Below are 57,671 nucleotides of genomic sequence, written 5' to 3'. Positions count from 1 at the left end.
GGGAGCACCGGCGACAACGTTTTCCACGGCCAGCATGCCCATTGGCCGTTGCAGCGACATGCTCGGTGGCCGCTGCGGGTAGTCGTGCAGCAGATCGTTGAGCCGGCCCCAGGCGGAGCGGCTGCCTTGCAGTTGCTTCCACGCGGCGATCACCTGTTCTACCGGGGCCAGGGCGCGGCCGGTGAGGATCGAGCAGGCGATCATCATGCCGGGTGTGATCTTGCCTTCGATCGCCAGCAGTGCGCCGGCGCCGAGGATCACCGATTGCAAGGTAATGCGCACGAAGCGCCCGGTGCTACTGATGATCGCCGCGCGGTCGGAGGCCAGGGTCTGCATCTGCAGGATGCGCAAATGGCCCTGAAACCAGCGCTTGCCGATCGCTGGCAGCATGCCCATGGCTTCGATCACTTCGGCGTTGCGCAGGTTGTTGTTGGCATAGCTGGCCGACGACAGGGCTGCCTGGTTGGCTTCGGCCAAAGGTTTTTGCGTGGCCTTCTCGGTGAGGTAGGCCAGGCCCACCAGGATCAGCGAACCGATCAGCGTGATCAGCCCCAGCAGTGGGTGGATCAGGTAGCAGACCAGCAGGTAGATCGGTGTCCACGGGGCATCGAAGAAAGCGAACAGGCCGTTGCCGGTGAGAAACTGCCGTACCTGGGCCAGGTCCTGCAAGGCCTGGGCCGGGTTGCCGCCGGCGCGGCTCAGGTTGCGTTCGAAGGCAGCGCTGAAGATGCGTCGGTTCAGGTCCATGTCGAGGAAGTTGCCGACCCGGATCAGTACTCGGGTGCGGACCATCTCCAGGGCCGACATCAGCATGAACAGGCCGATCACCAGCAAGGTGAGCATGGTCAGGGTGGTGACGTTGCGGCTGACCAAGGCGCGGTCGTACACCTGCAACATATAAATAGCTGGCGTCAACATCATGACGTTTATGACGCCGCTGAAGGCGGCCAGGGCAAAAAAGCTGCGGCGCAGGCGGAACAGCACGTCGGCCAGCTCGGAACGGGTGCGTGGCGGCTTGTGCATCGGGGGCCTCCCTTTATCACAAACGGGAAGCCCTTGCGGCGGCCCGTACAGCGGTAGTTGTGGCTTCTGGTCGGCTCGCAGGCGGGTCGCTCTGAGGGCGAATGGTCCAAAACGCTGCGTTGCTCCCACATGCTGGAGCGTAGGTTGCAGTGAAACACTCGGTAATATCGTTTTGCTCTATAAAAACTTTGAACTTTTCATAAGTGCCATGAAAAACAGCAAGTTGTATAGCATTGTCAGCGTTGCATGAATTTTTGACGGGATATTGACAAGCTTTTCTTCTACGACTTTAGTCTGAAGTATTCGGACCCTGTGCGAGCTGGGGTCGATGTGTGTGCGGTACCAACCTGTATCGCACCATTTACAAGGTTCCCGCCGTTCCTGTGGGAGCCTGCTTGCCGGCGATGAGGCCAGTGGCGATAACGCAGCACCGTAGTGCCCAACTGTCCCAGAACCCAGAATCAGAAACTGCGCACGTCACATTGACTGGGCGCGGGAAGGACCCTGTTGCCCTGAGTCATCTCCCGACAGATCGAGGGCAATTGAAATGGCAGATTTCAGCAAGTCGGACCTGGAGTTCATCCTCCAGCAGATCTTCATCGCCGAAGCGCATGCTGATGGCGCCAGCCTGATCGACCTGCTGCCCAACAGCCAGGTGCCGTTCGGCCTGCGTACCGTGGACGGCAGCTACAACAACCTGGTGACCGGGCAGAGCGAGTTCGGCGCCGCCGACAATTCGTTCCTGCGCCTGCTCAGCCCATCCTTCACCGGCGACTATGCCGGCACCGGCACGGTCATCGACTCGCAACCACGCACCATCAGCAACCTGATCGTCGACCAGACGGCGAACAACCCGGCAGCGGTCGAAGCCAATGGCGGCGCCGCCCCGGTGATCAGCCCCGGCATCGACGGGGTATTCGGCACCGCTGACGACACGGAGGTGTTCTTCATCCCCAACGTGTCGCCCGACGTCGGCCTGACCGCCGGCTTCAACGCCTGGATGACCTTCTTCGGCCAGTTCTTCGACCACGGCCTGGACCTGGTTACCAAGAGCAGCACCGACGTCGTGTTCATCCCGCTGCAGCCGGACGACCCGCTGTACGTCGAAGGTAGCCCGACCAACTTCATGGTGCTGCCGCGCGCCGTGCGTACTGCAGGCGCCGATGGTGTGGTGGGTACTGCCGACGATGGCCAGACCAACACTACCTCGCCGTTCGTCGACCAGAGCCAGACCTACAGCTCGCACCCCTCGCACCAGGTGTTCCTGCGTGAATACACGCTCAATGCCGCAGGCGACCCGGTAGCCACCGGGCGGTTGATAACCAACCGTGACCTGGGCGCCGATGGCCGCTTCGGCACCGCCGACGATGGCAATGGTGAAAGCGGTGGCATGGCCACCTGGGCAGTGGTCAAGGCCCAGGCCCGCGACCTGCTGGGTATCAACCTGACCGACGCCGATGTGCACAGCGTGCCACTGCTGGCCACCGACCCCTACGGCAACTTCCTGCGTGGGCCCAACGGCATGCCGCAGGTGGTGATGCGCGTGAACAATGGTGCCGACGGCATTGCCGGTACCGCCGACGACGTCACCACGCTGGTCGAAGGCAACCGCGACGCGCCTATCAGCCTGGCCAATGCCGTGAGCACCGGGCATGGCTTCCTTGACGACATCGCCCACAACGCCGCGCCGGTGATCGTGAACGGTGTGCTGCAGGCCGACGCCGATATTGCCGTTGGCAACGCGCAGCCAACCGGGCCTGGCGGCAACAACCTGACCTATGACAACGAACTGCTCGACGCCCACTACATCGCCGGCGACGGCCGGGTGAACGAGAACATCGGCCTGACCGCCGTGCACCACGTGTTCCACTCCGAGCACAACCGCCTGGTGCAGCAGACCAAGGACACCCTGCTGGCCGCCGGTGACCTGGCGTTTCTCAACCAGTGGCTGATCGATGACGTCGCTGCCATCCCCACCACGCCCGCCGAAATCGCCGCGCTGGTATGGGACGGCGAGCGGCTGTTCCAGGCTGCCAAGTTCGGCACCGAAATGCAGTACCAGCACCTGGTGTTCGAGGAGTTCGCCCGCACCATTCAGCCGCAGATCGACGAGTTTCTCGCCCCCAACGGCTATGACACCTCGATCGACCCGGCCATCCTCGCCGAGTTCGCCCACGTGGTTTACCGCTTCGGCCACTCGATGCTGACCGAAACCGTCGACCGCTACGACCCGACGTTCGCCACGGTGAATGACGACCCGCAGCTGGGCCTGATCGCTGCTTTCCTCAACCCGCTGGCATTCGCCGGCAGTGGCGCCACTGCCGATGAAGCGGCCGGTGCGATCATCCGCGGTGTCACCCGCCAGTTGGGCAACGAAATCGACGAGTTCGTCACCGAAGCGCTGCGCAACAACCTGCTCGGCCTGCCACTGGACCTGCCTGCGCTGAACATCGCGCGTGGCCGTGACACCGGCATCCCCACCCTGAACGAGGCGCGCCGCGAGTTCTACGCCATGACTGGCGACAGCCAGCTCAAGCCCTACATCAGCTGGGCCGACTTTGCCGACCACCTCAAGCACCCGGCGTCGCTGATCAACTTCATCGCCGCCTACGGTACCCACGCCACCATCACCGGAGCGGACACCGAAGCGGCCAAGCGCGCCGCCGCCGTGGCGCTGGTGCTTGGCGGTGACGGCGCGCCAGAGGACCGTCTGGCCTTCCTCAACGGCACCGGCGCCTATGCCAACGTGACACTGGCCGGCGCCGACGGCATCGCCGGCACCGCCGATGACATCACCGGGGTGACCGTGACCGGTGTCGATGCCATCGACTTCTGGGTCGGCGGCCTGGCCGAGCAGAAAATGCCATTCGGCGGCATGCTCGGCTCCAGCTTCAACTTCGTCTTCGAAACCCAGCTGGAAGCCCTGCAGAACGGCGATCGGTTCTACTACCTGTCGCGTACGGCGGGCATGAACTTCGGCACCGAACTGGAGAACAACTCCTTCGCCAAGCTGATCATGCTCAACTCCGATGTCACCCACCTGTCCAACACCGTGTTCCTCACGCCCACCTTCACCCTGGAAGTGGACCAGACCAAGCAGTTCACCGGCCTGGGTGCAGACGGCCGGGCCGACCCGACGGGCGGCATCATGATCAACGGCGTCGAGGTGGTGTCGCTGGTGATCCGCGACAACCCCGATACCGTCAATACCCCCGATACCGGGCCAGACACAAACTACCTGCACTACACCGGTGAAGATCACGTTGTGCTGGGCGGTACTGCTGGCGCCGACATCATCATCGCCGGCGAAGGCGACGACACGCTGTATGGCGATGGAGGCAATGACCTGCTCGAGGGCGGCGCTGGCAACGATGCCGTACTGGGCGGCGCTGGTGACGACATCATCACCGACTCCTTCGGCGACAACCGCCTGGAAGGCAACGATGGCAACGACGTGATCGTTGCCGGCAGCATGCTGGCCGCCGGCAACCTGATCCTGGGCGGCAACGGCCAGGACTTCATCATCACCACCGAAGACATCAGCACCACCTTCGGCGGCCAGGGCGACGACTTCATTCTCGGCGCCAAGACCAACCTGCCACCGACCGGCAACGAGGGTGACGACTGGATCGAGAAGGGCACCCAGGACGGTGCGCCCGGCGACAACTTTGCGCCGCTGCTGGGTGACGAAGTGGTCGGCAACGACATCTTCGTCGGTGGTGGCGGCTTCGACGAAATGATCGGCGAGGGTGGCGATGACATCTTTGTCGGCAGCGATGCCCAGGACAAGATGGATGGCATGTCCGGTTTCGACTGGATTACCAACAAGAATGACCAGGTCGGCGTCACCGTCGACCTGACCCTGGCCGCCCTGGCTCAGCCTCATGGCAACGCACCGAACCAGAACACCGGTATTTTCAACCCGGTCGGCGCCTCGCCGGCCTCAATCCTCGACCGCTTCGCCGAGGTCGAGGGCGTGTCCGGTTCGAACTTCGCCGATGTGCTCAAGGGCGATAATGTCGATGCCGTGACCATCCTCAACCATGGTGGTGCTACCGGTAGTGCGCTGACCAACGTGGCGCTGATCCGTGGCCTGCAGCAGTTCCTGGCCGATGCCGGGTTGCCGACCACCGGCTTTGCCACCGGTAACATCATGCTCGGCGGCAACGGCAGCGACCTGATCGAAGGCCGTGGCGGTGATGACCTGATCGACGGCGACAAGTGGCTCAACGTGCGCATCGCCGTGTACGCGCCGGGAGACGTCAACCACACCGGCCCTGAAATCGCCAGCTTCGACAGCATGGTCGACATGATTCCGTTCATGCTCGACCGCACCTACAACCCTGGCCAGTTGAAGGCCGTGCGGGAAATCCTGCCCGGCACCTCGACCGGTGGCGCAGCCTTCGACACGGCAGTGTTCTCGGGGCTGCAGAGCGAGTACACGGTGACGCAGAACACCAAAGGTACGCTGGACACTTCCGATGATGTCTGGACGGTGACCGACAACGTGGCCGGCCGCGATGGCGTCGATACCCTGCTGCACATCGAGCGCCTGCAGTTCGCCGACAGCCAGCGGGTGCTGGTGGAAGGGCTGAATGCGCAGCCTGTCGGCAGCCCGGCCGTTACTGATAACAACGGCGGCGCGATTACCGTGGGCGATCTCCTTACGGTAAACGTGGCCGGCGTGCGGGATGCCGACAACATCAGTGCCGGCAACCCGCTTGGCACGCTCGCCGACCGTTCGGTGTCGTACTACTGGCAGTTCGAGGCCACCCCGGGCAGCGGTGTGTTCGAAGACATCATCCTGCTGCCGGCAGGCGACCTGGCGTTCCAGAGCGCCGACGGCACCACGTTCAAGGTGTCGCCGGACCTGGCCGGGTTGTCGTTGCGGGTCAAGGCGATCTACCAGGATGCCCATGGCACCACCGAAGTGCTGTTCTCCCAGCCCACCACCGTGGTGCAACCGGGCGCGCCTGTGGTACCGACTCCAGCCACGCCGGTGGTGGATGCCACGGCAGGTGGTGCCGGGCTGCACATGGTGCGCTCCGACCTCAACTTCATCCTCGAGCAGATCAAGATCGCCGAGGCCGACGCCAATGGGGCAGACATCCTCTCGCTGCTGCCCAACATTCGTGCGCCACTCGGCCTGCGGGCGGTGGATGGTTCGAACAACAACCTGATGAACCTCAACGGCATCAACAACACCGAATTCGGTGCGGCCGATAACGTCTTCCCGCGCGTGACCGACCCGGTGTTCAACCCGGCCGAAGGTGCACCGGCCGGCTTCTTCGGCCCTGGCTCGCCGGCCATTCCGGGCTCGTCGTACCAGCAGACCAGTGGCCCGGTATTCGACTCGCAGCCGCGCACCATCAGTAACCTGATCGTCGACCAGACCTCCAACAACCCGGCGGCCTATGCCACCGCGTATGATCCGGGTGCGGACGGCGTGCTCAACTTCGGCGTCGAGGGCAATGACGACGTGCTCAAGGACGGCGTGCGCATTGTCGCCAGCCCGGGCCTGGACGGCCAGTTCGGCACCGACGACGATCACGACGTATACCTGTTCGAGAACACCGCCGCCGATGCCGGCCTGTCCGCGCCGTTCAACGCCTGGATGACCTTCTTTGGGCAGTTCTTCGACCATGGTCTGGACCTGGTCACCAAGGGGGGCTCGGGCACCATCTACATCCCGCTGCAACCGGATGACCCGCTGTACGTGGAGGGCGGTTTCACCAACTTCATGGTGGTGACACGTGCGACCAACCAGCCTGGGCCGGACGGCGTGCTTGGCACGGCCGACGATATCCACGAGCACACCAATACCACCTCGCCGTTCGTGGACCAGAACCAGACCTACAGCTCGCACCCCTCACACCAGGTGTTCCTGCGCGCCTATGTGACGGTCGACGGTGCCCCCGTCGCCACCGGCCGCCTGATCACCAACCGTGACCTGGGGGCAGATGGCAAATACGGCACCGCGGACGACACCGAAATCGGCGGCATGGCGACATGGAAGGTGGTCAAGGCCCAGGCTCGTGACGTACTGGGTATCAACCTGACCGATGCCGACGTCGACAACGTACCGCTGCTGGCAACCGATGCCTACGGCAACTTCATCAAGGGGCCCAACGGCTTCCCGATGGTGATCATGAAAGGCGCCGACGGCATTGCCGGCACGGCCGACGATCAGCAGGTCGAAGGCAACCCGCTGGCGCCGATCGACCTGACCAATGCCGTGCGTACCGGTCACCAGTTCCTTGCCGACATCGCCCACAATGCCGTGCCGGTGTTCAGCAATGGCGTGCTGGTGCCTGATGCTGATACCGATGTCGGCAACGCCGTGCCGGTGAACCCGCAGACTGGCGCCAACCTGGCCTACGACAACGAGCTGCTCGATGCGCACTACATCGCCGGCGACGGCAGGGTCAACGAGAACATCGGCCTGACCGCCGTGCATGCGATCTTCCACTCCGAGCACAACCGGCTGGTGGCGCAGACCATGGACACCGTGCTCGACTCGGGTGACCTGGCCTTCATCAACGAGTGGCTGCTCAACCCGTTGAGCGCGCTGCCGGCCAACCAGGCCGAGATCGACGCACTGGTGTGGAATGGCGAGCGGCTGTTCCAGGCCGCCAAGTTCGGTACCGAGATGCAGTACCAGCACCTGGTGTTCGAGGAGTTCGCCCGGACCGTGCAGCCGCGGGTCGACCTGTTCTTCGCCCCGACCCAGGTGTATGACGTCGACCTCGATGCGTCGATCGTGGCCGAATTCGCCCACACCGTGTACCGCTTCGGCCACTCGATGCTGACCGAAACCGTCGACCGCTTCGACGTCGACTTCACCGTCATCAGCGACCCGGCCAGCGCCAACCCCGACCAGCAACTGGGCCTGATCGCGGCGTTCCTCAACCCGCTGGCGTATGCCGCCAGTGGCGTCACCCCCGAGGATGCCACCAGCGCCATCGTGCGCGGGGTCACCCGCCAGGCCGGTAACGAAATCGATGAGTTCGTCACCGAGGCGCTGCGCAACAACCTGCTCGGCCTGCCGCTGGACCTGCCGGCGATCAACATCGCTCGGGGCCGCGACGTCGGTATCCCTTCGCTGAACGCTGTACGGCGTGATATCTACGCGCAAACCGGCGATACCCAGCTCAAGCCGTACACCAGCTGGGTCGACCTGGTGCAGCACCTGAAGCATCCGGAGTCGTTGATCAACTTCATCGCGGCCTACGGCACCCACAGCACCATCACCGGGGCCACCACGTTGCTGGAGAAACGCGCGGCGGCCATGGCCCTGGTGTTCGGCGGCGACGGCGCGCCAGCCGATCGCCTGGACTTCCTCAACAGCACCGGCGCCTACGCCAACGTCACCCTGCCTGGCAAGGATGGCGTGCTCGGCACCGTCGATGACCTGCGGGCAGTGACCGTGACCGGTGTCGATGCCATCGACCTGTGGATTGGTGGCCTGGCGGAGGCGAAAACCCCGTTCGGCGGCATGCTGGGCAGCACGTTCAACTTCGTGTTCGAAAACCAGATGGAGAAACTGCAGGACGGCGACCGTTTCTACTACCTGGAGCGCACCGCCGGCCTGTCGATGAACGCCGAGCTGGAAAGCAACTCGTTCGCCAAGCTGATCATGGCCAACACCTCGGCCACCCACCTGCCGGGCCTGGTGTTCTCCGACGTTGGCTTCTACCTGGAAGTGGACCAGAGCAAGCAGTTCAACGAAGGCCTGGGCAATGCCGACCCAGTGGGCGAAAACGGCGAGCAGGTGGTGTTCCGCGACAGCCCGCTGACGGCAGGCCCGGACACCAACTACATCCGCTATGCCGGTGACCAGCATATCGTGCTGGGTGGCACCAACGGTGACGACATCCTGGTTTCCAGCGAGGGTGACGACACTGTCTGGGGCGATGGCGGCAACGACCGCATCGAGGGTGGCGACGGCAACGACCAACTGCGTGGTGGTGCCGGCGACGACATCATCAGCGACATGGGTGGTGACGACAACATCCAGGGCGGCGACGGCAACGATGTGCTGCACGGCGGTAATGGCGTCAACCTGATCATCGGCGGTTTCGGCAACGACTTCATCGTTACCGGTGAGGACGCCTCCGAAGCCATTGGCGGCCAGGGCAACGACTTCATCCTGGGCAGCAAGGCCAACGAGCAGGACATGGGCAACGAAGGTGACGACTGGATCGAGAAGGGCACCTCGGACGGTGCGCCTGGCGACAACTTCGACCCGCTCGGCAACGACCCGGTCATCGGCAACGACGTGTTCATCGGTGGCAACGAGAACGACAAGTTCAACGGTGAAGGCGGTGACGACATCATGGTCGGCAGCCTGGGCTTCGGTGACCGCTACATCGGTGGTTCCGGCTACGACTGGGCAACCTTCAAGGGCCTGGCCCAGGGCGTGACTGTCGACTTCAGCGACCGCTTCTTCAATGTGCCGCCGGTACCGGGTTCGGGCGCGTCTGCGCTGGTGCGCTTCGACATCATGGAAGGCCTGTCGGGGTCGGCTCATGGCGACTTCCTGCGTGGTGACAGCGAAACCTCTGCTACCTTGCCGACCAATGGCGCCAACGGCAGCGTACTGACCAACATCAGCCTGATCAACGGCCTGTCCAGCCTGCTGGCCGCCGGTGCAACGTTCTACGATGGTGGCAACATCATCCTCGGTGGCAGTGGTAGCGACCTGATCGAAGGCCGCGGCGGCGACGACATCCTCGACGGTGACAAGTGGCTGAACGTGCGCATCAGCGTGCGCGCCAACAGCGACGGCACCGGCCCGGAAATCGCCAGCTTCGACAGCATGGAGCCGATGGTGCCGCTGATGCTCAAAGGCACCTACAACCCGGGCCAGCTGGTGATCGTTCGCGAAATCCTCAACGGCGCCGACAGCTACGACACGGCGGTGTACTCGGGGGTGGCCAGCGACTACAGCGTGGTGGTCGATGGCAACTCGGTGATCGTCACCGACTCGGTGGCCGGGCGTGATGGTGTCGACCGCCTGACCGGCATCGAGCGCCTGCAGTTCTCGGATGGCTCGCAAGCCTCCGGTGTGGGTACCGCCGTCAACGCCGGCCCCACCGGCAGCCTGGTGATCCTTGACGCTGCCACCGGCGTGCGTGACGACACACCGGTAAGCGGCCAGCTGCTGCGGGTTACCCCGCTGGCGGTACATGACGCGGACAATGTCAGCGCAACCAACCTGACCGGTGCGATCACCGGCCCGGTGGCGTACTACTGGCAAGTAGAGACCCTGCCAGGTTCGGGGGTCTATGAAGACATCACCTTCGTTGCTGCCGGCGAGGTTTCGCGAGCTGTCGGTACCACCTACCGGGTCACGGATGATGTGGCGGGGCTGAACATCCGCGTACGCGCGGTGTACCAGGACACCAAGGGCACGCTGGAAATCGTCGATTCGGCGCCGAACAACGCGCCGACTGCCGGGCCTACCGTGACCGGGCTGCTGGTGCAGAACCAGACGCTCACCGCCAACCCGGCAACCATTGTCGATGCCGACGGCCTGAGCAACCCGCGGTTCACCTTCCAGTGGCAGTCCAACCGGGGTACCGGCTGGGTCGACATTGCTGGCGCCATCAACAGCACCTTCCTCCTTACCCAGAACCAGGTGGGGCAGAACATGCGGGTGGTGGTCAGCTACGTGGATGACTTCGGTGTGCAGGAAAGCATTGCCTCCGACATCCTCGACCCGGTGGCCAACGTCAACGATGCGCCCACCGGTGCCGTGCTGATCAGCGACACCACGCCAGACCAGGGCCAGACGCTGACCGCGCTCACCGGCAGTATCGCCGACCTGGATGGGCTGGGCGCGTTCAGCTTCCAGTGGCAGCAGAACATTGGCGGCACCTTCAGCAACATCGCGGGTGCCACTGCTGCAACCTTCACTCCGGGCTTCGAACAGGGTAACCGGCAGTTGCGGGTGGTCGTGAGCTACACCGACGCCTTCGGCACCCTGGAAACGCTGACCTCGGCAGCGACTGCGGCGGTGGTGCCGCCGCCAGGCGTGGTGCTGGTCGGTACTGCCGGGGCCAACACCCTGACCGGTGGTGCGGGCAACGACACGCTCTCGGGGCTGGGCGGCAACGATGTGCTCAACGGCCTCGGCGGCGCCGACCAACTGTTCGGCGGTGATGGAAACGACATCCTCAATGGGGGTAACGACCCCGACAGCCTCGACGGCGGTGCCGGCAACGACACCCTCAACGGCGGGCTTGGTGCGGATGCCATGGTTGGCGGTGCAGGCGACGATACCTTCGTGGTCGACAACCTCGGCGATACCGTGAGCGAGGCGCTGAACGGCGGTGTCGACCTGGTGCAGACCGCCCTTGCCAGCTACACCCTGGGTGCCAACGTCGAAAACCTGACCTTTACCGGCGCAGGCAACTTCACGGGTACCGGCAACACGCTGGCCAACACCATCACCGGTGGTGCTGGCAATGACCTGCTCGATGGCGGTGCCGGTATCGACCGCCTGGTCGGTGGCCTGGGCAACGACACCTATGTGGTGGACAACGCCGGGGATGTGGTGGTCGAGGCTACGGCTGCCGGTACGGATACCGTGCGTGCCACGGCGGCCAGCTACACGCTGGGGGCCAACGTCGAGAACCTGACCTATATCGGGGCGGGCAACTTCACCGGTACCGGCAATGGCCTGGCCAACATCATTACCGGCGCGGCAGGTAACGACACCCTCAACGGCGATGGCGGCAACGACCAGTTGCTCGGTGGCCTGGGCACCGACACCCTGAATGGCGGCGCTGGCGACGACACCCTCGACGGCGGTGGCGGCAACGACTCGCTGTTCGGCGATACCGGCAACGATAACCTGCAGGGTGGTGCCGGCGATGACAACCTTGACGGCGGCAACGGCGTCGATGTGCTGCAGGGTGGCGATGGTAATGACACGCTGTTTGGTGGCGTTGGCAATGACACCTTGCAGGGTGGTGCCGGCAATGACTTCCTCAACGGTGCGGCGGGTAACGATACCGTCGTGGGCGGTGCCGGCGACGACACGATGATGGCCTCCGACGGCAATGATGTCTTCCAGTTCGCTGCCGGCTTCGGCAATGACCTGATCATCAACTTCGATGCAGTCCCGCAAGGTGGCCAGGACCGGCTGGATATCTCTGCTCTCAACATTACCGCGGCCACCTTTGCCGCCAACGTCACCATCGCCGATGTCGGCAATGACACGCTGGTCAGCATCGGTGCTACCGACTCCATCCGCCTGGTGGGGGTGGCGGATGCAACTACGGTGACCGTAGCGGACTTCAACCTGGCAGGTTGAGGGCCTGGGAGGACGCAGCAAGGGCCGCTCTGCGGCCCATTCGCGGGCAAGCCCGCTCCTACAGGGATATCACTGCCCTCAGGCTTGGTGATACCCCTGTGGGAGCTGGCTAGCCTGCGATTGGGCCGCATAGCGGCCGATGTCGCACGCGCTTACTTAATGAACCGCACCTGGCTGTTGATCTTCTCGATCACCGCCCCCTTGCGTTCGTTGAACCGGGCCTTGTTCTGCTCGAACAGGTTGTTGCCCTTGGTGTCGATGGAAATGATCAACGGGCCGAACTCGCGCACGCGGTTCACCCACAGGGTCTCCGGCATGCCCAGGTCCTGCCATTCCGCACGCTCGATCTCTTCCACCTGGGTCGCCGCCAGCACCGCGCAACCGCCCGGGAACACTGCATGCACTGCCTTGTTCTCCAGGCAACCGGTCGTGGTCTCCGGGCCCATGCCGCCCTTGCCGACGATCAGCTTGACGCCGGTCTGCTCGATGAACTGTTTCTCGAACTTTTCCATGCGCATGCTGGTGGTCGGGCCAATGGAGACCATCTCGAAGCTGCCATCATCCTTCTTCCTGACGATGGGGCCTGCGTGGAAAATCGCGCCGCCACGCAAGTCGACCGGCAGCTCGCGGCCCAGCTCGATGAGCCGGCGGTGGGCAACGTCACGGCAGGTCACCAGTTGGCCGGTGAGGTAGACCACATCGCCCACGTTGAGGTTGGCCAGGTCTTCGTCGCTGATTGGTGTGCTCAGGATTTTCTTCACAGTACTACCCCTTCGTGCGAGAGGATGTCGTAGGACAGGTCGGCGTTGATGCGGATCTTGCCGCGGCGGTGCGCCCAGCAGCCGGTGGATACCGCCACACCGATGGTGGACGGGTGGCGGGCCGAAGACTCGATGTTCACGCCCATCACGCTGCTGTTGCCGGTCAGCCCCTGCGGGCCGATACCGATTTCGTTGAGGCCTTCCTCCAGCAACTTTTCCATCATCGCCGCGCTTTCGTTGGGGTGGCTGGAGTCCACTTCGCGCAGGATGGCCTTCTTCGACAGGCGTGCCGCCGTCTCCACCGAGGTCGAAACCCCTACACCCACCAGCAGTGGCGGGCAGGCGTTGACACCGCGTGAGGTAATGACATCGAAGACGAACTCGGTCACCCCTTCATAGCCTTGCCCTGGCATCAGTACCTTGGCCGAACCCGGCAGGGTGCAGCCACCGCCGGCCATGTACACGTCGACGATGGCGTAGTCGGCATCGGGGATGATTTCCCAGTCCAGCCACGGGATTTTCGAGCCGGTATTGGTGCCGGTGTTCTTCTCGATGAAGGTTTCCACCGCATTGTGGCGCAGCGGCCCCTGGATGGTGGCTTCCCTGGTGGCGTTCTCGAGGATGCCTTCCATCTCGCCCAGCAGCGGGAAGCGCGCGCCTGCCGAGACGAAGTACTGGATGACGCCGGTGTCCTGGCAGCTTGGCCGGTTGAGCTTGTCGGCGTATTCCTGGTTATCGGCCATCGAGTCGTACACGGCGATGGCCAGCGGGTTGGTTTCGGCGGCGCGCAACTTGGCGGTTTTTTCCTTGACGTCGCGGGGCAGGCGCTTGCCGATATAGGCGGTGAACTTGGCCATCACGTCGGTAAGCGATGACACGGCTGTTTCTTTGTCCATGATTATTTCCTCACTGCATCACAAGGCGGGTTCTTTTTGCTGGTTTTCGAAAGGTCAGGGTGCGGGGGTGCCGGCCTCCATGCGTGCAAGGGCGGGGTGCGGAGCCGCGGCCTCGGGTTCGGGTTCGGTCGGCAACTGGCCGTCCAGGGCCTTGGCCATACGCTGCTTGTCCAGCGCACCCACCCAGTTGGCGATGGCCACGGTGCCGACCGCGTTGCCGATGGTGTTGGTGATGGCCCGGGCTTCGGACATGAAGCGGTCCACGCCCAGCAGCAGGACCATGCCGGCCACCGGGATGTTGTCCATGGTCGCCAGGGTCGCGGCCAGGGTGATGAAGCCCGAGCCGGTTACGCCGGCAGAGCCTTTGGAGGTGAGCAGCAGCACACCCAGCACGATCAGTTGGTCCATCAGGGTCAACGGTGTGTTGGTGGCCTGGGCGATGAAGATGGCGGCCATGGTGTAGTAGATGCACTGGCCGTCCGGGTTGAAGGTGAGGCCCGAAGGGATCACCAGGCCGACCACAGGCTTGGACACGCCAACCTTTTCCAGCTTGTTCATCAGTTGTGGCACTACCGACTCGGATGAGCTGGTACCCAGCACCGTGAACAGTTCTTCCTTGAGGTACTTGAGGAACTTCCACAGGTTGAAGCCGCACAGCCGGGCAATGGCGCCCAGCACCACCACCACGAACAGGAAGCAGGTCAGGTACATGGTCGCCATCAGCTTGCCCAGCGAAACGATCGAGCCCAGCCCGTACTTGCCCACGGTGAAGGCCATGGCCCCGCAGGCGGCCAGCGGTGCCACGCGCATGATCATGCCGACGATGAAGAACATGCCGTGGGAGAACGCTTCCAGCACATCCACCATCGGCTTGCCGCGCGGGCCCAGGTGGGAGAGGGCGATGCCGAACAGCGTGCTGAACAGCAGGATCGGCAGGATCTCGTTCTTGGCGAAGGCATCGGTCACGCTGCCGGGTATCACATGCAGCAGGAAGTCGATGAAGCCGCCGCTGTTGCCGGCTGCCGCGGCGGTGTAGGTGGAGATACTTTTGGCATCGAGGGTGGCGGGGTCGACGTTCATGCCCTGGCCGGGCTGCACGATATTGACCACCACCAGCCCAAGCACCAGGGCAAAGGTGGACAGCACTTCGAAGTAGATCAGCGCGCGTACGCCGACGCGACCGAGTTCCTTCATGTTTTCCATCTTGGCGATGCCCAGCACCACCGTGGCGAAGATGATCGGGGCGAAGACCATCTTGATCAGTTTGATGAAGGCATCACCGACGGGCTTCAGATCAGCGCCAACCTGCGGCCAGAACACCCCGATCAGCACCCCGAGGGTTACGCCGATCAATACCTGTACGTAGAGCTTGCCGAACAATCGCTTGGCCATTGCCGTCTCCGAATTATTGTTGTGAGTCGGATTTATCTGGCGGCCGGGCTGCTCGTGAGGGTGCAGGTCACACCTAGCCTTGGCGGCCGAAGAGCCCAGCTTTCTTGTGGTTAATCACGCAGGGCAAAAGGTAATGGTTTTTCAAAAATGCTGTAATACAATGAAATTCAACTCATTGTTTCCCTCAGGTTAATTATGAATCCGGTATCGGAGCTGGCGTTCTTCACCCAGCTGATCAGGGTGGGTAGCCTGGCGGGCACCGCTCGCGAACTGAACCTGACCCCGCCAGCGGTCTCCAAGCGCCTGGCGCAGCTGGAACAGCGCCTGGGCGTGCGCCTGCTAAACCGCACCACACGCAGCATCAGCCTTACCGCCGAGGGCGAGACTTACCTGGTGAATGCCAAGCGCATATTGGACGAGATCGAGGAAATGGAGCGGCAGGTGTCCAGCAGCCGTGCCGAGCCCAAGGGCTTGCTGCGGGTCAATGCGCCGCTGGGCTTTGGCCGTACCCATGTGGGGCCGGCGGTGTCGTCGTTTGCCAAGCGCTATCCCGAAGTGGAGGTGCAACTGCACCTGACCGACCGCCCCATTGCCCTGCCGAACGACGCCATCGACGTGGCCATCCGCTTTGGCGAGCTGCCCGACTCGCGGCTGATCGCCCGCAAGATCGCAGCCAACCGCCGCCGATTGTGTGCGTCGCCCGGTTATCTGGAAGCCCACGGTACCCCCGAAGCGCCGAAGGACCTGGCCAGCCACAACTGCATCGTGTTACGCCAGAATGACGCCGCGTTCGGTATCTGGCGGCTGAGCCGCGGCAAGCAGAGCGAATCGGTGAAGGTGCATGGCAGCCTCAGCACCAATGATGGCGAGGTCGCCCTGAACTGGGCGCTGGACGGGCAGGGCATTCTGTTGCGGGCCGAGTGGAACCTGGCCGATCACCTGCGCAGCGGGCGCCTGGTGGAGGTGCTTGGCGATTACCAGACGCCGCCTGCGGATATCTATGCGGTGTACCTGGAACGCCTGAACCTGTCGGCCAAGGTGTCGTGTTTCGTCGAGCACCTGAGGGCATTCTTCCGCCAGGGGGACAACCAGGCAGCGTGGCATTGAGGCCTTTGCCACAGGCGATCGCGTTATACTCCGCGCCTTTGCCCATGCCCGGAATCCGCCCATGCGCCAGGTTTTGCTCATTGTCGATGTCCAGTCCACCTTCAGCCCGCCCGAGTGGCTGGTCGATGGCCTGCGCCGGTTGTCGGCGAACATCCCCACCATTGCCTCGGTCGAGTTGCACGATGAACAGGTCACGCCGTTCGAGCGCCAGCTCGGCTGGCACCCGGCGGCGGAGGACGAGAGCCTGGTCGAAGCCGACCAGGTGTTCGTCAAGCATGGCTACGGGCAGAGCGCAGAGGCCATCGAGTACATCCGGCAACTGGGCGTGGAGAGGGTGCTGGTATGTGGGCTGCAGACCGAAACTTGCGTGCTGGCCGCCGGTTTTGCCCTGTTCGATGCGGGGCTGATGCCTACCCTGGTCACCGACATGACGATAGGCTCTTCACTCGACAGGTCGGGCAAGATGGGCATCGACCTGTGGAAGCATCACTTCCGCCAGGTCACTACCTCGGCCGAGGTGCTCGCCGAACTGGCCTCACGAGGCTAGTGCATGCAGTCATCATGCGGGCATGCATTTGCGCTGCGCTGTCACGTAGAGAACTGAATTCGCAAGCGGTCCGCGTACCCTGTGGGAGCGGCTTTAGCCGCGAAGAATACAACGCGGTGCATGGCACCGGCTGCGCCGGTGTTCGCGGCTAAAGCCGCTCCCACAGAGTCCCCGCTAATTCAATGAGTCATGTGCAGTTCTGTGGGAGCGGCCTTGTGTCGTGAAAGGGCTGCAAAGCAGCCCCGGCGATATGTGCAGCGCAGCTGAAATCGAGGGGCTGCTGCGCAGCCCCATCGCGACACAAGGCCGCTCCTACACAGAACGCGTGGCAAGGCGAAAGCCTCAGGCCACATCCACCAGCACGATCTCGCTGTCCTCGATGGCGGTCACCCGCAGCACTTCCTCCTGCTCGATCGCCACGCCATCGCGCGCCTTGGCACGCAGCCCGTTGACCTCCACCAGCCCCTTGGCCGGCACCAGGTAACCCCGGCGTGCGGCATCGAAGCGGTACTCGGCAGTTTCGCCGGCCCGCAGGGTGGCAGCCACCAGCCGCGCATCGGTGCGGATCTGCAGGCTGTCCTCATCGCCCGGACGGCCGCTGGCCAGGGTCACGAAGCCTTCGCCACGCTCACCTTTGGGGAACGGCCGGGTACCCCATTGCGGTGCTTCGCCGGTGCGCTCCGGCACGATCCAGATCTGGAAAATACGCGTGTCGACGTCTTCCAGGTTGTACTCGCTATGCACGATGCCAGTGCCGGCGCTCATCACCTGCACGTCACCGGCTTCGGTACGGCCTTTGTTACCCAGGCTGTCCTGGTGACTGATCGCGCCTTCACGCACATAGGTGATGATTTCCATGTCGCGGTGCGGGTGCGGCGGGAAGCCGCTGCCGGCAGCAATCAGGTCGTCGTTCCACACCCGCAGGTTGCCCCAGTGCATGCGCGCCGGGTCGTAGTACTCGGCAAACGAGAAATGGTGGTGGGCGTCGAGCCAGCCGTGGTTGGCGTGGCCGAGGCTTTCGAACGGTCGCAGTTGCAGCATGGTCGTGCTCCTTGAATCAGTGGAATGAGGCCATGATGCGTCAAAGAAGCATCGAAAATAAGCGTAAATATCGGCTTAAAACAATCAGTAAAGTTGATTTGATGCGATAGAGTGTTTTATTCGCTTCATCGCCTAATCCACTGATCTGCAAGCATTCGCTGGCGATTTTTTGTCGATGCGGCGAACATGCCCGCTGATTTTGTTTTTCAACGGAGTGACCGTGGCCCACGAGCAACCCCAGGCCCCCGCCGACCTTACCCCTCCTGCACAACTGCCTTGGTTTCGCCGCCTGGCGGCCCGCCTGCTGGGGCGTGGCCTGACCCGCCTGCAGGCCCAGCACCGCGACTCCTGGTTCCTCGGCCACGCCAGCGGCCAGCGCAGTGGCCATGCCGATGGCGTGCGCGAAGGGTTCGAACGCGGGCGGGTGGAAGGTTACGAGGCCGGGCGCCAGGTGCTGGTGATCCGCGACACCCGGCCAGACACCGCCGCCGTGCCGGGCCGGGATGACAACCTGTTCGATGACTGGCGCCTGCCGCTGACTGCCGAGCTGAAAAAGCGCTTCAAGGCCGATGTCGCCCAGCGCCTGCCCGCCGAGGCGCAACCCAGTGCCGCGCAATGGAAGCTGATTTTCAGTGACACACCGTCCACCTGCGTGGTGGCAGGGGCCGGGGCGGGCAAGTCCACCTCGCTGGTGCTGCGCATCCTGCTGTTGCGCCACTACCTGGGCTACGAGCTGGATGCGATGACCGTGGTCACCTTCACCCGCGAGTCGCGCAAGGACTTCATCAAGCGCCTGCTGCAGGTTTTCGCCTTGTGGCAGATCAACCTGCAACCGCCGCAGGCCCGCGAGCTGGTGCGCACCTTCCATTCGCGCATCCTGCCGCTGGTGCGCAGCCTGCCGGGCTTTGGCCAGGTGCGCGCGTTCGAAACGCTGGGCAACGAGATGCCGGCCGGGCGTGAAGCCGAGGCCGAGAGCAACCCGTTCGACCTGCGCCTGAACGATGCCCAGCGCCAGCAGCTGAACCAGTGCTACAGCACCCTGCTGAGCGAGAGCCCGCGCTTTGCCGAGCTGGTCGGCCTGTTGCGCAGCGAAGCCCTGCAACTGAAGCCGCTGGACCCGAACAACCCCGATGTGCAGAAGCGCGCCCAGGTAACCCAGCTGGCTGCCCAGCGCGACGAAGAGCTGTGCGATGTGATCGAAGACCTGTGGTTCGCCGCCGGCGCCTGGCCGATCAAGGGCATCGAACCCTGCCGCGAGACCATCGAGATCCGTGGCAGCCGCTTCCATGTGCATGGTCGTCTGGCCGGCCAGGGGCCTTTGCTCGTACTGGGCTTCGACCCGGCGGAAAGCGCGCAGTACCAGCGCCCCGGCGCCAAGCTGGCGGTGCGTGCCGAGTGGGCGGTCAAGCGCACCCTGTTGCAGGCCTTCTGCGACCAGCCGCTGATCTGGCTCGACAACTACGCCATGGCCCGGCGCCTGGCAGCCTCGCTGGCCGGTGATGCCGTGGCCGGCCCCGGCTTCGAATACAAGGTCAAGGGCGAACTGGCCCCGTCGCCACTGCTCGATGCCTTTGTCGGCGCGGCGAATTTCATCGAGAACCTCGGCCTGGAAGTGAACACTGCCGTGGCGGCGATGAGCTTCCCCTCCGGCGACAGCGATGCGCTGTTTTTCGAGGCCCTGGCCCTGTACTGGAAGGCCCTGGAGGCCCACCTGCTGGACCAGTCGCCGCCGGTGATGAGCTACAACCGCATGTTCGCCTTGTTCGGCGAGAACAACCCGGAAAACCTGCAACTGCTGCCCGACCCGTTGCTGCGGCCGCTGGCGCACCTGATGATCGACGAGTTCCAGGATGTGTCGCCGCAGATCGTCAGCTGGTTGCGGGCCAGCCTCGCCGAGATCCGCCGGCGCGGCCCGGCGATGCACATCGGGCGCCATGCGCAGCATTCGTCGCTGCTGTGTGTGGGCGACGACTGGCAGTCGATCTACGGCTGGCGTGGCAGTTCGCCCAAGTACTTCATGGAGTTCAACAAGGCCTTCCCGTCGCCGGCCAACACCCGGGTGATGCTGGTCGACAACTACCGTTGCCAGCAGCAGGTGATCGACGCGGCCGAGCACCTGGTCAAGGGCACCCCGGCGATAGCCGGCAAGAAAGCCCGGGCCAGTGGCCCGGCGGCCGAGTTGCCAGGCTCGCCGGTAAAAGTGTTCGACCGTGACGAGGCCGCCCTGGGTGAAACGCTGATCGAGCACTACCAGCGTGGCGAGACGGTGATGATGCTTTACCGCAAGGGCAGCGACAGGGCGCTGATGAACGAGCACCTGCAAGGCGTGCTGCACGCCGAAGCGGCGTTGCCGGCCGAGCAGCGCCGTTTGCGCCAGTTGACCTACCACAGTGCCAAGGGCTTGCAGGCCGATGCAGTGTTCATGCTGGGCGACTGCCAGTACCTGACCAGCTCGCCCTACAAGAACCAGGTGTATCGCCAGGCCGGGCTGGGCAAGGCCGGTGATGCCCAGCCGTTCGATACCGCGCAGAAGGAAGAGGTGCAGCGCCTGGCCTACGTGGCGGTAACCCGCGCGGTCAGGCACTGCTACTGGCATGTGGAGGCGGCCAACGCAGAGGCGGCGGCAGCGCCGCGTGCGTCGAGCCAGGTGGATGGGCGGCAGGCCTTCTTCGAAGACCTGCGTGGTCATTGATCAGTGTTCAGGCATCGAGGATGTCCGCTTGCCGGGTAAGGCTCAGCAGTAGCCCGGCTTCTACCTCCTGCTGTGCCTGGGTCAAGGCGTTCGTGGCCTTGACATACGCTTGCTCATTGAACGGAACCCTGCGCAATGTGCCGTTTTCGTCCAGCGCCGGTATGGGCTTTTTCGGGAACAATACTTTTATTATCGCGTTGTCCAGGTAAGTGATCGGCTCCTGGCTTTCGTCCAGGCAATAAAAGAGGTAATCGAGGCCTGGGCGCCAGAAGTCGCTAATGGCTTCGAACTGACTGGCATATTGGCGCTTGAGGTAGCCAACCCAGGCCGGTTGTTCGCTGATCCACTGCTGCCTGGCGGTGGTGTCCGCATCGAGCTCCAGCACGGCAGCGCGAACGTTGTCGATGATTTGCTGGTTGATCCTTGCGGTATCGCGATAGAGCATGCCGCTGCTGGGCTCGGGGAAATCGAGCTTACCGCTCAAGGACTGGCGCAGTGCCAGGCGGACTTCGATGTCGTCAACCAGGCCAATGGCCAGGTCCGTATCGGGGAAGGCCGCCGGGACATCCAGCTCATCTCGAGCCGGTAACTGGGCGGCATGTTCCTGTAGCGCCTGCTTGCGCAGGCCGCGTCGCAGGCTGATGCGATCGGCCAGTTCGTTGACTTTCTCGCGACGATACAGCTTGCGGTAAAGGTCGAGTAGCGGCTTGGCCGTATCCCGTGCCCAACCTGACGCCTGGTTCGCCAGCAGCTCCACTTCCAGAGCGCTGAGTGCTTCGGCGCCGGCATCACCGCAAGTTGGGGGGAAGGATTGCGCCACCTCGTTCAGACGTTCGCGCAGAGCTGTGTCCCCACGGGCGTGCTCCAACAGTTCCCACACTCGCGCACGCAGGCCTTCGGGATCCCTTCTTGCTTCCAACGATTCGGTAAGGCGCTCCAACACTGCCTGCAGGTCGCCATTATCGTTCTGATCGAACAGGTCGGACCAAAGTTGCCTCTGATCGTCGGTCGCGGCACCGCGCCAGAACCCTTGCCACTCCTGCCTGTCGGGGGCGTGCTCGAAGACATTGACGCCGCTGGCTCGCAGGCGCCTGGCCGACTCGGCTTCCAGATTGTTGTAGTTGAAGAACCAGCGGCGCTCGGGCAACCGCGCAGCGACGTCCCGCGCATACGGACTGCCCAGGATGCTTGCCAGGCCCGGAACATGGCGAATTTGGTTGGATGAGAGGTCCAGGTAGCGCAGCTGGTATTGTAACTGGTTCATCAGGTTGCTCAAGCCAGGGGGAAAGGCCTGCAGGTGAGCATCGGACAGGTTCAGGTGCTGCAACCGCGCCATGTAGCGCACATCAGGTGCGTGCTGCAGCGGGTTGAAGTCCAGCTCCAGTTGCTGCGGATGGATCATGTCCTGGAAGCGCGTGGCGAGGTTTTCATCGAGCGTGATGCTATTGTGCCCCAGCTTCAGGACATCCAGAGGCCGACCGCAGAGGAACCTCAATGTCGCTTCATCCAGTGTCAGCTGGTTGCGCCGCAGGTTCAGCCGGCGCAGGTTCGGCATCGCTGCCAGCACGCGCTGTGCGGTGGGTGAAAGGGTAGCAAGGGTGTTGTTGGACAGGTCCAGCGTGTGCAGCCTAGGCACCGATTCAAGTGCCTGGAACAGCGCTTCCCCGTCGATTTCGCGGTTGTTGCTGACTTCCAGCACTTGCAGGTTGGGGAAGCGTGACAGGAATGCGCTGTCCAGTCGTCTCAGTTGCAGCTCGTGCAGCTTGAGCTCACGGATGTGAGGTAGGCTGGCTGTGATCGCTGGCAACTCGTGCAACTGCATTTGCTCCAGAACGAGCGTGCCCAGGTCGCCGGGACCCTCCCGCCGCCAAGCAGCCTCGATTTGCTCGGCGCATTTTTGTCGCTCGAGACGCTTGTTGATGTCGTCTGGGCTCATGTACCACCTATCCAGATAGCGTTTCAGGCCTTGCCACTCTGCCTGCAGTTGCCGCACTGCCGCGCCCAGGTCACCGGTCTGGCTCAGTTCGGCCCTCAGGGCGCTGATCTCGTTGCTGTTCAGCGAGGGGTAAAGTGACTTGAGCCGACGTGTTGCGGCGTATGCGCTGATCGGGCCTGTTCCTCGGCCACTGAGTGGGTAACCGAATCGTCCATGTGCCAGGCGCATGGGCGAGCGAAAGCCTGGCTTGATTGGCTGCTGGCCCAGCAGTGCGGCGCAGCCCGAGCGGTCGGCGACGGCGCTGGCGAACACTTCGACTTCAGTCGCCTGCGGCTGTTCGGCTACCAATGCATCGCGCAGCAGTTGGCTGTCGGCATTGGCCAGGTCTGCTCGGTACAGGCCGGTCAAGGCACGATCGAGGCGGGCGCGGGCCTGCAGGTAGCGGGCTTCTTCAGCCACGCGCAAGGGCACACGTCCGCTTTTCAGGCGATCGCGTTCGGCGCTGTTGGCATGCGCGACAAGTTCTTCCAGGGCATTGTCAGGCAAACTGGGGAACTGGCGGCCCAAGGTCTTCGCTTCGTCGCCAAGCGCTGCGCGATGGCTTTTCAGCATGCTCTCGAAGACTTCGCGACGACGCGCTGACAGGCGGTTGGCCAATAGCTCGTCAAGGGCTTTCGGGCGCTGCTCAACTGGCGTATCGGGTAGCAGCTGTTTTATGACATCTTCATCCATTTCGGCCAAGACAATCTTGCTCAGTTCACCATCGTCAAGCTCCGCGCGGCCGATCTCGATCTGCAACGTGTCGGCTTTTGGCTCCGCACCGAAGTAGGCTGCCTCCCCCCATTTTTCGGCACCGGTGAAGACTTTCAGCCTGTAATGCGCAGGCCAGCCAGGCATCTGTACCAGTTCGGGCAGCGCGAAGTTCATATGTGCAGCCAAAGGCAGGCCATGACGTACTCGGGTGATGATGCTCTGCACGTCGTTGGTCAGTCGCAGGCGCAGCAAGGCATCGGCCAACAGAGCCGGGGGCCGCGAACCGTTGACTTGGCTGTGACGCAAGGTGTCTGCATCGACCTCGGTTATACGCAAGGCGGCAAGTTGCTCCGATGCATCCAGCCCCTGGCTGAATTGGCCCAGCCCTTCGAGCAACTGCGCATCGTCCCATTCGAGCGGGTTGTCATGCGCCAATTGCCAACGCTGGTCGCCGAGGTAGCGCAAGGCCGGTGCGTAGGCATCGGGGGCGTTCGGGTGACGCACATGCCACTGCCCGCCGGTTTCGAACACCTCATACAGTTTGCCTTGAAGCCAGACGTGGCTTTTGCCATCGAAGATGTAGAGCCCTTCGGAATTTGTCGGCACTCCGACCGGCAAGGAGTCCGAGGTGCTGTAAGGGCCCATGTCTGGGTGCCAAAGCCGTTCGCGGCCACCTTTCAATACACTTTCCAGCGCATCGACGAACCCCGATGCCTTGAGCGCGCTGCTGCCGGCGGCGAAGCCGGCAACAACGGCGGCATTGATGGCCAGCGACTCGAGTTGTTGCAGTGCTTCCTGGGTATCGCCTTCTTCCCAGGCTTCGAACCCGGTGAACACCGAATCCATGAGGTCGTAGGCGAATACCCCAAGCATCGCGGCATCCAGCCCAGGCACGAAGAAGGCGGCCACGTTCAGAACGTTCATGCCGGCGTCCAGCCAGTGTTGCAGCCGTTCCTTGCGTGCCTTGGCATCGGCATCGGCGGTTGGTACCGCGATCGTTCTGGCAGTTGCCTTGAGGCGGCGCTTGTGGTCTTTGTAAAGCACCTGCCAGATGGGAAGCGCCAGGCGGGTTCGCTTGAAGTGCAGTTCAGGCTTGTCCTTGGGTCTGCGCGTGGAGGTACCCTGCTCGAACAGGGCATGTTCGAGCTTGCGGCTGAACTCGACCTGGTGGTCCTTGTCAGCGAAGCTGATCAAGTGCTGTCGAAACGTGGTTTGCAGCAGGCGTTGACGTATGTGAGCACCGGCCTTTTGCAAAGAAGCGAACTCCCTCAGCGGGTGTTGTGCATCCTGGGGAATGTAGAGCATGCAGGGGTTGGTCTGGTCGGCTTCATCAGGGCCCAGCAGCAGTACGCCATGAATCGGGATGCCGAGCAGGCTGAAGCGCCAGCAGCGAAGCTTGTGTTCGCCATAGCGAGGCGTGCTTTCGTTGTCGCATAGCTGTACCAGGGCATCGCGACCTTTGAGCGTCAGCAGGCTCTTGAGGTAAGCGATCATCGCCTCGGTTTTCAGTGCCTGCTGGCTTGCATCGATCCACTGCTGCTCGATCGCGGCTTTTCTGGGGCCTTCATAGATACTCTGCAGGTGGTCTTGATACTGCCGGCCCAGGTCCAGGCTTCGGCAAAGGTTCACGAACGCTTCGGGTTCCAGCCCAGGAAGTGAGGCGTCGTCGTCCGTGCCAAGGGTCAGGGTGTCGAACGGGCCCACTTCGTCGGTGCCTTCGAAATTGTGCAGGGCGGCCTCCAGCAGCGTGCGCTTCTGTGGCGGCCCTTCGGGGCGCTTGATGTACGTCTCGTCACCGCCGAGTGAGAAATCGAGGCCGGGGATATTCACCAGCGTGGTGTACACCTTGAACGGCTGGTGCAGGTACTGGGCCTTGTCCGCTTTGACATCCGGGCCCAACCGGCTCTCGAGCAAAGGCTTGCAGAATTCGCTGATCTGCCTGAAGTCCTCGAGCAAGGCTCGCAGAGCTTTGAACTCGGCATCGCGGGCGCTGATCAGCTGCCGTAAACGCGCCTGGTCTTCATCGCTGGCTGCGGCGTACCAGGCGTAAGGTGAACCGTTTTCGTCGAGGTAGTCCTTGCGGATGCTCTGAACGACGCGGCGGGTATGGTCAGGGTACATCGTTCGGCACCAGTCAGGCAGGTTACGGACAATCTGGGCCTGATGGAAAGGCATGGGTGTGCTGGACATGCTGAAGTCTCCGTTGTCGATGGAGGGGCCAGTCGACAGGTTTCGCCTCGGCATGCGGTGGTATTTAGTTGAACGCACAGGTCGGTCCTGTGCACGAGAGCGTCGGTAGGGGAGCAGCGCGGGCAGGGCTGTTGGGAGATGGTGGGGCAAGGCATGGGGTAGGCATGTCGTGTGGATGACGCCGGCACGTGGGGTATGGGCCGGCGTCATGTGATGCCTGGCCATGGGCCGGCGTTCTATCAGGGAGAACTACGATGCATTCGCTGTGCAGTCCCAAGGATCACCTGCTGGACCTCGACGGTATTGAAATAGCGGTACGCACCTGGGGGGCGGAGGACGGCATCCCGGTGCTGGCTCTGCACGGCTGGCTGGACAACGCCGCCTCGTTCGAACGCCTGGCACCGATGCTCGACGGCTGCTTCGTGGTCGCCCCCGACCTGGTTGGCCATGGCCGCTCGGACCATCGCCGCCACGACAGTGGTTACTACCTGTGGGAACATGCCGAGGACATGCTGGCAGTGACCGACAGCCTGGGCCTGTCGCAATTCCATGTGCTGGCCCATGGCATGGGTACCGGGGTGGCATCGCTGCTGGCGGCCATGACCAGCGGTATTGCCAGCATGACCTTCCTCGACGGCATGGGCGCACCGTTCACGGTGGCCGAGGATGACCGCGTGCAGCACCTGGCCCGGGCCTACCGGCTCAAGCGCATGGTGCAGCGCAGCCAGTTGCAGGGTTTTTCCGAGCCGGACGTCGACCGTTTCGAGGACCTGGACACGGCGTTGGAACAACGCCGCGAGCGCCTGGACACCGAACTGTCGGAAGAGGCGGCACGGCTGCTGGCGCTGCGTGACCTGCTGCAACTGGGCGAGGGCTATTGCTGGCGCCACGACCCACGTCTGGTGCTGCCCGAACCCATGCCGCTGACCGAGCGCGAAGCCTGTGACCTGCTCAGCCAGATCCGTTGCCCGTTGTACCTGCTGTTCGGGCGCCAGGGGGCATTCACCGGCGAAGCCTTTACCCGGCGCCAGGCGGCCTTGCCCAGCCAGGCGAAGATCTCCTGGCATCCGGGCGGGCACCACTTCCACCTGGATGCGCCGGACCGGGCGCTGGTCGATCAACTGCTGCGCATCCTCACCCGTCATGAAGGGGGCGTTCTGCAACGGTTGGTAAACGAATAACTGCATATGGTCATGCCATGCGCACGTGGGCTATGGTGGTGAATCTCATCGGGCTTGCGTGATCCCTTGTGGGAGGTTGTCCAGCTCTTTGGGCTGCGCTGTCGCGCAGATAACTGAATTCGCAAGCGATCCTCGTACCCTGTGGGAGCGGCTTTAGCCGCGAAGAATCCAACGCGGTGCATGGCACCGGCTGCGCCGGTGTTCGCGGCTAAAGCCGCTCCCACAGGGTCCCTGCTAATTCAATGAGTTATGTGCAGTTCCATGAGAGCGGGCGAAGCCCGTGCCATTCACTGCAACGCCTGATTCGCGGGCACGCCCGCTCCCACAGGAATCCAGCGGCCACAAGGAGCCTTGGCATGCGACCATTCGTCATCAAGCACATCGACCACCTCGTTCTGCGGGTCAGCGACCTGGAGCGCAGCGTCGCCTTCTACACCGAGCTGCTCGGCTGCACGGTCAGCCGCGTGCGCGAAGACCTGGGCATGGTCCACCTGGCCACGGGCACGGCGATGATCGACCTGGTGACCCTGGACGGTCCCCTGGGCCAGCCAGGTGGTGCGGCACCCGGGGCCGAGGGGCGCAACCTGCACCATTTCTGCCTGCGCATCGAGCCATTCGACGAGGCGGCACTTACGGCCTACCTGCAAGCTGCAGGGGTTGAAGTCGAACCTGCCGAAAAACGCTATGGCGCCGAAGGCGAGGGGCTGTCGCTGTACTGCTACGACCCCGATGGCAACCAGGTCGAGCTGAAAGGGCCGGTATTGGCAACGGAGGCTCCATGAGCAACCTGCACACCCGCAAGCGGTAGGGATTGCGCAAGGTTCAGGTGGATATCCCGGCAAAGCCTATTATGCTTCATTTACCTTGCTGCGATCCGAGGCGGCCAGCCTCGTCGTGCTTCGCATATCCAAAGCAAGCCCCCCAGGGCCTGGGTGCGACGGTGAAAAAAATATGAGGTGCTCCCGGCCTGCATGACGACAAGACGGAGGCACCCCATGGCGGTTCTCGACAGCACATCCACGGGCAGCGCGCCCCAACGCGGTATCACCCGGGAGGAGCGCAAGGTCATCTTCGCCTCGTCCCTGGGCACGGTATTCGAATGGTACGACTTCTACCTTTACGGCTCTCTGGCGGCGATCATCGCCAAGCACTTCTTTGCCGGGGTCAATGAAACCACCTCGTTCATCTTCGCCTTGCTGGCCTTTGCCGCCGGCTTTGCCGTGCGGCCATTCGGCGCCATCGTGTTCGGTCGCCTGGGCGACATGATCGGGCGCAAGTACACCTTCCTCATCACCATCGTCATCATGGGCCTGTCCACCGCTGTGGTGGGCCTGTTGCCCAGCTATGCCACGATCGGCGTGGCAGCGCCAATCATCCTCATCAGCCTGCGCCTGCTGCAGGGCCTGGCACTGGGTGGCGAGTACGGCGGGGCGGCCACCTACGTGGCCGAACATGCACCCAAGGGCCGGCGCGGCTTTTTCACCGCCTGGATCCAGACCACGGCCACCCTGGGGCTGTTCCTCTCGCTGCTGGTGATCATGGCCTGCCGCACGGCCATGGGTAACGAGGTGTTCGAGGCCTGGGGCTGGCGAGTGCCATTCCTGCTGTCGATACTGCTGCTGGCGATTTCGGTGTACATCCGCATGCAACTCAACGAGTCGCCGGTGTTCATGAAGATGAAGGCCGAGGGCAAGGCGTCCAAGGCGCCACTGACCGAATCGTTCGCCCGCTGGGACAACCTCAAGGTGGTGGTCATGGCGCTGCTCGGTGGCACTGCCGGCCAGGCCGTGGTGTGGTACACCGGGCAGTTCTATGCGCTGTTCTTCCTGTTGCAGATGCTCAAGATCGAGCCGCAGACCGCCAACCTGCTGATTGCCGGTTCGCTGTTGATCGGCACACCGTTCTTCATCTTCTTCGGCAGCCTGTCCGACCGCATCGGCCGCAAGAAAATCATCATGGCCGGTTGCATCATCGCCGCGCTGACCTACTTCCCGATCTTCAAGGCACTGACCCAGTACGGCAACCCGGACGTGTTCGTCGCCCAGGAGCAGAACCCGGTGGTGGTGATGGCAGACCCTGCCCAGTGCGCGTTCCAGTTCGACCCGGTGGGCAAGGCCAAATTCACCAGTTCGTGCGATATCGCCAAGAGCCTGCTGGCCAAGCGGGCCATCCCCTATACCAACGAAGCGGCAGAACCTGGCAGCGTGGCGCAGATCCGCATTGGTGAACGGGTGCTGCCAAGCTTTGATGGACGCAGCCTGGCGGCAGCGGACTTCAAGGCACAGAGCGATGCCTTTACCGCGACCTTGACCGGGGCGTTGAAGGAAGCTGGCTACCCGGAAAAGGCCGACCCGGCGAAGATCCACTACCCGATGGTGCTGTTGCTGCTGACCATTCTGGTGATCTACGTGACCATGGTCTACGGGCCGATCGCGGCCTGGCTGGTGGAGCTGTTCCCGGCACGCATCCGCTACACCTCGATGTCGCTGCCTTACCACATCGGCAACGGCTGGTTCGGCGGCTTCCTGCCGACCGTGGCGTTTGCCATGGTGGCGGCGACCGGGGATATCTATTACGGCTTGTGGTACCCGATCGTGATTGCAGTGATGACGGCGGTGCTAGGGATCTTCTTCCTGCCAGAGACCAAGGACCGCGATATCAACCACACTTGAAGTTGAGGCTGCCTGTACCGGCCTCTTAGCGGGCAAGCCCGCGAAGAGGCCGGCACAGTCAACCCATCAGTCGAAATACCCACGCAACCCAAAGGCATATCCGGTATCCACCCCGGCAGCCTCGCCGCGGCTCCAGCGCTTCTTCAACACGAACTCGAACGCTGGCTCGTACAGCCCGTCCCGCACCAGTGCACCCGCCAGCACCTCCACGTCATACCAGCCATTGTCCAGCTCGATGATCGGCCGCCCCGGCACCTGGTAACGCGCCATCAGGTCACCCAGTGTCTTGGGCGTGAAGTGCTGCAGGATGCGCCAGGTGTACAGCATCAGCGCACCGTGCTTGACCTGCAGCACATAGCCATTGCGGCGGTGCTTCAGGCGGCTGCCGGGTTCGCGCAGGGCCGGGGTATGGTTGTCCAGGGTGAACAGGATGCGGTAGGGCAGGTTATCGACCCCGGCCAGTGGCAGCACGACCCCTTCGCGCACGGCCTGGTCGCCGCTGTCGCCGTGGGTGAAGGCATGGGCAAGGTCGTCGGGCAATTCATGTTGTTGCTTGAAGCGCTCGAGCAACTGGATATCGCCGAGCAAAAAGTAGTCGACCAGGTCGTTGAGCACTTCGCTGAATTCGTGGCGCATCTGTTTTCCTTGTTGGTGCGCGTGAGGGCAATGGCAAATGTAGCACTTCAGATTGGCTTCAGATTGCCCCCTGATACTGCCCCCAACACCTGACTTGAAAGGGGGACCGCCATGACTCAGGCAGACAGCGCCAGCCTGTTTCCACTGGCTATCGGCAGCCACGGCGAGCGCCTTGCCCGCATGACGCTGAAACGCCCGGGGGAGCCCGGGCGCGACGAGCTGGAACAGTTCATTCACGCCCGCTTTGCCTGCGCGCACCACGCCGACGTGCAGCACTACCTGCCCGAACTGCTCGGCCTGCATGACAGCCACGGGCGCCTGATGGCCGCCGCCGGCGTACGCCTGGCCAGCAGTGGGCCGACCTTCCTCGAGCGTTACCTGGATGAGCCGCTGGAAGCGGCCGTGACCCGGCTGTCTGGCAGCTCGGTGAGCCGTGCACAGTTGGTCGAAGTGGGCAACCTGGCCGCGCTCAGCGCCGGCAGCGCGCGGATCATGATCATTGCCGTGACCTGGTTGCTGGCCGCCCGCGGTTTGCAGTGGGTGGCCTTCACCGGTGCCGCGACCCTGGTCAACAGCTTTCATCGCCTGGGCCTGGTGCCGACGGCGCTGGCTGTGGCCGACCCTGGCCGGCTGAACGGCGATGCCGACAGTTGGGGCAGTTACTACGCGCAGCACCCGCAAGTGTTTGTCGGCAACATCGGCTACGGCCATGCAGCCCTGGCCCGCGGCGGCGTTTTCGAGCGGCTGGGCTTGCCCGCGAGCGTGCAGGAGGCCGGCCATGCCGCGTGAATGCCAGCTGTTCAGGGAAGTGTTGCAACTGCATGCCCGCCACCGAGGGGCGCAACCGGCGTTGCTGGGCCTTGGCGGGCCGTTTACCTATCAACAATTGCTGGACGAGGTCGAGCAACGCCAGGCCTGGCTGAGCGCGCAGCCACCGGGCACTTTCGCCCTGGCCCTGGAGAACGGTCCCGAGGCGCTGTTCTGGGACCTGGCGGCGCTGTTCGCGGGGCGCCCCATCGTTATTCTGCCGGCGTTCTTCAGCAGCGCCCAGCGCCGCCACTGCCTGGCACAGAGCGGGGCGGTGCTGGCGCTGGCCGAAGAGGCTTTCGCTGACGACCTGCACGCCAGCGGCTTCACTGCCGGTGAGCGCTTCTGGAGCCGGCAGCCGCCAGCGGCCGCACCCTTGCCGCCGGGCACCGCGAAAGTCACCTACACCTCCGGCAGTACCGGTGCACCCAAGGGCGTATGCCTGAGCGCCGAGGCCATGCTGCGGGTAGCGCGTGAGCTGGAGGCTGCCAGCCGGCCCACGGCGCCCGGCAAGTACCTGGCGGTATTGCCTCTGGCGGTGCTGCTGGAAAACCTGGGCCTGTACGCGGCCCTGCTGGCCGGGGCGAGCATTGCCCTGTATCCGCAGGCGCAACTGGGTTTTCGCGGTGCCAGCCAGGTCGACTTCAAGCAATTGCTGGGCGCCATCGCCTTGAGTGGTGCCGAAAGCCTGATCCTGGTGCCGCAACTGCTGCTTGGGCTGGTCACCGCCATCGAGCGCGGCCTGATGCGGGTCGGCCCGTTGCGCTTCGTGGCGGTGGGCGGCGCGCGGGTTGCGCCGAGCCTGCTGGCCCGGGCCCAGGCCATCGGGCTACCGGTGTTCGAGGGCTATGGCTTGTCCGAATGCGCTTCGGTGGTATGCCTCAACCGCCCCGGGGCGCATCGTGCGGGCAGTGTCGGGCGGCCGCTGCCGCATGTGCAGGTGCGCATTGCCGAAGATGGCGAAGTGCAGGTGGCCGGTTCGGCGTTGCTCGGCTACCTGGGCGAACCACCCTTCAGCGAGCCGTGGTTGTCGACCGGTGACCTGGGCCATTTCGACAGCGACGGCTTCCTGTACCTGGCCGGGCGCAAGAAGCACCAGTACAGCACCAGCTTCGGGCGCAACGTCAACCCCGAATGGGTCGAGGCCGAACTGACCCAGGGCGGGGTGATCGCCCAGGCGTTCGTCCACGGCGAAGGCCTGGCACACAACCTGGCGTTGATCTGGCCGCTGGACCCGCAGGCTGACGACCACACCCTGGAACAGGCCATCCGCCAGGCCAATGCCGGCCTGCCGGACTATGCCCGGGTGCATGCCTGGCGGCGTCTGCCCGAACCTTTGAGTGCCGCCGGGCAAACCCTGACCGCCAACGGCCGGCCACGCCGCGAACAGATCCTGCGGTGTTACCAGTCCCTGTTATCCGACCTTCAATGATCTACGAGGTTTGCCATGCTTTTCTTCGACATGCTGCAGCAGGAAACCGCCGACGAGCGTACGGCATTGTTCAGTGTCCCGGTCATCCGCGACGCGCTGGCCGGCAAGGCCAGCCTCGAGGCCTATGTGGCCTTTCTCACCCAGGCCTACCACCACGTGCGGCACACCGTGCCATTGATGATGGCCTGCGGGGCCCGTTTGCCGGCGCGGCTTGAGTGGCTGCGCGGCGCAGTGTGCGAGTACATCGACGAGGAGTACGGCCATGAGCGCTGGATTCTCGATGACATCGCCGCCTGTGGTGGCGACCCGCACCAGGTGGCCGGCGGCCGGCCGGCACTGCCCATCGAGCTGATGGTGGCGTTTCTCTACGACCACATTGCCCGTGGCAACCCGGTCGGGCTGTTCGGTATGGTCAACGTGCTCGAAGGCACCAGCATTGCCCTCGCCACCCAGGCAGCCGGTACCCTGCAGAGCAGCCTCGGCCTGCCGGACAAGGCGTTCAGCTACCTGAGTTCCCACGGCGCCCTGGACCAGGACCACATGGCCACCTACCGTGGCCTGATGAACCGTCTGGACCAGCCCGAAGACCAGCAGGCGGTAATCCACGCTGCCAAAGTGGTGTATCGCCTGTATACCGCCATGTTCGAAGGGCTGCCGCGTACCGCGCAGCAGGAGGTAAAGCATGCGCTTGCCTGATTGCGTGGCGGTGCTCACCGGTGCCAGCGGTGGCATCGGCCTGGAGTTGGCGGCCCAGCTATGCAGTGCCGGTGCTCGCGTACTGGCGGTCAGCCGGCAGCAGGGCAAGCTGACCGAACTGATGGCGCGCTACCCTGGGCAATTGCGCTGGCAGCAGGCCGACCTGCGCTGCGCCGAAGGCCGCCGTGACGTGCTGGAGGCAGCGCGGGCGATGGGTAGTTGCAACCTGTTGATCAACGCCGCCGGGGTCAACCGCTTCGCCTTGCTCGAACAGATGGACGAGGCCGCCCTCGACGAGTTGTTCGACCTCAACATCAAGGCCGCTGTGCAGCTCACCCGCCTGTGCCTGCCGCTGCTGCGCGCCCAGCCCAGTGCGCTGGTGGTGAACGTGGGGTCGATCTACGGCTCCATCGGCTACCCAGGCTATGCCACCTACTGCGCCAGCAAGTTTGCCTTGCGCGGGTTCTCCGAGGCATTGCGCCGGGAGCTTGCCGACACCTCGGTGAACGTGTTGTATGCCGCACCGCGCACTACCCGCACGACGATGAACAGTAGCGCCGCGCAGGCCCTTAATCAGGCGTTGAAGGTAGGCGTCGATGACCCACAGGATGTCGCCCGGGCGGTGCTCGACGCGGTACAGGCCGAGCGCAGCGAACTGTACCTGGGTTGGCCGGAGAAACTCTTCGTGCGCCTTAACGGCATGCTGCCAGGCGTGGTCGACCGCGCCCTGCGCAAGCAATTGCCGCTGATCCGTCGCTACAGCAACTGGCACAGCAAGGAGTCGAGCAAATGAAACGTCTGATACTGGCCAGCCTGCTGGCCATCGCCCCGTTCACCTGGGCCCTCGACCAGAACGGTACCCAGCAACTCAACGCCATCCAGCAGCGCTGGGCGGTGGTTCGCTATAACCTGCCCGAAGCCCAGCGTGCCGGGGCATTCGAGGCCCTGGCGGCACAGTCGGCGGCGTTGGTGCGCCAGCATCCGGGCTCGGCCGAGCCGCTGATCTGGGACGGCATCGTCAACAGCAGCTGGGCCGGCGCCACCGGTGGGCTGGGCGCGCTGGGCAAGGTCAAGGCCGCCCGCGCCAGCCTGGAAAAGGCCCTGGCCATGGACCCCAAGGCGCTGCAAGGCTCGGCCTACACCAGCCTGGGCGCGCTGTACGACCAGGTGCCCGGCTGGCCATTGAGCTTCGGCGACCAGGCCAAGGCCGAGGCCATGCTGCGCCAGGCGCTGGCGATCAACCCGGACGGTATCGACAGCAACTATTTCTGGGCCGACCACCTGTACCGGCAAAACCGCTACGACGAAGCCCGCGCCGCCCTGCAAAAGGCATTGCAGGCACCGCCCCGGCCCGGGAGAGAGTTGGCCGACCAGGGCCGGCGTGGTGAAATCGATGCTTTACTCAAAGCGATCAAGGACAAACAGGATTAAGCATGCGCTTGCTGTTGGTAGAAGACGACGCCGCGTTGGGGGAGGGGATTTGTGACGGCCTGCGCCGCGAGGGCTATACCCTCGACTGGTTGCAGGATGGCGCCAGTGCCTTGCATGCCCTGTGCCACGAAGAGTTCGACCTGGCCATCCTCGACCTGGGCTTGCCGCGCCTGGATGGCATCGAGTTGCTGCGGCGCCTGCGTGCGGCCGGGAAGAGCCTGCCGGTGCTGGTGCTGACCGCCCGCGACGCCACCGATGACCGCATTGCCGGGCTGGATGCCGGCGCCGACGACTACCTGGTCAAACCCTTCGACCTCAACGAACTCAAGGCCCGCTTGCGGGCCTTGCTGCGGCGCAGTAGCGGCCGCGCCCGTGTGCTGATAGAGCATGCCGGGGTATGCCTGGATCCGGTCAGCCAGCAGGTGCACTACCTGGGCCAGCCGGTGGTACTCACGCCCAAGGAATACCTGCTGCTGCACGAACTGCTGGCCCAGCCGGGCAAGGTGTTCACCCGCGAACGCTTGACCCAGTTGCTGTATGGCTGGGATGAAGAGCCGGAGAGCAACACCCTGGAAGTGAACATCTACCACCTGCGCAAGAAGCTGTTCAACGGCCTGATCCGCACCGTGCGCGGGATTGGCTACCTGGTGGAACGCAAGTCATGAGCTCGTTGCGCCAACGCACTTTGTGGCGGGTGATGCTGCTGTTGCTGGTCGGCAGCGGGTTGCTGGCGCTGTACAACTATCACGACAGCCGCCACGAAATTAACGAAGTGTACGACGCCCACCTGGCGCAGAACGCCCGGCTGCTGCAGGGCATCATGAGCCTGCCGGTGCAAGAGCAGAGCCGTGACGAGTTGTACCGCGCCTTCGACGAGGCCTTGAGCAAGGCCGGGCACCACAAGGTGGGGCACCGCTACGAGAGCAAGCTGGCCTTCCAGGTATGGGCCGACGACGGCGGGCTGCTGGTACACACGCCCAGCGCCCCGCAGTTGGGGCAGGCGCCGCGGGTGCCGGGTTTTGCCGACGTGGTGGTGGATGGGCGCCGTTGGCGCAGTTTTGTCTTGCCGGTGCCGGAAAAACACTGGGTGATCTGGGTGGGCGAGCGCAACGACGTGCGTGACGACCTGATCGAACGCATCGTGCAGCACACGCTGTTGCCATTCCTGTTCGGCAGCCTGGCCCTGGCCTTGCTGGTGTGGGCGGCCATAGGCTGGGGGCTGCGGCCGCTGCAGAACATGGCCAGGGTGATCCGCGCCCGCCACGCCGAGTCGCTCGAGCCGTTGCAGCTGGTGCCGTTGCCTAAGGAGCTGGAGCCGATGCAGGCGGCGATCAACCGCCTGCTCGGGCAGATCGACGACCTGCTGCGCCGCGAACACCGTTTCATCGCCGACGCTGCCCACGAGATGCGCACGCCCTTGGCCATCCTGCGCCTGCATGCGCAGAACGCCCTGAATGCAGACAGCGCTGCCGAGCGGGACAAGGCCCTGCAGTTCCTGATGGGCGGCGTCGACCGCCTTGCCCGGGTGGTCAACCAGTTGTTGACCCTGGCCCGCCTGGAGCCGCGACCAGGCCGGCGTGACTGGCCGCGGGTGGACCTGGAGGGCGTGGTGGCCGAGACCCTGGCAGAGCTTACCCCCTGGATACTGGAGCGCGGGCTGGAGCCTTCGCTGGACATCGCTGCCGGCGACTACCATTTGCATACCGACGCTGGCGCGTTGGGTATTGCCTTGCAGAATCTGGTGGCCAATGCCGTGGACCATTCGCCTGCAGGCGGTCGCATCACCGTGACACTGCAGCGCGAAGACCAGGCCCTGCTGGTCAGCGTCGACGACGAAGGGCCGGGCATAGCGGTGGTTGACCAGCAGCGGGTGTTCGAGCGTTTCTACAGCAAGGGCTCGACCAATGGCGCCGGGCTGGGGTTGTCGATCGTCAGCACCATCATGACCCGCCTGGGTGGCAGCGTGCAGTTGCGCAACCAGACGCCACACGGATTGCGCGCGACCTTGCGCCTGCCCGTGGAGCCCTGAACGCTTGCTAGTGTTTCTGGGCGATCTGGATCAGGTTGCCGCAAGTGTCATCGAACACCGCTACGGTGACCGGCCCCATGGCAGTAGGCGGTTGGGTGAACTGCACGCCCGCTGCGCACAGCCGGGTATATTCGGCCTGGATGTCCCGCACGCCGAACGAGGTGGCGGGGATGCCGTCCTGCTTGAGCGCGGCCTTGTAGACCTTGGCGGCCGGGTGCGCGTCGGGCTCGAGCAGCAGCTCGACGCCGTTGGGGTCGTTGGGGGAGGTGAGGGTCAGCCAGCGGTGTCGGCCCATGGGGATGTCGTGCTTGGGCTCGAAACCGAGTACGTAGTGGTAGAAAGCCAGGGCCTTGGCCTGGTCGTCGACGAGGATGCTGGTGACTATGATCTTCATGAACGCACACCGTATGCCTGGAGTCGTTGAGTACCAGTAAAGACAATCAGCGGCATTTGGCCAGGGCACCGGGTTCACTGCTAACCCTGCAACGCGATCCGACAGCATTTCTCTTCACGGTCAAAGTTCCAGATGGGTTGGTGGCAATGGGGGGTTGTAGCGTTGATCGGGCGATACCACCCAAACCAAGGAGTAAACCCCATGCAAGAAGAACCCGTTAACAAGCCAGACGACACGCTCGACCACGAACAGCTGGAAAATGCAGAACCGCAGGCAACGTTGTCCCGGCGCAAGCGCGGTATAGGGCCAGTAGTCGGTATGCCCTGCAGGCCAGGGTACAAGCTGATTGGTGATGACTGTGTAATCGCCAATATCGATTTCGAGTGAAGCAAAGGGGGGGCGCATCGCGCCCCTCGTAAAAACCTGCTCAAGCCATAGGTAAATCCTTCATCACCCGGCCCCCACCCAGCCGCTGCCGAGGGTAAAGTGACAGGCATGATCCCAGCGCGCCCAGACCGGCGTCAGAGAGGTGCCCGTGGCGGCCTACACATTGCGACAACTCAAGTACTTCGTCACCACCGTCGAGGCCGGCAGCGTGGCCGAGGCTTCACGCCAGCTGTACATCGCCCAGCCGTCCATCTCCACGGCCATCAAGAGCCTGGAAGAAAGCTTCGGCGTGCAGCTGTTCATCCGCCACCACGCCCAGGGTGTGTCTCTGACGCCCAGTGGCAAGCGCTTCTATGCCAAGACCAAGTCGCTGCTGCAGATGGCCCACGAGTTCGAGCAGAACGCCCTGGCCGACAACGACACCGTGGCCGGGCAAATCGACATCGGCTGCTTCGAAACCGTGGCACCGCTGTACCTGCCGCGCCTGATCGCCGGCTTTCGCCAGCGTTACCCGGGGGTGGATATCCGCCTGCGCGACGGCGAGCAGCAGGACCTGATCCAGGGTCTGACTGCCGGTACCTTCGACCTGGCGTTCCTCTACGACCATGACCTGGACGGCACCATCGAGGCCGAGCCGCTGATGCCGCCGCAGAAGCCCTATGTGCTGCTCCCCGAGAACCACCGCTTCGCCGGGCAGGCCCAGGTGTCGCTGCGCGATCTGTGCCCGGAGCCGATGATCCTGCTGGATGTTGCCCCCAGCCGTACCTACTTCGTCAGCCTGTTCAACGAAATGGGCCTGACGCCCAATATCGTCTTCAGTTCGCCGTCGATCGAGATGGTACGCGGCATGGTCGGGCAGGGCTTTGGCTTTTCGCTGCTGGTGACGCGGCCGCATTCGGAGTACACCTACGACGGGCAACGTCTGGCCATGCTGGATATCGCCGAGCCAGTGGCGCTGTCAGGGCTGGCGGCGGCGTGGTTGAAACGGGTGCAACTGACCAAGCCGGCGCAGTTGTTCGTCGAGTTTTGCCGGGAAGAACTGGCCAAGTTCTGAAACGGGCACGCCATGCATCCTCCTGCCGAGGCATGGCGTGCCTGCTGATCAGGGGGTGACCTGATAGCCGCGACCTTGCAGGCAGCCGGCGTAGGCACTGGCATGAGCCTGGGCTTTCGCTTCGTCCTGGCCGCGCCGGTCCTGACGGCGGTCCTGACGCTGGCGCATGCCACCGACCGCAGCACCGGCGGCGGCCACTTCGCCGGCGCGGTTCTGTCGGTATTGCTCCTTGGCATCGTCACCGACCCGGTCATACAGCTCGTCGTGCTGGTTGCCGCGCACCTGCGCGCCTGCCGCACCGGCAACCGCGCCGGCGGCGGCACCGCGTACCCGGCCACCGACATGGGGGTCGCTGGAGGTCGCGGCACTGTTCGCGGCATTGGTCGCGACAGTATTGCAATCATTGATATCCAGTTGCATCTGCTGGCTGCTCTGGCCCTTGAGCGGCACCACCGACTGCGCCTGGGCTGCCGATGCCGCGCACAGCAGCACCAGCAGGCAACTCCACGTGAACGTACGCATGGCAAACCTCCAGCGGGTGGGGATCCCGTTTCACAGGATAGTTCTCTTTGCTGCCGATGATGGCAGTTTTGCCGGGATGGTCTAAACCGGATATCAAACGTGGTTCGCCTGCGTATCACGGCGTGAATCCGGGCTACCTGTGGAAACCCCATGAGCCAGAGCCAGCAACTGATCATCTGTGAGTACTGTGACACGGTGTACCACCGTGCGCCGCTGCTCAAGCACCAGCGCGCCGTTTGCCAGCGCTGTGGCGGCGTACTGTACCGGCATACCTCGCTGACGGTGCAGCAACGCCTGGCCCTGAGTTTGACGGGTGGCATCCTGCTGGTGTTCGCCAACGCCTACCCGGTGATGACCATCGGCATGCAAGGGCTCACCCATTCCGCGACATTATGGGACTCGGTACAGATCCTCAGCCACGGCAGCGTCACCTTTATCGCCCTGGTCATGGCCCTGTCGATCATCTTTGCGCCGGTGCTGCAGATTACCCTCTTGTGCTGGGTGTTGGGTTTCGCCCTGGCCGGCCAGCGCGCACCCGGTTTTGCCCTGTGCATGCGCAGCCTGGAGGGCCTGCGGCCTTGGAGCATGCTGGAGGTATGCCTGCTGGGGGCGATGGTGGCGGTGATCAAGCTGGCGGGGTTTCTCGACGTGATACCTGGCATCGGCCTGCTGGCGCTGGCAGCGCTGAGCATGCTGATCATCCATATCGCCGGCAAGGACATCCGCGGCCTTTGGGAGCAGGTATGAATACCCCGGCCAACGCCGACGACCTGGGCCTGTGCCTGTGCCATGGCTGTGGTCAGGCCTGCGAACTGGGCAGCGACAAGCACACCTGCGAGCGCTGTGGTGCCGCCATCCACCGGCGCAAGGCCAATGCAATCAGCCGTGGCTGGGCGTTTCTGCTGGCGGCGCTGGTTTTCTACATTCCCGCCAACCTGCTGCCGGTGATGCACACCGAAATGCTCGGCAGTGGCAGCGAAAGCACCATCGGTGGCGGCGTGCTGGAGTTCTGGGAGGCAGGGGCCTGGGACATCGCGCTGATCATCTTCATTGCCAGCGTGGGTGTGCCGGCCATCAAGTTCTTCTCGCTCGGCCTGTTGCTGTTCACCGCCCAGCGCGGTTCTACCTGGGCCTGCCGGCAGCGCTCGCAGCTGTACCGTTTCGTCGAGCTTATCGGCTACTGGTCGATGCTCGATGTGATGGTGGTGGCGCTGGTGGCGGCGCTGGTGCAACTGCGCGGGCTGGGCACCATCGAGCCGCGGGTGGGCATCCTGTTTTTCGGCATGGTGGTGGTACTGACCATGTTTTCTGCGATGAGCTTCGATCCACGCCTGATCTGGGATAGCCGTACCAACGAGGGAGGCCGCATTGATGGTGCAACAGACTGACAAGCGCGAGGGCGCGGGGCAGGTTGAAGTGCGCACCCGGCGCTGGAGCGTGTCGCTGGTATGGATCGTGCCGATACTGGCGATCCTGATCGGCGCTTCGCTGGTGGTGCGCAACTGGATGCAGCAGGGCCCGGTCATCGCCATTTCCTTCCACACCGGGGAAGGGCTGGTGGCGCACAAGACCCAGGTCAAGTACCGCAGCGTGGTGATCGGCGAAGTCACCACGGTGGACCTGGCCGACGACAAGAAGAGCGTGGTCGCCAAGGTCCAGCTGTCCAACGACGCCCGTGCCTTCGCCACCCAGGGGGCGCGCTTCTGGGTGGTACGGCCACGCATTGGCGTGGGCGGCGTGTCCGGCGTGGACACGTTGCTGTCGGGCAGTTTCATCGGGGCAGATTCCGGCGAATCGAAAGTGCCGGAAAAGTCCTTTGTCGGCCTGGAGCTGCCACCGCCGATCACCTACGACGAAAAGGGCAAGCGCTTTGTCCTGACCGCAAGTAACCTGGGCTCGCTGGATATTGGCTCGTCGATCTACTACCGCAAGATCCCGGTGGGCGAAGTGGTGTCCTTTGCCCTGCAGGGCGATGGCAAGGGCGTGGAGATCGGCGTGTTCGTGCAGGCCCCTTACGACAGCTTCGTCACCGCCGATACCCGCTTCTGGAACGCCAGTGGCGTCGACATGCAGATCGGTGCCAACGGCCTGAAGATCGATACCGAATCACTGTCATCGATCCTGGTGGGCGGGTTGGCCTTTGGCTCGCCCGACTTCGCCCCGCAAGCCGAGCCTGCTGCCGACCAGGCGCACTTCCAGCTGTTTGCCGACCGCGATACCGCCCTGGCACCGCCCAGTGGCCAGGCCCAGTACCTGCAGTTGCGCTTCGACCAGGCCATGCGCGGCTTGTCGGTAGGCGCCCCAGTGGAGTTCAAGGGGGTCGAGTTTGGCCGAGTCACATCGGTGCAGCTCGACTATGATGCCACCCGCCAGACCTTCCCGGTGGTGGTCGAAGCGGTGATCTACCCGCAGCGGCTGGGGCCGGTACACCGCAAGATGCTGTCTGTGTTCAAGCATTCCGAAGGTGACATGGACGGCGCGCGACGGTTGATCGGCACCTTCGTCGAGCACGGCCTGCGGGCCCAGGCGCGCAGCGGCAACCTGATCACCGGGCAGATGTTCATCTCCCTGGACTTCTACCCGGATGCCCCCAAGGTGGCCTTCGACAAGACCGCAGACCCAATCACCATCCCCACATTGCCCGGCAGCCTGGAGCAGCTCCAGGAACAGCTGCAGCGGGTGGTGGAGCGCATCAGCAAACTGCCGCTGGAGAGCATCGCCAGCAACCTGGACGGCAGCCTGCGAGAGCTGCGTGCCAGCCTCAAGCAGTTCAATGGCCAGACGCTGCCGGAGGTGAAGGTGGCACTGGACGAAGTGCACAAGACCCTGCGCACGGCCAATTCGGCCATTTCCGAGGACTCGCCGCAGCGCGAGCGGATGGGGGAAACCCTGGACGAACTGGAGCGCATGTCGCGTTCGCTGCGAGACCTTGCCGATTACCTGGGGCGGCACCCCGAATCACTGATACGCGGCCGGCCGAAAGCGGCCACTGCCGCCGAGCTGGAACCCTGAGGAGACAGCCGATGCTTCGACTGCGCAATGTATGTGGCGCCGGCCTGCTGGCAGTGCTGTTGGGCTGCAGCAGTACCCCGAACAACTATCACACGCTGGTACCGAGCGAGCCTGTACGCGACGTTGGCCAGCGCATCCAGGTGGCGAGGGTGGTCGTGCCGCCGCAGGTGGACCGCCCGCAGTTGGTGGTGCGACAAGGGCAGAGCGGCCTGGCCATCCTCGAGACGGAGTGGTGGGGCGCCAACCTGGTGGATGAGTTCCGCAGCGCCTTGCAGGACCAGTTGGGCGGGCCGGTGGGTGGCGGCAAGGTGTTGTTGCGGGTGGACGTGCAGCGCTTCGATACCGTGCCGGGGCGCTACGCCTCGCTGGAGGCGGTATGGCGCCTGACGCGCTCGGGGGAGGCCGAACTGACCTGCCGTACCTCGCTACAGACGCCCGCAGACAACAGCATCGCCAGCCTGGTCAATGCCCACCAGGCCAACCTGCGCAAACTGGCCGAGGCGGTGCGGGTGAGTGCCCGGCAGGGCAGCTGTTCTGCATCCTGAGCGTCTCGCGGACCGTTGTAGGAGCGGCCTTGTGTCGCGATAGGGCCGCATGGCGGCCCCAGCAATCGTTGTTGTAATGCTTAAAGCCGGGGACCGCTTCGCGGCCCTATCGCGACACAAGGCCGCTCCTACAAGCAATCAGTTCAGGCGTCCAGCATTCTGTTTCTTGCCACTGCTGACCATTTCCTGTGCCCGCTCGGTTTTGTCCATTGGCAACTGGTCGAAGTCGCGCAGGCCATCCTTGCGGTACGGGTCGCCGATCCAGCGCGGCGCCACCAGAAACTGCGGGCTCACCAGGCTCTTGGCCGGCTCGTAACGGTCGTAGCTCAGCCCAGCCAGGTCGGACAGGGTATGGATCAGGTGCGAGCTGCTGTAGGGGCGATCGGCCATCGCCTGCAAGTCGCGCGGGTGCTCGGCCTGCCAGCTTGGCGAAGTCCACAGCAAGAACGGGATGGTGTACATCGGCCGGGTCGGCGCGCCTTCGTTGCGCCCCAGGCGGTCGTGGTTGCCAGAGCTGTACACATCTTCGCCATGGTCGGACAGGTACAGCAGGAAACCATTGGGGGAACTGGCCGAGTAACGCTTGATCAGGCTAGACACCACGTAGTCGTTGTAGCGCACCGCGTTGTCGTAGAAGTTGTAGGTTTGCACCTGGTCGTCGGTCAGCTTGCCGGGCACCCCCTGGCGGTCGTTGAAGTGCGCGTAATCGTCCGGGTAGCGGTAGCGATAGTCCATGTGCGTACCCAGCAGGTGCACGATGATGAACTTGTTTGGCGCCGGGTCCTGCAGGGCCTTCTCGAACGGCGACAGCACCACGTCGTCGTATTGGCTGGCATTCTGGTTGCGCTGGTTGTTCAGGTAGACCGGCGCGTCCGTCTGCTGCGAGAAGGTGGTCAGCATGGTGTTGCGCTTGGTCATGGTCTGCTGGTTGGTGATCCAGAAGGTCTTGTAGCCGGCCTGTTTCATCAGGTTGATCAGCGACGGGTCGGTGAGGAAACGGTCCGGGTTCTGCTCGTCGCCGAAAGTGAGGATCTGCTGCATCACTTCGATGGTATACGGGCGTGGCGACACCACGTTGCGGAACACCGTCAGGCCCTTGTCGCTGGCGGCCAGCGCATCGAGGTTGGGCGTGGTGTCGCGGTTGTAGCCATACAGGTGCATGTGTTCGCGAGTGGTGGATTCGCCCAGCACCAGCACCAGCGTGCGTGGCGCTGCACCACTGCTGTCACGCAGGTTCTGCAGGGGCGGCAGCGCGGCGTTCTTGGCCAGCAGCTCTTGCATGTTGTCCAGTTGCTGGCGGTACTGGCGGTAGCCGACCAGCAGTTGCCAGGGCACGGCGGGCTCCATGCGTTGCTGCACTTTCTCCGCCGCGTCGGCGAAGCTGCGCTCCTGGGTGACCATCTGCTTGTAGAACGGGTACACCAGATTGGCCAGCAGCAACAGGGCGACCACCGGCAGGCGGCTGCGCAGTGGCAGGCTGACCGGGCGTATGCGCTTCCACAGCAGCACCGCCCCCAGCGTGTACAACAGCAATGCCAGGCCCAGCCAGGCGCTGAAGTACTGGCTGAAGTACTCACCGGCCTCGGCGGTGTTGGACTCGAACATCACGAAAATGACGCTTTGCGAGAACTCCTGGCGATAGATGCCGAAGTAGCTCAGGCCCACCAGCGAAGCAGCCCACAACACCAGGCCGATGACCGCTGCCGTGGCGCGAGTGAAGCGCGGCAGCAGCAGTACCGGGGCCAGCCACAGGCTGCTGAGGAAGAATGCATCGCGAAAACCGGCGAACCCGGTGGTACCGCTGAACAGCAGCAACGCCTGGGTCACCCCCGAGAAGTACCAGAAGAACAGCAAAAGCCAGCCCAGGCCGGCCCAATCCACGCGCTTGGGCGAGGAGGGGGATGGAGTGTGTGACACGTATGCCTCGTCGTACTTGGCGGCCAGCGGATGTGCTCGTGGCCGGAAAGGGCGTGACGCTAATCTGCCGAGCGTGAAAATAACGTCAACGAGACGCTGGCCCAGGCAAGGTATGATGTATTCAGCCAAACCGGACTGACAGGTCGAGTGAGAATGAACCGTCGCAAGAAGATCAAGCAGCTACTGCAGGCGCACGCCAAGAAGGCCAGTGCCAAGCTGGCGCCGCGCAAGCCCAAGTACATTTGCAAGGCCGACCGTTTGAAGATGGAGGCCGAGGCTGCGGGGGATACCCCCACCTGACTGGCTGGCGCGGACCTTGTAGGAGCGGCCTTGTGTCGCGATCGGGCCGCAGAGCGGCCCCCTGGTTGCAGCATTACGGCAACCAATGCTGGGGCTGCTGCGCAGCCCTTTCGCGACACAAGGCCGCTCCCACATCGAGCGTGCCAACTGCGGATCAACGATCAACGGCGATAGTAGCGGTAGTCATCGTTATAGCGGTGGTGCATGGCCCGCTCATGGCGGTGCTCCCAGTCGCGGCGCCGTTCCCAGTCGCGTCGGCGTTCCCAGTCTCGCCGGCGCTCCCAATCACGGCGGGCCTGCTCGCGCCGCCACTGTTCGCGGCGCCAGTCGCTGCGGTGGTCATGCCAGCGGTCGTCATCGTGGGCCAGCAACGTGGCTGGCTGTTCATCGGCCACACTGGCCACCCTGGACCAGGGGTTGCCGGCAGGCTGCAACGGTGATTGAACCGCCGGGGCAGCCACTGCGGGCGCCTTCATCTGTGTTGCCGATGCCGTGCCCATCGCCGCGAACGAGAACAGGCCGAGCAGCATCAACCTTGCGACATGTATTTTCATGAGCGAAGCCAACCTCTGATAACAATTGAGCCATCAGGCCAGCAGGTGTCGGGCGAACCTAGTCTCGCGTTCCGTTTCCTTTCTGTGCCTCCCACATAGACCGGTAAACGGGAAAAAGTTCGCAGCGGCAACAACTTGTAGAACTTCAGCGCTTCAAAAAAGGGCACCTTGCGCCTATGGCGACACAAAACAAGCTGTACCTGTGGCAGCGGCGCTCATTTACCATGGCGGTTGTTTTTGCCCATTACCAAGGAAACCCGCCATGAGCGCCCCCCAGTTTCGCACCCCCACAGCCGCCGATGCCGAACGCTGCTATGCCATCGAAATCGGTGCCTACGAAGGCGACGAGGCGGCCACGCTGGAGAAGATCCGCACCCGCATCACGCAGTATCCGCAGGGCTTCCTGGTGCTGGAAAATGCGGGCGAGATCGTCGGTTTCATCAACAGCGGCTGTGCCCACGAAGTGGTGATGTCCGATGAGGCATTCAAGGAGTTGGTCGGGCACGACCCGGCGGCGCCACACGTGGTGATCATGTCGGTGGTGGTAGACCCGGCGCACCAGGGCAAAGGTTACGCCAAGCGGTTGATGGATGAATTCATCGTGCGCATGAAGGCGGCGGGCAAGCTGACCATTCACCTGATGTGCAAGGAACAGCATGTGGCGTTGTACCAGAAGCTGGGGTATCAGTACGTGAAACCGTCGCCGTCGGACCACGGCGGCATGGCCTGGCATGAGATGCTCATGGTCCTCTGATTTCGCAAGACACGGCAGCGTTGCCGGCGATGGGCCGCCAAGGCGGCCCCGAATGGTTGCTTACTCGCCGCTGACCAGTTGGCGTGCCAACTGGTTGTGGCGCTCCAGCACCCGTGGCAGGTCGACCGTGGCCAGCTGGCCGTCCTTCACCACCACACGGCCATTGATGACACTGGTGTGCACTTGGGTCGGGGTGCAGAACACCAGCGCCGCCAACGGGTCGTGGTGGCCACCGGCATAGGCCACGTGGCTGAGTTCGAAGGCGACGAAATCGGCCACCATGCCTGGCGCCAGTGCGCCGATGTCATTGCGGTTGAGCACCTTGGCGCCGCCGAGCGTTGCAATTTCCAGCGCCTCGCGCGCAGTCATCGCGTCGGGGCCGAAGCCCACCCGTTGCAGCAGCAAGGCCTGGCGCACTTCACCGATCATGCTGGCGCCGTCGTTGGATGCCGAACCGTCGACCCCAAGGCCCACCGGCACCCCATGGTCGCGCATCTTGCGCACCGGCGCGATGCCCGAGGCCAGGCGCATGTTCGAGCATGGGCAGTGGGCGACACCCGTGCCGGTGCGGGCGAACAGCTCGATGCCATTCTGGTCGAGTTGCACGCAGTGGGCGTGCCACACGTCGTGGCCGACCCAGCCGAGGTCTTCGGCATATTCGGCGGGGGTCATGCCGAACTTCTCGCGGCTGTAGGCGATGTCGTTGACGTTCTCGGCCAGGTGGGTGTGCAACGACACCCCGTACTGGCGCGCCAGCACGGCGGCTTCGCGCATCAGGTCGCGGCTGACCGAGAACGGCGAGCAGGGCGCCACCACGATGCGGCGCATCGAGCCGTGGCGGGCGTCGTGATAGTCCTCGATCAGGCGCTGGGATTCCTTGAGGATGTCGGCTTCCTTTTCCACCACCGAATCAGGCGGCAGTCCGCCCTGGCTGCGGCCCACGCTCATGCTGCCGCGCGCGGCGTGGAAGCGCATGCCGATCTCGTCGGCGGCATGGATGCTGTCGTCGAGCTTGCAGCCGTTGGGGTAGATGTACAGGTGGTCGCTGGAGGTGGTGCAGCCGGACAGGATCAGTTCGGCCATGGCGGTCTGGGTCGACACCGCGATCATCTCGGGGGTCAGGCGTGCCCAGATCGGGTACAGGTTGGTCAACCAGTTGAACAGTTCGCCGTCCTGGGCCGCCGGCACCACGCGGGTGAGGCTCTGGTACATGTGGTGGTGGGTGTTGACCAGCCCAGGGATGACCACCTTGCCGGCCATGTCCAGCACCACGTCGGCGTGCTGTGGCAGGGTATCGCTGGGGCCGACCTGGCGGATCAGGTTGCCTTCGATGAACATTCCGCCGTTCTTGATCTCGCGGCGTTCGCCGTCCATGGTGACCAGCAGTTCGGCGTTTTTGACCAGTAGCGTTGTTGGAGCATTTGTAGATGACATGGCTTAAGCCTGTCGCAATACGCATCGGCGATTACCGATGTCATAGGCGCATGGCATTGTAAGCAAGGTTTTTGTGGATTGTATACAGGGCTGATGGTCCTGTGCCGGCCTCTTCGCGGGTAAACCCGCTCCCACAGGTACTACACAGAATTCAAGCACTGTGCAGTACCTGTGGGAGCGGGTTTACCCGCGAAGAGGCCAGTACAGGCTACCTCAATGTCAGATCAAGCCGCGCCACGGCTGGCAACACCATCCACCAACCGCGCAATCCCCAGCGGGTTGGCACGTTTCAGCGCATCCGGCAGCAGCGCATCCGGGTAGTTCTGGAAGCACACCGGGCGCAGGAAGCGGTCGATGGCCAAGGTACCGACCGAAGTGCCTCGGGCATCGGAGGTGGCCGGGTATGGCCCGCCATGCGCCATCGCGTCCGATACCTCTACGCCGGTCGGGTAGCCGTTCAGCAGCAGGCGCCCGGCCTTGCGCTCCAGCAGCGGCACCAGTGCAGCAAAGGCACGCAGGTCGTCCGGTTCGGCAGTCAGGGTGGCCGTCAGCTGGCCTTGCAGGTGGCGCAGCGCTTCGGCCAGTTGCTGGGCATCGGCCACTTCCACCACCACGGTGGTCGGGCCGAACACTTCTTCCTGCGGCAGCGGGTCGCTGTCCAGCAGCAGGCTCACGTCCGCCTTGAACAGCTGCGGCTGGGCCTGCTTGCCGGCTTGTGGCTGCCCGGCCAGGTGCTGGATGCCAGGGTGCGCCAGCAGGTGCTGTACACCGCTCTGGTAGCTGCGCAGGGTGCCGGCGTTGAGCATGGTCTGCGGCGCCTGGTCGGCCATGCGCGCCACCGCGCGGTCAATGGCCGCGGCCACGTGGGCAGCGGTCAGCATGTGCCCGCTGTGGGCCTTAACACCACCGGGCAGCCGGCCGCCAGCGCCGAGGCGGTATCACCGCCGGCGGTGGAGAAGGCCAGCGGGAAGTTGCTGGCACCGAATACGGCCACCGGGCCGACGCCGATGCGGTACTGGCGCAGGTCCGGGCGTGGCAGCGGGGTGCGCTCGGGCAGTGCACGGTCGATGCGCGCACCGAGGAAGTCGCCACGGCGCACCACATCGGCGAACAGGCGCGGCTGGTTGCTGGTGCGGGCGCGCTCACCGCGGATGCGTGCCTCGGGTAGAGCGGTTTCGCGCATCACATGCTGGACGAAGTCATCGCCTAGTGCGTCCAGTTCGTTGGCGATGGCGTCGAGGAAGGCGGCGCGCGCGGATCAGGTGATAACGTTCTGTTATCGCGTGGCCTGCTATTGAGGAACGATGTTCGAGCGTGTGCCATTCCCAGTGGGAGCGGGCGCGCCCGCGAAGCGCCCGACACGGTGTATGGCACCGGCTTTGCCGGTGTTCGCGGGCACGCCCGCTCCCACAACGACCGCGCAGGCTTCCAGGTCTGAGCAAGGCGGTTGTGGGGGCGCTGTTTGTTTCACTCGGCCATCTGCAACTCCGGCAGCTTCACCCTGAACGCGCGGGTAAGCCCCAGTAGCACCACAAGGCCCATGCCCATCCAGCACAAACCGATGGTGAACGACAGGCTGGTAAGGCTGCTCCACAGCCACAACGTGCTGAGGAAGCCCAGGCCGGGAATGGCGCCATACAGCAAGTAGTTGCGACCACCACGCAGCTTGTGGTCGATGAGGTAGTGCTTGACCACGGCCAGGTTCACCGCCGAGAAGGCGAACAGTGCGCCAAAGCTGATCATGTTTGCCACCGTGTCGAGGGTGATCACCAGGGCAATCAGCGACAGCAGGCTGACCAGCAGGATGGCCGTGGCCGGTACGCGCTTTTTCGTCACCAGCTGGCCGAACGCGCGGGGCAACGCACCGTCGCGGCCCATGGCGAACAGCACCCGCGACACGCTGGCCTGGGACACCATGGCCGAGGCGAAACAGCCGGCCACGTAGGTGGCGGTGAAGGCGGTCACCAGCAGCTCGCCACCGACCCGGCGCATCACATCCACCGACGCCGAGTCCGGGTCGGCGAAGCTGCCCCAGTCAGGGAACACCATCTGTGCGCAGTACGACACCACCAGGAACAACATGCCGCCGATCAGCGACACGGCAAGGATCGCCACGGGAATGCGGTAGGTGGGGTTGCTGGTTTCCTCGGCCATGGTCGAGACCGCATCGAAGCCCAGGAACGACAGGCACAGCACGGCGGCGCCGGTCATGATCAACGGCACGCTGAAGCCTTCGTGGTGAAACGGCGCCAGCAGCGACACCGGCTGCGCCTGCCCGCTGAGGTTGTGGATGGACAGGGCGACGAACACGATGATGAACACCAGTTGCACCACCACCAGTATCCAGTTCACCCGGGTGATCGACTCGATGCCGATCAGGTTGAGGAAGGTGACCAGGGCAATGGAGCCGGCCACCCACACCCAGGCGTGGATGGCCGGGAAGTACTCCGACATGTAGATGCCGATCAGCAGGTAGCTGAGCAGCGGCAGGAAGATGTAGTCGAGCAGCAGGGTCCAGCCGGTGATGAAACCGATGTGGCTGCCGAAGGCCTTGCGGGTGTAGGTGTAGACCGAGCCGGAGTAGGGGTGGGCCTGGACCATGCGGCCATAGCTGTAGGCGGTCAGCAGCATGGCGGCGAGGGTCAGCAGGTAGGCGATGGGCAGGTGCCCCTTGGTCATCTGGGTGACCAGCCCATAGGTGGTGAATACTGCAAGGGGGACCATGTAGGCCAGGCCGAACAGCACCAGGGCGGGCAGCCCCATGGACTTGCGGAAACGGCCGTTGCTGGCGGTGGGTTGCGACGGGCTATGTGCAGGGCTATGGGCTGTACTTGTTGTTGTATGCATTGCTAACTCCTGGAAAGGGATGCAGGACGCCGCGGTATGCGAGCGGGCTCGATACCGGTAGGTGTTGTGCAAGGAGGTCGAGCGGGTGGCTCGCAGCGCTGGGGCGGGTTGATGCTCCCACACCCCGCCGGTACCCGGAATCACCCTTTGGGGTGAGCCGGCAGGGGGCTTTGCCTGCTCACCCCAAAGGGTGATTTCGGTGTTTGCAGTGCCATGGGAGTATCTGGCCAACGACGCACCGCACTGGCGGCGGTGCCTTTACTTGAGACGGCAGGCCCAAAGTGACTGATCAATTGCTTTCGCAACAGTGGTTCGAGCACCAGGCCAAGGTCACCGAGGCAATCGGCCGACCGGGCTTTGCCGCCACCTTGTTTGCTGCGCTTGGCGTGATCCGGCCGATCCAGGCGACCACGGTGTACCTGTACCCGCACGACGGCATGCCCTGCGCGCTGTTCGAGCAGGACGACAAGGCGCCCTGGCAGCCCGAGGGCAATGTCAGCCGCTACCTGTCCGGCTTCTATCTGCTCGACCCGTTCTACGGCGCCTGTGTGGAGCAGGTCGAGTCCGGTTGCTACGGCCTGTTCGAAGTGGCGCCCGACCATTTCGAGGTCAGCGAGTACTACCAGTCGTTCTACCGGCACTCGCACCTGGAGGATGAGCTCAACTACATCCTGCAGGTCGCGCCCGGGCAGAGCCTGGCAGTATCGCTGGCGTTCACCGACAAGCTCGATGGGCAAACCCGTGAGTTGTTCGCGCGTATCACGCCCTGGGTGCTGGCGGTGCTCAGCAAGCATTTCGCCGGGCTGGACAGCCGCGCCGGGCGCTTCGAGAACATCCTCGAGCAGCGCATCCACGCGGCGCTGAACAACTTCGGCAGCTCGCTGCTGACCGAGCGTGAATGCCGTATCGCCCAGCTGATCCTGCGGGGCCACTCGACCAAGTCGCTGGCCGAGCGCCTGGGGGTGTCGGAGGACACCATCAAGTCACACCGCAAGAACGTCTACGCCAAGCTCGACATCGGCACCCAGTCCGAGCTGTTCTCCCTGTTCATCGACGCGCTGGCCAATGCCCAGGGCGTGCTGGGCAAGGACCCGCTGGAAAGCTACATGGGCAAGCTGCGCTGAGCGCAAGCCACCCTGCAACCCCACCGCAAAGGAAAACCAACAATGAATGCGCCTTTCGCCCCGCAACGCCAGACCCGTGACTACCAGGCAGCCGATGCCGCGCACCACATCCATGCCTTCCTCGACCAGAAGGCGCTGAACGCCGAAGGGCCGCGGGTGATCGTCGGTGGCGAACGCCTGCACCTGTGGGACAGCGAGGGCAAGCGCTATCTGGACGGCATGTCCGGCCTGTGGTGCACCCAGCTCGGCTACGGCCGTCGCGACCTGACTGCTGCCGCAGCCACGCAGATGGACCAGTTGGCCTACTACAACATGTTCTTCCACACCACCCACCCGGCGGTGATCGAACTGTCCGAGCTGCTGTTCAGCCTGTTGCCGGGGCACTACAGCCACGCGATCTACACCAACTCCGGCTCCGAGGCCAACGAGGTGCTGATCCGTACCGTGCGCCGCTACTGGCAGGTGGTTGGCCAGCCGGACAAGAAGATCATGATCGGCCGCTGGAACGGTTACCACGGTTCGACCCTGGCGGCCACGGCGCTGGGTGGCATGAAGTTCATGCACGAAATGGGCGGGTTGATTCCGGATGTGGTGCACATCGACGAACCGTACTGGTACGCCGAGGGCGGCGAGCTGACCCCGGCGGAGTTCGGCCGCCGCTGCGCCCTGCAGCTGGAGGAGAAAATCCTCGAACTGGGTGCCGAGAACGTCGCCGGCTTTATCGCCGAGCCGTTCCAGGGCGCGGGCGGCATGATCTTCCCGCCGGAAAGCTACTGGCCAGAGATCCAGCGCATCTGCCGCCAGTACGACGTGCTGCTGTGCGCCGATGAAGTGATCGGCGGCTTTGGCCGCACTGGCGAATGGTTTGCCCACGAGTACTTCGGCTTCGAGCCCGACACCCTGTCCATCGCCAAGGGCCTGACCAGCGGCTACGTGCCCATGGGCGGCCTGGTGCTGAGCAAGCGCATTGCCGAGGCGCTGGTGGAGCGGGGCGGGGTGTTCGCCCACGGCCTGACCTATTCCGGCCACCCGGTGGCGGCGGCGGTGGCCATCGCCAACCTGAAGGCGCTGCGTGACGAAGGCATCGTGCGCCAGGTGAAGGAAGACACCGGGCCGTACCTGCAACGCATCCTGCGCGAGGTGTTCGCCGACCACCCGTTGATCGGCCAGGTGCAGGGTGCCGGGTTGGTGGCGGCGCTGCAGTTCGCCGAGCACAAGCCGACGCGCAAGCGCTTTGCCAACGAGAACGACCTGGCCTGGCAGTGCCGCACCTTCGGTTTCGAGGAAGGGGTGATCATTCGCTCCACCCTGGGCCGGATGATCATGGCGCCGGCACTGATCGCCAACCACAGCGAGCTGGATGAGCTGGTAGAGAAGACCCGCATTGCCGTGGACCGCACGGCGCGCCTGGTCGGCAAACTCTAAAAACCTGTGAGCGCTCCGCAGCCCCTGTGGGAGCGGGTTCACCCGCGAAGAATGCGACGCTGTGCATCGCACCGGCTTCGCCGGTGTTCGCGGCGGTTCGACGCCTCGATGAACCCGCTCCCCCAGCGCTGTATCGACACTGCACCTTACGAGCAACAGAGAGACCGCCACGACGGTCGCCTGGAGTACAAATGTACACCCTCGAATTCTGGCAACAACGTGCCTCGGACCTCTACCTCCCGGCCAATGCACTGATCGACGGCAAGCCCGTCAACGCACAGGACGGCGCCACCTTCGCCGCCATCAACCCCGCCACCAACAAGGTATTGGCCCAGGTCACCGCCTGCGGTCAGGCCGAGGTCGACCTGGCCGTCGCCAGCGCCCGCAGGGCTTTCGAGCAAGGCCCATGGCCGCGCATGGCCCCGGGTGAGCGCAAAAAAGTGCTGCTGCGCCTGGCCGAGCTGATCCTGGCCCATCGCGAAGAACTGGCCCTGCTCGACTCGCTGAACATGGGCAAGCCGGTCATGGACGCCTACAACATCGACGTGCCGGGCTCGGCGCAGGTGTTCGCCTGGTACGGTGAGGCGCTGGACAAGCTGTACGACCAGGTGGCACCCACCGCGCCCAATGCGTTGGCCACCATCACCCGCGAAGCCCTCGGCGTGGTCGCCGCCGTGGTGCCGTGGAACTTCCCGCTCGACATGGCCGCCTGGAAGCTCGCCCCGGCGCTGGCTGCCGGCAACAGCGTGGTACTCAAGCCCGCCGAGCAATCACCGTTCTCGGCCCTGCGCCTGGCCCAGCTGGCGCTGCAGGCCGGTGTGCCGGAAGGTGTGCTGAACGTGGTGCCGGGCCTGGGCGAGCAGGCCGGGCAGGCACTGGGCCTGCACCCGGACGTGGACTGCCTGGTGTTCACCGGTTCCACCCAGGTGGGCAAGTACTTCATGCAGTATTCGGCCCAGTCCAACCTCAAGCAGGTATGGCTGGAGTGCGGCGGCAAGAGCCCCAACCTGGTGTTCGAAAACTGCCAGGACCTGGACCTGGCTGCGGAAAAGGCGGCATTCGGCATCTTCTTCAACCAGGGCGAAGTGTGCTCGGCCAACTCGCGGCTGTACGTGCAGCGCTCCATCCATGACGAGTTCATCGAGCGCCTGCAGGCCAAGGCCCGCCAGTGGCTGCCAGGCAACCCGCTGGACCCGGCGAGCCGTGCCGGTGCAATTGTCGATGCCGGTCAGGCTGGCCGGATCGAAGCCGCCATCGCCCGCGCCGGGCAGGATGGCGCGCGGTTGGTGTGCGGTGGTCGGCGCCTGACTATCGATGGTTCGGACAATTATATCGAGCCGACCATTTTTGCCGGTGTCGATGGCCGTATGAGCTTGGCGCGGGAAGAGGTATTCGGGCCGGTGCTGGCGGTCAGTGCCTTCGACAGTGAAGAGCAGGCCGTGTGCCTGGCCAACGACAGCATTTATGGGCTGGCGGCGTCGGTGTGGAGCGATGACTTCAACCAGGTGCACCGCGTGGCACGGGCGTTGAAGGCCGGCACCGTGTCGGTGAACACGGTCGATGCGCTGGACGTGACGGTGCCGTTCGGCGGCGGCAGGCAGTCCGGGTTTGGCCGCGACCTGTCGCTGCACTCGTTCGACAAGTATTCGCAGCTCAAGACCACCTGGTACCAGTTGCGCGCCTGATACCCTGAAGGCATACCCAGGACCTGTAGGAGCGGCCTTGTGTCGCGATAGGGCTGCAAAGCAGCCCCAGGGTTTCAGCACAGATGCACAAATTGCCGGGGCTGCTTTGCAGCCCTGTCGCGACACAAGGCCGCTCCTACAAGGGCCAGTGCTGGCTAGAAGAGCCATGCAAGACTAAATTTCTTCTCTAGCCCGGCAAAAAGCCCGTCCGCCCTCTACACTGCTGCGGGTATCAGCCAAGGCAATGTGCCATACATGGAGTACCTGAGATGGGCTGCGTGTCGAATGGTCGTGCTGCTGGCAACGCTGGACGTGGCATTTCACTGCAGTGGCTGGTGGCACTCGCCATCGTGCTGGGCATGTTGCTGCTCGGCGCCGCCCTGGCCTGGCAGGGCTATCACGGCATTCGTCAGACCTTGGTGGCCGCAGCGGGTGATTCTGCCCAGCAAATAGGCAAGACCATCGACGAGCGCGCCCGGCGCCTGATCGACCCCGTGCACAGCAGCATCCGCCTGCTCGCCCACAACCCGGCCGCGCAAACCCCGGCTCAGCGCCTGGAGCGCTTGCCGCAACTGGTCGAGACGCTGGACGCCAACCGCATGCTAAGTGCTGCCTACATCGGTTATCCCAGTGGTGAGTTCCTGCTGGTGCGCCGCTTGCGCGACCCGCAGATGCTGCAGCGTTTCGCTGCGCCGCCGGGCACGGCATTTCTGGTGCAGAGCGTCAGCCGTGAGGGCGGGGCGGTGCAGGGTGAGTGGCGCTTCTACGACCGCTCGCTGAACCTGCTGCAGGCCCAGGCCAAGCCTGAATACCGCTACGATCCGCGCACGCGCCCATGGTTTGTCGAAGCCAGTGCCCAGCCCACCACCGTGCTGACCCACCCCTATGTGTTCTTCACCACCCGCGAGATCGGCCTGACCATGGCCCAGCGCAGCCTCGACGGCGGGGCGGTGATCGGCATGGACGTTTCGGTCGACGACCTGGCCAGTGAGACTCAGGGCCTGCGCATGACCCCCGGCACCGAGATCGTCGTGATCGACGACCAGGGCAGCGTGGTGGCCTACCCGGACCTGCAGCGGGTAATCGTGCACGAAGGGCAGGCCGTGCGCTTGTCGCGCATCGCCGAACTGGGCATTCCCAGCCTGGAGCACCTTTACGCCGACCTGCCGCAAGGCACCCGGCCGCAGCCTTATCAGGTGGACGGGCAGACCTGGTATGGCATGCGTGTGCAACTGACCAACCTGGCCGGGCAGGACCTGCAGGTGCTGATTGCCGTGCCAGGCCATGAGTTGCTGGCCGGTGCACGCAAGGTACTGCTCGAACAGTTGCTCTGGACCGCTGCCCTGATAAGCGTGCTGCTGGTGCTCGGTGGTGTGCTTGGCCGGCGTATCGGCCGCCCGTTGCGGTTGCTGGCTGAACAGGTACAAGGCCTGGCTGGCTTTGATTTCAGCCGCGAAGTCGGGGTGCGCTCGCGGGTATCCGAAGTGCGCGAGCTGAGCCGCGTGCTTAGCCGCATGTCCGGCACCATCCGCAGCTTTCAGGCGATTACCCTCACACTCAGCAGCGAGCGCGACCTGGAACGCATGCTCGACGGTGTGTTGACCCATCTGGTGGAAGCCGCCGGGGGCAGTGCCGGCGTGGTTTACCTGTTCGATGCCGAAAACGCCTTGCTGCGCCTGGCCGCTGCCTGCCATGGCGAACAGTACCCTGGCGAGCTGGCCGTGGATGAGACTGCCCAGCAGCACCTGGCCACGGCAGTGAGCCAGGCCCTCGGCCTGCATGAGGGCACCCTGGCCTTGGTGCTGAATGACCGCAGCCAGGCGCTGCTGGGCATATTGATCCTGCAACTGGGCGATGGACATGTACACGAGCAGGCAGGCCAGCCGTTGCGCAGCTTTGTCGCGGAACTGTCCGGGGTGGCGGCGGTGGCGATCGAGACGCGCCAGCTGGCCGAAGCCCAGCAACGCCTGCTGGATGCCATGATCAAGTTGCTGGCCGATGCCATCGATGCCAAGAGCCCCTATACCGGTGGCCATTGCGAGCGGGTGCCACAACTGGCGCAGATGCTGCTGGACCAGGCGGTGGCGGCCGAAACCGGCCCGTACGCCAGTTTCAACATGACCGCGGCTGAACGCTACGAATTCCACGTCGCGGCCTGGCTGCACGACTGTGGCAAGGTCACCAGCCCCGAGTATGTGGTGGACAAGGCGACCAAGCTGGAAACCTTGTACAACCGTATCCACGAGGTGCGCATGCGTTTCGAGGTGCTCTGGCGGGATGCCGAGCTGGCTTATTGGCAAGGCCTGGCCAGCGGTGGCGACCAGCAGGCGCTGCAAGCCACCCTGGTGCGCAGCCAGACGCAGCTGCAGGACGACTTCGCCTTCGTCGCCCAGGCCAACATTGGCGGCGAGTTCATGCAGGACGCCGACATCGAGCGCCTGCAGCAGATTGGCCAGCGCCTTTGGCAGCGCCATTTCGACAACCGCCTGGGCATCTCCCGTGATGAGCTGGAGCGCTTTGCCGACGTGCCTCCACCTGCGCTACCGGTTGACGAGCCACTGCTGGCCGACCGCCCCGAGCATTGCGTACCCTGGGGCCCCCGCAAGCCGCCGGTGGCCAAGGACGACCCGCGCAACCGCTGGGGCTTCGACATGCGCCTGCCGGCCTGTGCCAGCAATTACGGCGAGCTGTACAACCTGGCGATCCGCCGCGGCACGCTGAATGACGAGGAACGCTTCAAGATCAACGAACACATCGTGCAGACCATCATCATGCTCAGTTCCTTGCCGTTCCCCCGCCAGCTCAAGCGGGTTCCGGACATCGCTGGCAACCACCACGAGAAAATGGACGGCAGCGGCTACCCGCGCAGGCTGGGCAAGCAGGACCTGGGGATTGCCGAGCGGGTGATGGCGATTGCCGACATCTTCGAGGCGCTGACCGCGGCCGACCGGCCCTACAAGGCGCCGAAGACCTTGTCCGAGTCGGTGAAGATCCTGGTGGGCATGGCCCGCGGCGGGCACATCGACGGCCAGTTGCTGGAGCTGTTCCTCAGCAGCGGGGTGTACCGCCAGTATGCCGAGCGGTTCCTGCGTGCCGAGCAGATCGACGAGGTGGATGTGGCGTACTGGCTGGGGCAGATGCGTTGCCCAGCTTGAGCGAAAAATCAGATTCAGCC

The 57,671-nt window shown here is 64.1% G+C and carries 38 protein-coding genes and 2 pseudogenes (1 of these 40 running past the window's edge); 26 read left to right on the top strand and 14 right to left on the bottom strand.

The window, feature by feature from the left end; all coding sequences use genetic code 11:
• Positions 1-1,023: pseudogene (locus RR51_RS09775) on the bottom strand (type I secretion system permease/ATPase); it reaches 715 nt to the left of the window's first position.
• Positions 1,024-1,570: 547 nt separating this feature from the next.
• Between RR51_RS09775 and RR51_RS09770 the strand changes: the two are divergent.
• The gene (locus RR51_RS09770; RefSeq protein WP_039613354.1) at positions 1,571-12,343 is read left to right on the top strand and encodes a peroxidase family protein; all 10,773 of its coding nucleotides are present in this window, start codon (positions 1,571-1,573) and stop codon (positions 12,341-12,343) included.
• A 152-nt stretch (positions 12,344-12,495) separates the two neighbouring features.
• Here RR51_RS09770 and ttdB read toward each other — a convergent pair whose 3' ends face one another.
• Genes ttdB through RR51_RS09755 form a run of 3 tightly spaced genes read right to left on the bottom strand, consistent with a single transcriptional unit; the run spans position 12,496 to position 15,392 of the window.
• Positions 12,496-13,104 (bottom strand): L(+)-tartrate dehydratase subunit beta, encoded by a 609-nt coding sequence (gene ttdB, locus RR51_RS09765; RefSeq protein WP_003259286.1) that lies wholly within the window; start codon positions 13,102-13,104, stop codon positions 12,496-12,498.
• Positions 13,101-14,000, bottom strand: a complete 900-nt coding sequence (gene ttdA / locus RR51_RS09760) for a L(+)-tartrate dehydratase subunit alpha (RefSeq protein ID WP_013972067.1) — start codon at positions 13,998-14,000, stop codon at positions 13,101-13,103. The genes ttdB and ttdA overlap by 4 nt, the downstream gene beginning before the upstream one ends.
• Before the next feature lie 54 nt (positions 14,001-14,054).
• Positions 14,055-15,392, bottom strand: a complete 1,338-nt coding sequence (locus RR51_RS09755) for a dicarboxylate/amino acid:cation symporter (protein WP_023661378.1) — start codon at positions 15,390-15,392, stop codon at positions 14,055-14,057.
• Positions 15,393-15,587: 195 nt separating this feature from the next.
• Here RR51_RS09755 and RR51_RS09750 point away from each other — a divergent pair, with 195 nt between their 5' ends.
• A complete protein-coding gene (locus RR51_RS09750; protein ID WP_039613353.1) occupies positions 15,588-16,499 on the top strand; it encodes a LysR substrate-binding domain-containing protein in 912 nt (303 codons plus the stop codon).
• Between the two features lie 61 nt (positions 16,500-16,560).
• A complete protein-coding gene (locus RR51_RS09745; RefSeq protein ID WP_039613352.1) occupies positions 16,561-17,046 on the top strand; it encodes an isochorismatase family protein in 486 nt (161 codons plus the stop codon).
• A gap of 342 nt (positions 17,047-17,388) precedes the next feature.
• Here the strand turns inward: RR51_RS09745 and RR51_RS09740 are convergent, their stop codons facing one another.
• Positions 17,389-18,087, bottom strand: coding sequence for a pirin family protein (locus RR51_RS09740; RefSeq protein ID WP_039613351.1), 699 nt, complete (start codon positions 18,085-18,087; stop codon positions 17,389-17,391).
• Between the two features lie 175 nt (positions 18,088-18,262).
• On the opposite strand from RR51_RS09740, the gene RR51_RS09735 reads away from it, so the two are divergent.
• Entirely contained in the window at positions 18,263-20,779 is a 2,517-nt protein-coding gene (locus RR51_RS09735) for a UvrD-helicase domain-containing protein (RefSeq protein WP_039613350.1), read from the top strand.
• Positions 20,780-20,786: 7 nt separating this feature from the next.
• Here RR51_RS09735 and RR51_RS09730 read toward each other — a convergent pair whose 3' ends face one another.
• Positions 20,787-25,658, bottom strand: coding sequence for an NEL-type E3 ubiquitin ligase domain-containing protein (locus tag RR51_RS09730; protein WP_330218084.1), 4,872 nt, complete (start codon positions 25,656-25,658; stop codon positions 20,787-20,789).
• Between the two features lie 254 nt (positions 25,659-25,912).
• On the opposite strand from RR51_RS09730, the gene RR51_RS09725 reads away from it, so the two are divergent.
• From RR51_RS09725 to RR51_RS09715, 3 genes are all read left to right on the top strand, one after another.
• The gene (locus RR51_RS09725) at positions 25,913-26,839 is read left to right on the top strand and encodes an alpha/beta fold hydrolase (RefSeq protein WP_015269963.1); all 927 of its coding nucleotides are present in this window, start codon (positions 25,913-25,915) and stop codon (positions 26,837-26,839) included.
• A gap of 356 nt (positions 26,840-27,195) precedes the next feature.
• Positions 27,196-27,621 (top strand): VOC family protein, encoded by a 426-nt coding sequence (locus RR51_RS09720; RefSeq protein WP_039613348.1) that lies wholly within the window; start codon positions 27,196-27,198, stop codon positions 27,619-27,621.
• A gap of 213 nt (positions 27,622-27,834) precedes the next feature.
• Entirely contained in the window at positions 27,835-29,511 is a 1,677-nt protein-coding gene (locus RR51_RS09715; protein ID WP_013972077.1) for an MFS transporter, read from the top strand.
• Between the two features lie 66 nt (positions 29,512-29,577).
• Here the strand turns inward: RR51_RS09715 and RR51_RS09710 are convergent, their stop codons facing one another.
• Positions 29,578-30,147, bottom strand: coding sequence for a hypothetical protein (locus RR51_RS09710; RefSeq protein WP_039613347.1), 570 nt, complete (start codon positions 30,145-30,147; stop codon positions 29,578-29,580).
• Between the two features lie 111 nt (positions 30,148-30,258).
• On the opposite strand from RR51_RS09710, the gene RR51_RS09705 reads away from it, so the two are divergent.
• The 7 genes from RR51_RS09705 to RR51_RS09675 are packed head-to-tail and all read left to right on the top strand — an operon-like array spanning position 30,259 to position 36,542.
• The gene (locus RR51_RS09705; RefSeq protein WP_039613346.1) at positions 30,259-30,936 is read left to right on the top strand and encodes a thermostable hemolysin; all 678 of its coding nucleotides are present in this window, start codon (positions 30,259-30,261) and stop codon (positions 30,934-30,936) included.
• Positions 30,926-32,386: an AMP-binding protein gene (locus RR51_RS09700; protein WP_024086784.1), complete on the top strand. Its 1,461-nt coding sequence runs from the start codon at positions 30,926-30,928 to the stop codon at positions 32,384-32,386. The genes RR51_RS09705 and RR51_RS09700 overlap by 11 nt, the downstream gene beginning before the upstream one ends.
• A gap of 15 nt (positions 32,387-32,401) precedes the next feature.
• Positions 32,402-33,082, top strand: a complete 681-nt coding sequence (locus RR51_RS09695; protein WP_039613345.1) for a TenA family transcriptional regulator — start codon at positions 32,402-32,404, stop codon at positions 33,080-33,082.
• Positions 33,069-33,875 carry an SDR family oxidoreductase gene (locus RR51_RS09690; RefSeq protein WP_013972081.1) on the top strand — a complete coding sequence of 269 codons (807 nt, stop codon included), beginning with the start codon at positions 33,069-33,071 and terminating at the stop codon, positions 33,873-33,875. Before RR51_RS09695 ends, RR51_RS09690 begins: the two co-directional genes overlap by 14 nt.
• Positions 33,872-34,513 carry a tetratricopeptide repeat protein gene (locus tag RR51_RS09685; protein WP_013972082.1) on the top strand — a complete coding sequence of 214 codons (642 nt, stop codon included), beginning with the start codon at positions 33,872-33,874 and terminating at the stop codon, positions 34,511-34,513. The genes RR51_RS09690 and RR51_RS09685 overlap by 4 nt, the downstream gene beginning before the upstream one ends.
• A 2-nt stretch (positions 34,514-34,515) precedes the next feature.
• Complete coding sequence (locus RR51_RS09680) at positions 34,516-35,178, top strand: response regulator (protein WP_039613344.1); 663 nt, start codon at positions 34,516-34,518, stop codon at positions 35,176-35,178.
• Positions 35,175-36,542: a sensor histidine kinase gene (locus RR51_RS09675; protein WP_039613343.1), complete on the top strand. Its 1,368-nt coding sequence runs from the start codon at positions 35,175-35,177 to the stop codon at positions 36,540-36,542. Before RR51_RS09680 ends, RR51_RS09675 begins: the two co-directional genes overlap by 4 nt.
• A 7-nt stretch (positions 36,543-36,549) precedes the next feature.
• On the opposite strand, the gene RR51_RS09670 is transcribed toward RR51_RS09675, so the two are convergent.
• On the bottom strand, positions 36,550-36,936 hold the full coding sequence (locus RR51_RS09670; protein WP_013972085.1) for a VOC family protein: 387 nt from the start codon (positions 36,934-36,936) through the stop codon (positions 36,550-36,552).
• 201 nt (positions 36,937-37,137) lie between these two features.
• Between RR51_RS09670 and RR51_RS09665 the strand changes: the two genes are divergently transcribed.
• The gene (locus RR51_RS09665; protein ID WP_023663548.1) at positions 37,138-37,323 is read left to right on the top strand and encodes a hypothetical protein; all 186 of its coding nucleotides are present in this window, start codon (positions 37,138-37,140) and stop codon (positions 37,321-37,323) included.
• Positions 37,324-37,471: 148 nt separating this feature from the next.
• Positions 37,472-38,377 (top strand): LysR family transcriptional regulator, encoded by a 906-nt coding sequence (locus RR51_RS09660; RefSeq protein ID WP_013972086.1) that lies wholly within the window; start codon positions 37,472-37,474, stop codon positions 38,375-38,377.
• A gap of 48 nt (positions 38,378-38,425) precedes the next feature.
• Here RR51_RS09660 and RR51_RS09655 read toward each other — a convergent pair whose 3' ends face one another.
• A complete protein-coding gene (locus tag RR51_RS09655) occupies positions 38,426-38,899 on the bottom strand; it encodes a YMGG-like glycine zipper-containing protein (protein WP_039613342.1) in 474 nt (157 codons plus the stop codon).
• A gap of 150 nt (positions 38,900-39,049) precedes the next feature.
• Between RR51_RS09655 and RR51_RS09650 the strand changes: the two genes are divergently transcribed.
• The 4 genes from RR51_RS09650 to RR51_RS09635 are packed head-to-tail and all read left to right on the top strand — an operon-like array spanning position 39,050 to position 42,456.
• Positions 39,050-39,646, top strand: coding sequence for a paraquat-inducible protein A (locus RR51_RS09650; protein ID WP_039613341.1), 597 nt, complete (start codon positions 39,050-39,052; stop codon positions 39,644-39,646).
• Positions 39,643-40,287, top strand: a complete 645-nt coding sequence (locus RR51_RS09645) for a paraquat-inducible protein A (RefSeq protein ID WP_024086789.1) — start codon at positions 39,643-39,645, stop codon at positions 40,285-40,287. The genes RR51_RS09650 and RR51_RS09645 overlap by 4 nt, the downstream gene beginning before the upstream one ends.
• Positions 40,271-41,911, top strand: a complete 1,641-nt coding sequence (locus RR51_RS09640) for a PqiB family protein (RefSeq protein WP_039613340.1) — start codon at positions 40,271-40,273, stop codon at positions 41,909-41,911. The genes RR51_RS09645 and RR51_RS09640 overlap by 17 nt, the downstream gene beginning before the upstream one ends.
• Before the next feature lie 11 nt (positions 41,912-41,922).
• Positions 41,923-42,456 carry a PqiC family protein gene (locus tag RR51_RS09635; protein ID WP_039613339.1) on the top strand — a complete coding sequence of 178 codons (534 nt, stop codon included), beginning with the start codon at positions 41,923-41,925 and terminating at the stop codon, positions 42,454-42,456.
• Between the two features lie 138 nt (positions 42,457-42,594).
• Here RR51_RS09635 and RR51_RS09630 read toward each other — a convergent pair whose 3' ends face one another.
• Positions 42,595-44,373, bottom strand: coding sequence for a phosphoethanolamine transferase CptA (locus tag RR51_RS09630; RefSeq protein ID WP_082044677.1), 1,779 nt, complete (start codon positions 44,371-44,373; stop codon positions 42,595-42,597).
• Between the two features lie 153 nt (positions 44,374-44,526).
• Here RR51_RS09630 and RR51_RS28660 point away from each other — a divergent pair, with 153 nt between their 5' ends.
• Positions 44,527-44,673, top strand: coding sequence for a DUF2986 domain-containing protein (locus tag RR51_RS28660; protein ID WP_023662626.1), 147 nt, complete (start codon positions 44,527-44,529; stop codon positions 44,671-44,673).
• A 161-nt stretch (positions 44,674-44,834) separates the two neighbouring features.
• Here RR51_RS28660 and RR51_RS09625 read toward each other — a convergent pair whose 3' ends face one another.
• Complete coding sequence (locus tag RR51_RS09625) at positions 44,835-45,203, bottom strand: hypothetical protein (RefSeq protein WP_013972093.1); 369 nt, start codon at positions 45,201-45,203, stop codon at positions 44,835-44,837.
• A 286-nt stretch (positions 45,204-45,489) separates the two neighbouring features.
• On the opposite strand from RR51_RS09625, the gene RR51_RS09620 reads away from it, so the two are divergent.
• Positions 45,490-45,981 carry a GNAT family N-acetyltransferase gene (locus RR51_RS09620; protein ID WP_039613337.1) on the top strand — a complete coding sequence of 164 codons (492 nt, stop codon included), beginning with the start codon at positions 45,490-45,492 and terminating at the stop codon, positions 45,979-45,981.
• 60 nt (positions 45,982-46,041) lie between these two features.
• Here the strand turns inward: RR51_RS09620 and RR51_RS09615 are convergent, their stop codons facing one another.
• The 3 genes and pseudogenes from RR51_RS09615 to RR51_RS09605 form a co-directional block, all read right to left on the bottom strand.
• A complete protein-coding gene (locus RR51_RS09615) occupies positions 46,042-47,415 on the bottom strand; it encodes an 8-oxoguanine deaminase (protein WP_039613336.1) in 1,374 nt (457 codons plus the stop codon).
• 224 nt (positions 47,416-47,639) lie between these two features.
• Positions 47,640-48,673, bottom strand: a pseudogene (locus RR51_RS29085) (aldehyde dehydrogenase family protein); the annotation flags it as partial.
• A gap of 209 nt (positions 48,674-48,882) precedes the next feature.
• Complete coding sequence (locus tag RR51_RS09605; protein WP_039613335.1) at positions 48,883-50,262, bottom strand: APC family permease; 1,380 nt, start codon at positions 50,260-50,262, stop codon at positions 48,883-48,885.
• A gap of 281 nt (positions 50,263-50,543) precedes the next feature.
• Here RR51_RS09605 and RR51_RS09600 point away from each other — a divergent pair, with 281 nt between their 5' ends.
• From RR51_RS09600 to RR51_RS09585, 4 genes are all read left to right on the top strand, one after another.
• Positions 50,544-51,386, top strand: coding sequence for a helix-turn-helix domain-containing protein (locus RR51_RS09600; RefSeq protein ID WP_039613334.1), 843 nt, complete (start codon positions 50,544-50,546; stop codon positions 51,384-51,386).
• 42 nt (positions 51,387-51,428) lie between these two features.
• A complete protein-coding gene (locus tag RR51_RS09595) occupies positions 51,429-52,811 on the top strand; it encodes an aspartate aminotransferase family protein (protein ID WP_039613333.1) in 1,383 nt (460 codons plus the stop codon).
• A 191-nt stretch (positions 52,812-53,002) separates the two neighbouring features.
• On the top strand, positions 53,003-54,496 hold the full coding sequence (locus tag RR51_RS09590) for an aldehyde dehydrogenase (protein ID WP_039613332.1): 1,494 nt from the start codon (positions 53,003-53,005) through the stop codon (positions 54,494-54,496).
• A 269-nt stretch (positions 54,497-54,765) separates the two neighbouring features.
• Positions 54,766-57,651: an HD domain-containing phosphohydrolase gene (locus tag RR51_RS09585; RefSeq protein ID WP_039613331.1), complete on the top strand. Its 2,886-nt coding sequence runs from the start codon at positions 54,766-54,768 to the stop codon at positions 57,649-57,651.
• Positions 57,652-57,671 lie beyond the last annotated feature (20 nt).

This window comes from Pseudomonas sp. C5pp, assembly GCF_000814065.1.
Lineage (GTDB): Bacteria > Pseudomonadota > Gammaproteobacteria > Pseudomonadales > Pseudomonadaceae > Aquipseudomonas > Aquipseudomonas asiatica.
Note: the sequence above shows the minus strand (reverse complement) of the source record. Positions and strands in the feature narration are given on the sequence as shown.

Coding starts and splice junctions, on each gene's coding strand:
- RR51_RS09770 (WP_039613354.1), top strand. CDS start 1,571: ATGGCAGATTTCAGCAAGTCGGACCTGGAGTTCATCCTCCAGCAGATC.
- ttdA (WP_013972067.1), bottom strand. CDS start 14,000: ATGGACAAAGAAACAGCCGTGTCATCGCTTACCGACGTGATGGCCAAG.
- RR51_RS09755 (WP_023661378.1), bottom strand. CDS start 15,392: ATGGCCAAGCGATTGTTCGGCAAGCTCTACGTACAGGTATTGATCGGC.
- RR51_RS09750 (WP_039613353.1), top strand. CDS start 15,588: ATGAATCCGGTATCGGAGCTGGCGTTCTTCACCCAGCTGATCAGGGTG.
- RR51_RS09745 (WP_039613352.1), top strand. CDS start 16,561: ATGCGCCAGGTTTTGCTCATTGTCGATGTCCAGTCCACCTTCAGCCCG.
- RR51_RS09740 (WP_039613351.1), bottom strand. CDS start 18,087: ATGCTGCAACTGCGACCGTTCGAAAGCCTCGGCCACGCCAACCACGGC.
- RR51_RS09735 (WP_039613350.1), top strand. CDS start 18,263: ATGCGGCGAACATGCCCGCTGATTTTGTTTTTCAACGGAGTGACCGTG.
- RR51_RS09730 (WP_330218084.1), bottom strand. CDS start 25,658: ATGTCCAGCACACCCATGCCTTTCCATCAGGCCCAGATTGTCCGTAAC.
- RR51_RS09725 (WP_015269963.1), top strand. CDS start 25,913: ATGCATTCGCTGTGCAGTCCCAAGGATCACCTGCTGGACCTCGACGGT.
- RR51_RS09720 (WP_039613348.1), top strand. CDS start 27,196: ATGCGACCATTCGTCATCAAGCACATCGACCACCTCGTTCTGCGGGTC.
- RR51_RS09715 (WP_013972077.1), top strand. CDS start 27,835: ATGGCGGTTCTCGACAGCACATCCACGGGCAGCGCGCCCCAACGCGGT.
- RR51_RS09710 (WP_039613347.1), bottom strand. CDS start 30,147: ATGCGCCACGAATTCAGCGAAGTGCTCAACGACCTGGTCGACTACTTT.
- RR51_RS09705 (WP_039613346.1), top strand. CDS start 30,259: ATGACTCAGGCAGACAGCGCCAGCCTGTTTCCACTGGCTATCGGCAGC.
- RR51_RS09700 (WP_024086784.1), top strand. CDS start 30,926: ATGCCGCGTGAATGCCAGCTGTTCAGGGAAGTGTTGCAACTGCATGCC.
- RR51_RS09695 (WP_039613345.1), top strand. CDS start 32,402: ATGCTTTTCTTCGACATGCTGCAGCAGGAAACCGCCGACGAGCGTACG.
- RR51_RS09690 (WP_013972081.1), top strand. CDS start 33,069: ATGCGCTTGCCTGATTGCGTGGCGGTGCTCACCGGTGCCAGCGGTGGC.
- RR51_RS09685 (WP_013972082.1), top strand. CDS start 33,872: ATGAAACGTCTGATACTGGCCAGCCTGCTGGCCATCGCCCCGTTCACC.
- RR51_RS09680 (WP_039613344.1), top strand. CDS start 34,516: ATGCGCTTGCTGTTGGTAGAAGACGACGCCGCGTTGGGGGAGGGGATT.
- RR51_RS09675 (WP_039613343.1), top strand. CDS start 35,175: ATGAGCTCGTTGCGCCAACGCACTTTGTGGCGGGTGATGCTGCTGTTG.
- RR51_RS09670 (WP_013972085.1), bottom strand. CDS start 36,936: ATGAAGATCATAGTCACCAGCATCCTCGTCGACGACCAGGCCAAGGCC.
- RR51_RS09665 (WP_023663548.1), top strand. CDS start 37,138: ATGCAAGAAGAACCCGTTAACAAGCCAGACGACACGCTCGACCACGAA.
- RR51_RS09655 (WP_039613342.1), bottom strand. CDS start 38,899: ATGCGTACGTTCACGTGGAGTTGCCTGCTGGTGCTGCTGTGCGCGGCA.
- RR51_RS09650 (WP_039613341.1), top strand. CDS start 39,050: ATGAGCCAGAGCCAGCAACTGATCATCTGTGAGTACTGTGACACGGTG.
- RR51_RS09645 (WP_024086789.1), top strand. CDS start 39,643: ATGAATACCCCGGCCAACGCCGACGACCTGGGCCTGTGCCTGTGCCAT.
- RR51_RS09640 (WP_039613340.1), top strand. CDS start 40,271: ATGGTGCAACAGACTGACAAGCGCGAGGGCGCGGGGCAGGTTGAAGTG.
- RR51_RS09635 (WP_039613339.1), top strand. CDS start 41,923: ATGCTTCGACTGCGCAATGTATGTGGCGCCGGCCTGCTGGCAGTGCTG.
- RR51_RS28660 (WP_023662626.1), top strand. CDS start 44,527: ATGAACCGTCGCAAGAAGATCAAGCAGCTACTGCAGGCGCACGCCAAG.
- RR51_RS09625 (WP_013972093.1), bottom strand. CDS start 45,203: ATGCTGCTCGGCCTGTTCTCGTTCGCGGCGATGGGCACGGCATCGGCA.
- RR51_RS09620 (WP_039613337.1), top strand. CDS start 45,490: ATGAGCGCCCCCCAGTTTCGCACCCCCACAGCCGCCGATGCCGAACGC.
- RR51_RS09615 (WP_039613336.1), bottom strand. CDS start 47,415: ATGTCATCTACAAATGCTCCAACAACGCTACTGGTCAAAAACGCCGAA.
- RR51_RS09605 (WP_039613335.1), bottom strand. CDS start 50,262: ATGCATACAACAACAAGTACAGCCCATAGCCCTGCACATAGCCCGTCG.
- RR51_RS09595 (WP_039613333.1), top strand. CDS start 51,429: ATGAATGCGCCTTTCGCCCCGCAACGCCAGACCCGTGACTACCAGGCA.
- RR51_RS09590 (WP_039613332.1), top strand. CDS start 53,003: ATGTACACCCTCGAATTCTGGCAACAACGTGCCTCGGACCTCTACCTC.
- RR51_RS09585 (WP_039613331.1), top strand. CDS start 54,766: ATGGGCTGCGTGTCGAATGGTCGTGCTGCTGGCAACGCTGGACGTGGC.